The organism is Paenibacillus sp. p3-SID1389 (assembly GCF_025151705.1).
GTDB lineage: Bacteria > Bacillota > Bacilli > Paenibacillales > Paenibacillaceae > Fontibacillus > Fontibacillus phoenicis.
The window spans coordinates 57,672-115,342 of sequence record NZ_JALXVO010000006.1; the positions used below are offsets into that span (position 1 = coordinate 57,672).

General features: G+C 54.7%; 52 protein-coding genes and 1 pseudogene (2 of these 53 cut by a window edge). 32 read left to right on the top strand and 21 right to left on the bottom strand.

Features of this window, described 5'->3' with window-relative positions:
* From M3G15_RS04160 to M3G15_RS04185, 6 genes are all read right to left on the bottom strand, one after another.
* On the bottom strand, positions 1–202 hold the 5' end (the start) of the coding sequence (locus M3G15_RS04160; RefSeq protein ID WP_260070160.1) for a lysophospholipid acyltransferase family protein. Its footprint begins 1,004 nt before the window's first position; the window shows 202 of its 1,206 coding nt (coding positions 1–202); the start codon lies at positions 200–202; the stop codon falls past the left edge of the window.
* 46 nt (positions 203–248) lie between these two features.
* Positions 249–518, bottom strand: a complete 270-nt coding sequence (locus M3G15_RS04165; protein WP_260070161.1) for an S-layer homology domain-containing protein — start codon at positions 516–518, stop codon at positions 249–251.
* A 123-nt stretch (positions 519–641) separates the two neighbouring features.
* Positions 642–2,045 carry an NAD-dependent malic enzyme gene (locus tag M3G15_RS04170; RefSeq protein ID WP_260070162.1) on the bottom strand — a complete coding sequence of 468 codons (1,404 nt, stop codon included), beginning with the start codon at positions 2,043–2,045 and terminating at the stop codon, positions 642–644.
* Positions 2,046–2,048: 3 nt separating this feature from the next.
* Positions 2,049–3,317 carry a Glu/Leu/Phe/Val family dehydrogenase gene (locus M3G15_RS04175; RefSeq protein ID WP_260070163.1) on the bottom strand — a complete coding sequence of 423 codons (1,269 nt, stop codon included), beginning with the start codon at positions 3,315–3,317 and terminating at the stop codon, positions 2,049–2,051.
* A 426-nt stretch (positions 3,318–3,743) separates the two neighbouring features.
* Positions 3,744–5,312 carry an L-glutamate gamma-semialdehyde dehydrogenase gene (gene pruA, locus M3G15_RS04180; protein WP_260070164.1) on the bottom strand — a complete coding sequence of 523 codons (1,569 nt, stop codon included), beginning with the start codon at positions 5,310–5,312 and terminating at the stop codon, positions 3,744–3,746.
* Between the two features lie 35 nt (positions 5,313–5,347).
* The gene (locus M3G15_RS04185; protein ID WP_260070165.1) at positions 5,348–6,262 is read right to left on the bottom strand and encodes a proline dehydrogenase family protein; all 915 of its coding nucleotides are present in this window, start codon (positions 6,260–6,262) and stop codon (positions 5,348–5,350) included.
* Between the two features lie 230 nt (positions 6,263–6,492).
* On the opposite strand from M3G15_RS04185, the gene M3G15_RS04190 reads away from it, so the two are divergent.
* The 3 genes from M3G15_RS04190 to M3G15_RS04200 all read left to right on the top strand — a co-directional run bounded on the left by M3G15_RS04190 (position 6,493) and on the right by M3G15_RS04200 (position 10,676).
* Entirely contained in the window at positions 6,493–8,331 is a 1,839-nt protein-coding gene (locus M3G15_RS04190; RefSeq protein WP_260070166.1) for a sigma-54 interaction domain-containing protein, read from the top strand.
* A 178-nt stretch (positions 8,332–8,509) separates the two neighbouring features.
* Positions 8,510–9,145 carry a copper amine oxidase N-terminal domain-containing protein gene (locus M3G15_RS04195; RefSeq protein WP_260070167.1) on the top strand — a complete coding sequence of 212 codons (636 nt, stop codon included), beginning with the start codon at positions 8,510–8,512 and terminating at the stop codon, positions 9,143–9,145.
* A 112-nt stretch (positions 9,146–9,257) separates the two neighbouring features.
* On the top strand, positions 9,258–10,676 hold the full coding sequence (locus M3G15_RS04200; protein ID WP_260070203.1) for a hypothetical protein: 1,419 nt from the start codon (positions 9,258–9,260) through the stop codon (positions 10,674–10,676).
* 465 nt (positions 10,677–11,141) lie between these two features.
* On the opposite strand, the gene M3G15_RS04205 is transcribed toward M3G15_RS04200, so the two are convergent.
* Positions 11,142–11,816, bottom strand: coding sequence for a hypothetical protein (locus tag M3G15_RS04205; protein WP_260070204.1), 675 nt, complete (start codon positions 11,814–11,816; stop codon positions 11,142–11,144).
* A 490-nt stretch (positions 11,817–12,306) separates the two neighbouring features.
* Here M3G15_RS04205 and M3G15_RS04210 point away from each other — a divergent pair, with 490 nt between their 5' ends.
* The 5 genes from M3G15_RS04210 to M3G15_RS04230 are packed head-to-tail and all read left to right on the top strand — an operon-like array spanning position 12,307 to position 15,536.
* Positions 12,307–12,510, top strand: coding sequence for a hypothetical protein (locus tag M3G15_RS04210; RefSeq protein WP_397376584.1), 204 nt, complete (start codon positions 12,307–12,309; stop codon positions 12,508–12,510).
* 31 nt (positions 12,511–12,541) lie between these two features.
* Positions 12,542–13,306, top strand: coding sequence for a hypothetical protein (locus M3G15_RS04215; protein ID WP_260070169.1), 765 nt, complete (start codon positions 12,542–12,544; stop codon positions 13,304–13,306).
* On the top strand, positions 13,303–14,505 hold the full coding sequence (locus M3G15_RS04220) for a glutathionylspermidine synthase family protein (RefSeq protein WP_260070170.1): 1,203 nt from the start codon (positions 13,303–13,305) through the stop codon (positions 14,503–14,505). Before M3G15_RS04215 ends, M3G15_RS04220 begins: the two co-directional genes overlap by 4 nt.
* Positions 14,506–15,147 (top strand): hypothetical protein, encoded by a 642-nt coding sequence (locus M3G15_RS04225; RefSeq protein ID WP_009223543.1) that lies wholly within the window; start codon positions 14,506–14,508, stop codon positions 15,145–15,147.
* Positions 15,144–15,536 (top strand): DUF350 domain-containing protein, encoded by a 393-nt coding sequence (locus M3G15_RS04230; RefSeq protein WP_036644146.1) that lies wholly within the window; start codon positions 15,144–15,146, stop codon positions 15,534–15,536. The genes M3G15_RS04225 and M3G15_RS04230 overlap by 4 nt, the downstream gene beginning before the upstream one ends.
* Before the next feature lie 15 nt (positions 15,537–15,551).
* Here M3G15_RS04230 and M3G15_RS04235 read toward each other — a convergent pair.
* From M3G15_RS04235 to M3G15_RS04245, 3 genes and pseudogenes are all read right to left on the bottom strand, one after another.
* Positions 15,552–16,564 (bottom strand): annotated as a pseudogene (locus tag M3G15_RS04235) (MFS transporter); the annotation flags it as partial.
* 221 nt (positions 16,565–16,785) lie between these two features.
* Positions 16,786–16,968: a hypothetical protein gene (locus M3G15_RS04240; protein ID WP_036644291.1), complete on the bottom strand. Its 183-nt coding sequence runs from the start codon at positions 16,966–16,968 to the stop codon at positions 16,786–16,788.
* A gap of 61 nt (positions 16,969–17,029) precedes the next feature.
* Positions 17,030–17,491: a MarR family winged helix-turn-helix transcriptional regulator gene (locus tag M3G15_RS04245; protein WP_009223547.1), complete on the bottom strand. Its 462-nt coding sequence runs from the start codon at positions 17,489–17,491 to the stop codon at positions 17,030–17,032.
* A gap of 163 nt (positions 17,492–17,654) precedes the next feature.
* Between M3G15_RS04245 and M3G15_RS04250 the strand changes: the two genes are divergently transcribed.
* Together M3G15_RS04250 and M3G15_RS04255 are read left to right on the top strand one after the other, a co-directional pair.
* Positions 17,655–18,137: a glutathione peroxidase gene (locus M3G15_RS04250; protein ID WP_009223548.1), complete on the top strand. Its 483-nt coding sequence runs from the start codon at positions 17,655–17,657 to the stop codon at positions 18,135–18,137.
* Between the two features lie 176 nt (positions 18,138–18,313).
* Positions 18,314–19,000 (top strand): hypothetical protein, encoded by a 687-nt coding sequence (locus M3G15_RS04255; protein ID WP_260070171.1) that lies wholly within the window; start codon positions 18,314–18,316, stop codon positions 18,998–19,000.
* Positions 19,001–19,378: 378 nt separating this feature from the next.
* Here M3G15_RS04255 and phnE (M3G15_RS04260) read toward each other — a convergent pair whose 3' ends face one another.
* From phnE (M3G15_RS04260) to M3G15_RS04275, 4 genes are all read right to left on the bottom strand, one after another.
* Positions 19,379–20,191 (bottom strand): phosphonate ABC transporter, permease protein PhnE, encoded by an 813-nt coding sequence (gene phnE, locus M3G15_RS04260; protein ID WP_009223550.1) that lies wholly within the window; start codon positions 20,189–20,191, stop codon positions 19,379–19,381.
* Positions 20,188–21,141 (bottom strand): phosphonate ABC transporter, permease protein PhnE, encoded by a 954-nt coding sequence (gene phnE / locus M3G15_RS04265; RefSeq protein ID WP_009223551.1) that lies wholly within the window; start codon positions 21,139–21,141, stop codon positions 20,188–20,190. The genes phnE (M3G15_RS04260) and phnE (M3G15_RS04265) overlap by 4 nt, the downstream gene beginning before the upstream one ends.
* Complete coding sequence (phnC, locus tag M3G15_RS04270; RefSeq protein WP_009223552.1) at positions 21,141–21,941, bottom strand: phosphonate ABC transporter ATP-binding protein; 801 nt, start codon at positions 21,939–21,941, stop codon at positions 21,141–21,143. Before phnC ends, phnE (M3G15_RS04265) begins: the two co-directional genes overlap by 1 nt.
* 111 nt (positions 21,942–22,052) lie before the next feature.
* Positions 22,053–23,069: a phosphate/phosphite/phosphonate ABC transporter substrate-binding protein gene (locus M3G15_RS04275; protein WP_009223553.1), complete on the bottom strand. Its 1,017-nt coding sequence runs from the start codon at positions 23,067–23,069 to the stop codon at positions 22,053–22,055.
* Between the two features lie 183 nt (positions 23,070–23,252).
* Here M3G15_RS04275 and M3G15_RS04280 point away from each other — a divergent pair, with 183 nt between their 5' ends.
* The gene (locus tag M3G15_RS04280; protein ID WP_260070172.1) at positions 23,253–24,932 is read left to right on the top strand and encodes a bifunctional metallophosphatase/5'-nucleotidase; all 1,680 of its coding nucleotides are present in this window, start codon (positions 23,253–23,255) and stop codon (positions 24,930–24,932) included.
* Between the two features lie 20 nt (positions 24,933–24,952).
* Positions 24,953–25,096, top strand: a complete 144-nt coding sequence (locus tag M3G15_RS04285) for a class I SAM-dependent methyltransferase (RefSeq protein WP_157273307.1) — start codon at positions 24,953–24,955, stop codon at positions 25,094–25,096.
* A 61-nt stretch (positions 25,097–25,157) separates the two neighbouring features.
* On the opposite strand, the gene M3G15_RS04290 is transcribed toward M3G15_RS04285, so the two are convergent.
* The 4 genes from M3G15_RS04290 to M3G15_RS04305 form a co-directional block, all read right to left on the bottom strand.
* Positions 25,158–25,757 carry a YkoP family protein gene (locus M3G15_RS04290; RefSeq protein ID WP_260070173.1) on the bottom strand — a complete coding sequence of 200 codons (600 nt, stop codon included), beginning with the start codon at positions 25,755–25,757 and terminating at the stop codon, positions 25,158–25,160.
* 51 nt (positions 25,758–25,808) lie between these two features.
* Positions 25,809–26,345, bottom strand: coding sequence for a phosphatase PAP2 family protein (locus M3G15_RS04295; protein WP_009223557.1), 537 nt, complete (start codon positions 26,343–26,345; stop codon positions 25,809–25,811).
* Positions 26,346–26,428: 83 nt separating this feature from the next.
* Positions 26,429–27,637 (bottom strand): MFS transporter, encoded by a 1,209-nt coding sequence (locus M3G15_RS04300; RefSeq protein WP_009223558.1) that lies wholly within the window; start codon positions 27,635–27,637, stop codon positions 26,429–26,431.
* A 63-nt stretch (positions 27,638–27,700) separates the two neighbouring features.
* Positions 27,701–28,855, bottom strand: a complete 1,155-nt coding sequence (locus tag M3G15_RS04305) for an MGDG synthase family glycosyltransferase (RefSeq protein WP_260070174.1) — start codon at positions 28,853–28,855, stop codon at positions 27,701–27,703.
* Between the two features lie 367 nt (positions 28,856–29,222).
* On the opposite strand from M3G15_RS04305, the gene rlmN reads away from it, so the two are divergent.
* From rlmN to M3G15_RS04320, 3 genes are all read left to right on the top strand, one after another.
* On the top strand, positions 29,223–30,278 hold the full coding sequence (rlmN, locus tag M3G15_RS04310) for a dual-specificity RNA methyltransferase RlmN (RefSeq protein WP_260070175.1): 1,056 nt from the start codon (positions 29,223–29,225) through the stop codon (positions 30,276–30,278).
* Between the two features lie 676 nt (positions 30,279–30,954).
* A complete protein-coding gene (locus tag M3G15_RS04315; protein ID WP_260070176.1) occupies positions 30,955–31,647 on the top strand; it encodes a copper homeostasis protein CutC in 693 nt (230 codons plus the stop codon).
* A 98-nt stretch (positions 31,648–31,745) separates the two neighbouring features.
* Complete coding sequence (locus M3G15_RS04320) at positions 31,746–33,236, top strand: FAD-dependent oxidoreductase (RefSeq protein ID WP_260070177.1); 1,491 nt, start codon at positions 31,746–31,748, stop codon at positions 33,234–33,236.
* Here the strand turns inward: M3G15_RS04320 and pdxR are convergent.
* Entirely contained in the window at positions 33,230–34,744 is a 1,515-nt protein-coding gene (pdxR, locus tag M3G15_RS04325) for a MocR-like pyridoxine biosynthesis transcription factor PdxR (protein WP_260070178.1), read from the bottom strand. The two genes, M3G15_RS04320 and pdxR, sit on opposite strands and share 7 nt — an antisense overlap.
* A 165-nt stretch (positions 34,745–34,909) precedes the next feature.
* Here pdxR and M3G15_RS04330 point away from each other — a divergent pair, with 165 nt between their 5' ends.
* The 16 genes from M3G15_RS04330 (at position 34,910) to M3G15_RS04405 (ending at position 53,132) form a co-directional block, all read left to right on the top strand.
* Entirely contained in the window at positions 34,910–35,464 is a 555-nt protein-coding gene (locus M3G15_RS04330) for a GNAT family N-acetyltransferase (protein WP_260070179.1), read from the top strand.
* Positions 35,465–35,574: 110 nt separating this feature from the next.
* Positions 35,575–37,899: an ATP-dependent DNA helicase gene (locus M3G15_RS04335; protein ID WP_260070180.1), complete on the top strand. Its 2,325-nt coding sequence runs from the start codon at positions 35,575–35,577 to the stop codon at positions 37,897–37,899.
* Positions 37,900–37,979: 80 nt separating this feature from the next.
* Positions 37,980–38,369, top strand: a complete 390-nt coding sequence (locus tag M3G15_RS04340; protein ID WP_009223565.1) for a heme-copper oxidase family protein — start codon at positions 37,980–37,982, stop codon at positions 38,367–38,369.
* A gap of 213 nt (positions 38,370–38,582) precedes the next feature.
* The gene (locus M3G15_RS04345) at positions 38,583–39,026 is read left to right on the top strand and encodes a MarR family winged helix-turn-helix transcriptional regulator (protein ID WP_260070181.1); all 444 of its coding nucleotides are present in this window, start codon (positions 38,583–38,585) and stop codon (positions 39,024–39,026) included.
* 203 nt (positions 39,027–39,229) lie between these two features.
* On the top strand, positions 39,230–39,628 hold the full coding sequence (locus M3G15_RS04350) for a DoxX family protein (RefSeq protein ID WP_260070182.1): 399 nt from the start codon (positions 39,230–39,232) through the stop codon (positions 39,626–39,628).
* Positions 39,629–39,681: 53 nt separating this feature from the next.
* Positions 39,682–40,320, top strand: coding sequence for a nitroreductase family protein (locus M3G15_RS04355; RefSeq protein ID WP_009223568.1), 639 nt, complete (start codon positions 39,682–39,684; stop codon positions 40,318–40,320).
* 35 nt (positions 40,321–40,355) lie between these two features.
* The gene (locus M3G15_RS04360; protein ID WP_260070183.1) at positions 40,356–41,309 is read left to right on the top strand and encodes a ring-cleaving dioxygenase; all 954 of its coding nucleotides are present in this window, start codon (positions 40,356–40,358) and stop codon (positions 41,307–41,309) included.
* Complete coding sequence (locus tag M3G15_RS04365) at positions 41,306–41,941, top strand: alpha/beta hydrolase (protein ID WP_260070184.1); 636 nt, start codon at positions 41,306–41,308, stop codon at positions 41,939–41,941. The genes M3G15_RS04360 and M3G15_RS04365 overlap by 4 nt, the downstream gene beginning before the upstream one ends.
* A gap of 180 nt (positions 41,942–42,121) precedes the next feature.
* Entirely contained in the window at positions 42,122–43,696 is a 1,575-nt protein-coding gene (locus M3G15_RS04370) for a response regulator transcription factor (protein WP_260070185.1), read from the top strand.
* Between the two features lie 18 nt (positions 43,697–43,714).
* Entirely contained in the window at positions 43,715–45,511 is a 1,797-nt protein-coding gene (locus M3G15_RS04375) for a sensor histidine kinase (protein ID WP_260070186.1), read from the top strand.
* A gap of 16 nt (positions 45,512–45,527) precedes the next feature.
* Positions 45,528–47,057, top strand: a complete 1,530-nt coding sequence (locus M3G15_RS04380; RefSeq protein ID WP_260070187.1) for a response regulator transcription factor — start codon at positions 45,528–45,530, stop codon at positions 47,055–47,057.
* Positions 47,058–47,187: 130 nt separating this feature from the next.
* The gene (locus M3G15_RS04385; RefSeq protein WP_260070188.1) at positions 47,188–48,891 is read left to right on the top strand and encodes a type 2 periplasmic-binding domain-containing protein; all 1,704 of its coding nucleotides are present in this window, start codon (positions 47,188–47,190) and stop codon (positions 48,889–48,891) included.
* 80 nt (positions 48,892–48,971) lie between these two features.
* A complete protein-coding gene (locus M3G15_RS04390; RefSeq protein WP_260070189.1) occupies positions 48,972–49,937 on the top strand; it encodes an ABC transporter permease in 966 nt (321 codons plus the stop codon).
* Between the two features lie 2 nt (positions 49,938–49,939).
* Positions 49,940–50,899 (top strand): carbohydrate ABC transporter permease, encoded by a 960-nt coding sequence (locus M3G15_RS04395; RefSeq protein WP_260070190.1) that lies wholly within the window; start codon positions 49,940–49,942, stop codon positions 50,897–50,899.
* A gap of 65 nt (positions 50,900–50,964) precedes the next feature.
* A complete protein-coding gene (locus M3G15_RS04400; protein ID WP_260070191.1) occupies positions 50,965–51,987 on the top strand; it encodes an endo-1,4-beta-xylanase in 1,023 nt (340 codons plus the stop codon).
* Between the two features lie 161 nt (positions 51,988–52,148).
* Entirely contained in the window at positions 52,149–53,132 is a 984-nt protein-coding gene (locus tag M3G15_RS04405; protein WP_016314317.1) for an aldo/keto reductase, read from the top strand.
* Between the two features lie 100 nt (positions 53,133–53,232).
* On the opposite strand, the gene M3G15_RS04410 is transcribed toward M3G15_RS04405, so the two are convergent.
* Positions 53,233–54,312, bottom strand: coding sequence for an anthranilate phosphoribosyltransferase (locus tag M3G15_RS04410; RefSeq protein WP_009223579.1), 1,080 nt, complete (start codon positions 54,310–54,312; stop codon positions 53,233–53,235).
* 30 nt (positions 54,313–54,342) lie between these two features.
* A complete protein-coding gene (locus M3G15_RS04415) occupies positions 54,343–54,948 on the bottom strand; it encodes an ANTAR domain-containing response regulator (RefSeq protein WP_028540340.1) in 606 nt (201 codons plus the stop codon).
* A gap of 489 nt (positions 54,949–55,437) precedes the next feature.
* Between M3G15_RS04415 and nirB the strand changes: the two genes are divergently transcribed.
* Positions 55,438–57,671: the 5' portion of a nitrite reductase large subunit NirB gene (nirB, locus tag M3G15_RS04420; RefSeq protein WP_260070192.1), read on the top strand. It continues 205 nt past the right edge of the window; 2,234 of the gene's 2,439 nt are visible here — the first part of the coding sequence; its start codon is at positions 55,438–55,440; its stop codon lies beyond the right edge, outside the window.

A 57,671-nucleotide genomic window follows, 5' to 3' on the forward strand; every position in this document is an offset into this window, starting at 1 on the left:
AGCTGATCGGCTCGTCCACGTAACAGTTGATATAGAACGGGTCCCAGTTGGTTACATGGTTCGCCAAAATCAGATACGGCGGCTTCAAGCCCACGGTATCGTTGCGCTCCACCTTGATCTGGGAACGGCTTTGGAGGAATGCGCGTAGGGCCGACAACACGAGCCGCTGCGCGATTTTTCCCGGTTTTTTCTCAATGCTCACAGAGTCACATCCTGAAGGATTAATTTCAAAAAACACATTAATATTGTTATATCATATTTTGGATAAATTCGTTGGCGGGAACTTGTTGGTGTAGAAAAAAAGAACGGCCAGGGGGGCCGTTCTTGGGGTGGGGCTTTGAAAGATTAGCCTTCAAGAGGCTCGGAATCAATAAATTCGACGGGGAGACGCCGCTCCTCACCCACTGGAAGGCATAATCGGCAATCTCAAATTTTCCGTCTCCTTTTCCGTTAATGATCTCCTTGTTGACCAGCTCCATAATGGCATCTTTCGCATAGGAACCGTCAATGTCCGACATTTGAGTTGCTGCATGCAATCAAATTTTGAACTATTGATTTGGGAACATAATAAAGCCCTTGCTGCCAAAGACAGAAGGGCCAAAAGGGAAGTATAGCAGGATGAGGTATCCACTTACGCGGCGTCACCGGAAATCCGGCGGAATGCGCCGGGACACACCGGTGGCAATGGCCGCGTTGATGACGGCTTTGCGCACGAGCGGGACGACCTGATCATTAAAAATACTCGGGATGATATACTGCTCGTTCCGCTCCTCGTCAGTAACGGCGGAGGCGATGGCTTGTGCTGCGGCCAGCTTCATCGCTTCGTTGACCACGCGGGCCCGACAATCGAGCGCGCCGCGGAAGACGCCGGGGAACACAAGCACGTTGTTGATCTGGTTCGGATAGTCGCTTCGGCCGGTCGCGAAGACAGCTGCGTGAGCCAGCCCTACCTCCGGATCAACCTCCGGGTGCGGGTTGGCGAGGGCAAACACGATCGGCTGCTCGTTCATCGTCCGCAAATGTTCACCGGTCAGCAGATTCCCCGCAGAGACGCCGATGAACACGTCAGCACCAGGCAGGACATCTTGCAGCGAGCCGGGCTGACTTTCCACCTGCGGCTGCTCCGCGAGCCACTGCCACATCGGGTGGCTGTACGTTCCACCGCGGACAATTGCTCCCTCCTTGTCCACCGGCACAAGCTTAGTTACGCCTGCGGACAGCAGCATTTTGCAAATGGAGACACCCGCTGCCCCAACACCGCTTACCACGACCCGCACCTCGGACATCGATTTGCCGACGACCTTCAGCGCGTTAATTAACCCGGCGATCACGACCACCGCTGTTCCGTGCTGATCGTCATGGAAGACCGGGATGTCCAGTTCCTCCGCCAGCCGCTGCTCAATTTCGAAGCACCGGGGGGAGCTGATGTCCTCCAGATTGATGCCGCCAAAAATCGGACTGATCGCTTTAACGGTACGAATGATTTCTTCCGTATCGCTCGTATCCAGGCAGAGCGGAAAAGCATCAACCCCGGCCAGCTGCTTAAACAGCATCGCCTTGCCTTCCATCACCGGCGCCGCGGCGTACGGACCGATATCGCCAAGCCCCAACACGGCGGTTCCGTCCGTGATGACCGCCACAGTGTTGCGTTTAATCGTCAGCGAAAACGCCTTGTTTCGACTTTCGTGGATCGCCGTGCAGATTTTGGCGACCCCTGGCGTATACACCTGCGACAGATCGTCGCGGTTGCGAATTGGCATCGTTGGCTCGATGGCGATTTTACCGCCGAGATGCATGAGAAACGTGCGATCGGAGACGTTGATCAGCCGGACACCATGCAGCTTGCGAAGCGCCTTGACGAACGCCGTTTCGTCTTGGTCGCCCGTATCGACGGTAATGTCGCGTACCGAAGATCCTTTAGCCGAGGAGATCACGTCGATCGACGTAATGTCGCCTCCGGCACCGCTCACCGCAGCAGCGACATCGCCGAAGCTGGCCTTCTTATGGTCGAGCTCCAATCGGATAATAATTAACGTACGTGCCATAACTTAAATCCACCCCCGCCATTTTACCGCCTCGGTCATTCGCTTCAGCCCCACGATATATGCGGCAAGACGCATGTTCACCCGGCGTGTCACCGAAGTCTGATAAACCTTGTGAAAAGCGTCCACCAACAGCTGCTCCAGCTTCGCGTTCACTTCCTCCAGCGGCCAGTAGTAACCCTGATTGTTTTGCACCCACTCAAAATAGGATACGACCACGCCGCCCGCACTCGCTAGGACATCCGGCACAATCAGAACCCCGCGCTTGGACAAAATTTCCGTTGCTGCATACGTCGTTGGACCGTTGGCCGCTTCGACGATCAGCTTAGCTTGGATGTGCGGCGCATTTTCCTCGGTGAGTTGGTTTTCGATCGCAGCCGGCACGAGGATATCGCATTCCTTCACAAGCAGTTCCTGATTTGTGATCCGGTTGGAGTAGAGGTGGGTCACCGCGCCAAAAGAATCCCGCCGATCCAACAGCTCGAGGATATCGAGCCCGTTTGGATCGTACAGCGCGCCGCGCGCATCCGCAATGCCAACGATGATGGCCCCGGCGTCATGCAGAAACTTCGCCAGGTAGCTGCCGGCATTGCCAAAGCCTTGGATGATGACCCGCGAGCCTTCCACCGCCATGCCGGCCATCTTTGCGGCCTCCTTCAGCACGATCGTGACGCCAAGGGCTGTCGACGATTCCCGTCCGTAGGAGCCGCCGAGCACCAGCGGTTTGCCGGTGATGAAGCTGGGCGAATCGAATTCGCGGATCCGGCTGTACTCGTCCATCATCCAGGCCATCACCTGCGAATTGGTGTACACGTCAGGCGCCGGGATATCCTTGGTCGGCCCAACCAATTGGCTGATCGCCCGGACGTACCCGCGGCTTAAGGCTTCCAGCTCGCGCATCGACATCGTCCGCGGGTCGCAGGCGATTCCGCCTTTACCGCCGCCGTAGGGCAGCGACACGATGCCGCATTTGATGCTCATCCACATCGACAAGGCCTTCACTTCCTCCGCCGTCACGTCGGGGTGGAACCGCACGCCGCCTTTGGTCGGCCCGACCGCGTCATTGTGCTGAGCGCGGTAACCGGTAAAGACCTGGACCGAGCCGTCGTCCATCTTCACCGGAATCCGCACGGTCAGCATCCGCAGCGGCTCCTTGAGCAGGTCAAACATCGCCGTCGGCTCGTTCATCGTCTGGAGCGCCATGCGAATGACCTGTTGGGTGCTGGTCAAAACGTCCATATTTTCCGAAAGTGTTCGTTTCCCGTTCATAATCATGGGTTACCCTTCTTCCGTCCGTATTGGAGAAATATTTGAAGTCTGCTAAGTTCGCCGCCGCAGCTCTAACGCTTGCCACAAACCTTATTGCAGCAAAAATCGCCTATTTGCGAATCTAACGCTGATCACGGAGCTTATTTCACCATTTTTCGGGTGAATTGAGGTGTTTTTGCCCAAATAGCGTGGCTCAGCGTCGTTAGAATTTTTGACATGCCGTTTTTGCAACAATAGCGTTCTGTATCAGCGTTAGAGCAGGGAGCACCGGCCTCGCGATCAACGAGCAAATGACCAAACGAGCTAGAGAGCAAGAGACCAAACAACCAAGCGACCAAGCGAACAAGAGAGAAAATTATCGCGAGCAAAAGAACAAGAGAGTAAGAGATCGCGAACAAGAGAGCAAAAGAGCATCCAGCAATCGTGCATCGCCTACAGCTTCCGGGAAGTCAGCTTGGCTTGGGTGAACAGCAGCAGGTAGTCATAGCCGCCGGCTTTCGAGTCGGTTCCCGACATATTAAAGCCACCAAACGGGTGGGCGCCGACCAACGCCCCGGTGCATTTGCGGTTCACGTACAGATTGCCGCAGTGCATTGTTTCCAGCGCTTCGCTGATGCGATCCTCATCCCGGGAAAAGAACGACCCCGTCAGCCCAAACTCAGTATCGTTGTACAACGCGATCGCTTCGCGCCAATCCTTCGCTTTGCCGATCGCCAGCACCGGCCCGAAAATCTCCTCCTGCATAATCCGCGCCTTCCCATCAACGCCGGCGAACACGGTGGGTTCGATATAATAGCCGTTGCCTTCGGCTTGCTGTCCGCCGGTAAGGAGCTGCCCTTCCTGTTTGCCGACCTCAATATAATCGAGGATTTTGCGGAAAGAAGCCTCGTCGATCACCGGTCCAACCGCTTTATTGTGCTCGGGGAGGCCAATCTCCAGCTGCTTCGTCAAAGACACGACTTTCTCCACCACTTCGTCGTAGACGGACTCTACGATGAAAGCGCGGGATCCGGCGGAGCATTTTTGTCCCTGGAACCCAAAAGCTGAGGTCACGATGGCCTGAGCAGCCGCATCCAGATCTGCAGTTTCATCAACGACGATGCCGTCCTTGCCGCCCATTTCGGCGACCAGCCGCTTGATCCAGATCTGCCCGGGTGCCGTATCGGCTGCCAACTTGCTGATGCGCAGTCCGACCTCCTTCGAGCCGGTGAAGCTGATGAACCGGGTTTTCGGGTGCGTGGTCAGATAATCGCCAACCTCAGAGCCGCTGCCGGGGATGAAGTTCAGCACTCCGGCCGGCAAGTCAACCTCCTCCATCAGCGCAGCGAACTTGTAGGCGATGACCGGGGTGTTGGAGGCGGGCTTGAGCAGCACGGTGTTGCCAGCCACAATCGCCGCCGAGGTCATGCCCACGCAGATCGCCAGCGGGAAATTCCATGGCGGAATGATGACACCAACGCCGAGCGGGATGTAGGTCAGCCGGTTTTGCTCCCCCGGGACTGGCGTCAGCGGCATCGTTTCGTTGATCTCGCTCAGGCGGATCATTTCCCGTGCGTAAAAATTCAGAAAATCGATCGCCTCCGCCGTATCGGCGTCCGCTTCAGCGTAGTTCTTGCCGGCTTCGAGCACCATCAGGGCGGAGAACTCATGCTTCCGTTCGGTCATGAGCTTGGCGGCTTTCAGCAGGTACTGTGCGCGTTCGCGGGGCGGCACCTTTTTCCACGATTCAAACGCCGTAAGTGCAGCCTGCATCGCTTTCTCGGCCAGCTCCTGATCGGCTTTGCTGACCCAACCCATCGTTTCATCGAGATTGCCGGGGTTGATTGAACGGATTTTGGCCTCCGTAAAAATCTTCTCACCGCCGATCTGCAGCGGAATCTCCCGTCCCAGCTCCGATTTCACTTGGGCAATCGCGGCTTCCATGGCCTGGCGGGCCGATTCCTGACTAAAGTCGGTAAACGGTTCGTTGCGGAAAGCTTCCAGTTTTGCGGTTGTGCTCATAGGGGCGCGCTCCTTACGAATAAGATTTTGGATATTTACTTAAATAAGTTCTTTAAGACAAACCATACATTGGCGGGACGCTCCGCGAGGCGGCGCATAAAGTAGCCAAACCAATCGCTGCCAAACGGGACGTACACCCGAACCTTGTAACCTTCGCGAACGAGCGCAAGCTGTAAATCTTCGCGAATGCCATATAACATTTGAAATTCGTAGCGGTCCAGCGGAATGGCTAAATCTTGAATTGTTTTCTTAGCGTAGTCGATAATCTGGGAGTCATGGGTTGCTATGGCGGCATAACCGCCGTTCATCAGGTGGGTAGAGATGAGGGATTTGAAATTTTCGTCGACGTCCGGCTTGGCCGGGTATGCGACTTTCGGCGATTCCTTGTAAGCTCCCTTCACGAGGCGAAGGTTCGGCTTAAGGGGCTTCAGATCCTCGACGTCTTCCAGGGAGCGATAAAGGTAAGCTTGGATGACGATGCCAACGTTGTCGATTTGTTCGCGCAGTTGCTTGTAGATCGAGATGGTTTTTTCACAGTGGGCAAAATCCTCCATGTCGATGCGCACAAACAATCCGTACATTCGGGCCCGGTTCAGGATCGTGGTCAGGTTACGTAAGCAGATTTCGTCGCTAATCCCAAGCCCCAGCGAAGTGAGCTTCAGCGAGAGATTGGCTTCGACTCCGGCTTCGTTGATGGCGTCCAGCGTCTTGAGGCACATCCGCATGGATAGTTCTGCTTCGGCTTCCGTGGACACGAACTCGCCGAGATGATCGAGGGTGGCTACCCGACCAGTCGCATTTAATGCGCGTACAGCTTCAATTGCACCATCAATGGTTTCTCCGGCCACAAACCGACCGGCACCAAAGCGCAGTCCGTATCGGCGGGCCATACGTCCCACGGATTGGCTTTTGGCGAAGGATTGAAACAGGGTGCGGAGTAACGCGTCCATAGGCATCCATCCTTTTCCATTTCTCATTGTACACAAAATATACAATATTTTAGATTTTTGAACAATATAAGTTGAAAAAATAAACAAAAAAATTTTAAATTCAAGAAAAAATGTTCAATATTGAACAGTTCCGGGCTGAGTGAAGGTGCAATCTTTATGACGGGAATATTGAACCTCGCCTGCTTTCGTGTTAGATTTACAAGTAAAATTTCATTACGCGTGAGGTAATTATGTTTAATCATGAACGGATATCCTTCCGGCAGGACTTGACCCGTTTCAAACCGGAAGAAAATACAAGTGCATTACTTGCAGCGTTACAGGGCGGTCAGGCGGCGGCAGTCGAGCTGGACGGAGCGTTGTATCTGTTGACGCCGGATGATGCCGGGCGGCTTGAAGCTTTTGGCGAAGGGAGTATCGGCAAAGGACTGCGGCTTGACGGGATGAAGTTTGTCGTTTCGGTTGTGTTCAAGGAGTCGGAGCTGGCGCTTCCGATCAGCGAACTGGCATCCCGATGGTCCGGCGCAGATACGAGCGGGCGGCCGGCGTTGGTGGTCAATGATGGACAGGAGCCCGTTGGGTATCTTCCGATGATCGACCTGCTTAAAATAGCGGCGGACCGGCAGCAGCGGGCGGAGGCGTATTTTGACGCCCTGCTGGAGACGGTCAGTGATGCGGTAACGGTCGTGGACCGCAACGGTACGGTGATCGGCTGGAACACGGTGGCGGAAGAAGTGTACGGGATCGCCAAAGCGGACATCGTTGGCCGCACGATCGGTGAGCATTTTGATCCCGACGCATTGGTTGTGCTGGGGATTCTGGATGAAGGCCGGCGGCTGCGCGGGGCCTACCATCGTCCGCGGGAAGGCACGCATGTGCTGATCAATGCGTCGCCGATCGTGGAGCCGGGCGGGGGGATTATCGGCGGCGTGGCGACCGAGCAGGATATTACGCATCTCGTGAAGCTGAACGACGAATTGACGGTAGCGACGTCCCGTCTGTTGACCCAGCGGATCGGCGACGAGGATCCGTTTGGCTTAATCAGCGGGCGTGGCGAAAGCATGGGCAAAGTGATCAAACTGGCCAAAAAGCTGGCCGAAACTGACTCCTCCGTGCTCCTGATCGGGGAGACTGGAGCGGGCAAGGAGCAGCTGGCCAGGGTGATCCATCGCGCCGGCGCGCGGCCGGAGGGGCCGTTCCTGTCGCTGAGCTGCGGGGCCGTCCCGGCGGGATTGGCCGAAGCGGAGCTGTTTGGCTATCAAGGCGGCGCCTTCTCGGGACAGCCGTCGGGTCAGGCTGGTCGGCTGGAGGCGGCGGACGGCGGCTCGATTTTTTTGAATGAGATTGAGTGTTTACCTTTAGACGTACAGGAGAAGTTAGCTCATTACATCAAGCACCGGACGATCACGCGGATTGGGGCCGCGGAAGCCGTTCCGGTATCGGTGCGAATCTTCGCCGGCACCAGCCAGGATCTGGGCCAGCTCGTGCGGGAGGGCAAATTCCGTGCGGATTTGTATTACGCGCTGAACGTGGTGTCGCTGAAGGTGCCGCCGCTGCGTGAGCGTCGGGAGGACCTGGGGCCGTTGGTGCAAATGTATTTGCGCGTGTATTCGTTGCAGTATCAGAAGCCGCTGCCGGCCGTTTCGCCGGAGGTGATGCTGGCGTTTGCGAATTACGACTGGCCGGGAAACGTAAGCGAGCTGCGGGCGGTGATCGAGCGCTGTGTGATTTTAAGCGAGAACGAGCAAATCATGCTGGAGCACTTGCCGGAGGTGTTGCAGCAGCGGCAAGCTCAGCTGGAGTTCGCAGCGGCGGACTCTGCGGTGGGCATGCCGGTTGGCAGCGGAGCCGTTGCCGGTTCCGACTTCGGGCGGGGAACGAAGCTGTCCTCTGTGGAACAGGCGGATCGTCTTGACAAGATGCTGCGTCCGCGCATCACCCCCGAAGAGGAAATGGAGCTTATGAAGGAAGCGCTGGAGCGAACGGCGGGGAATAAGAGCAATGCAGCCAAGCTGCTGGGTATTTCCCGTGGGACGCTATATAAAAAGATTCGAGATTATAATTTGGTATAGCCATTTTTTCAGAACAGGCGGGGCCTTTGTGATAGAACACAAAGGCCCCGCTGCTTTGAGTAATCTATAGAGTGTATTCCTCATAAAAGGCAATTTTTGGCCTTAGTAAACATTCCCTCAATATTATATACATGGTACTATTACCTTGGAATATTATACTAAATGGGGGATTCTATCAATGAAAAAGAAAGTGTTACTCAGTTCTTTTTTACTATTATTTGTTTTGTCTAGCACTGTAGCTAGTGCACATCCAGGTCGAACGGATGCTAATGGCGGTCATACGTGTCGGACAAATTGCGCAAAATGGGGATTAACAACGGGCGAATATCATTACCATAATGGGGGAAGCTCTTCTTCTAGTTCTAGTAAGAAATCCTCTTCTTCCTCCTCATCCTCTAAAAGTTCTACCAAACACTCTTCCAAAGGTTCCTCTGCCCCCAAATCGACAGAGCCAACCTATAAGAAATCTAAACTGACTGTATTTATTAATGGGGAGAAAGCAAATTTTAATAGTGATTTAATCATTTATCAAAATACAAACATGGTTCCTCTGCGTGAAATTTCTGATCTACTAGGTGCAACCTTTAATTATGATGCCAAAAGTGGTGTCATTACTGTAAGTAAAAATTCTAATAAGGTCACATTTACAATAGGAAGCAAAAAAGTGTATTACAATGGGGAAGCTGAAACGATTAATGTGGCTCCAATGATTGTCAAAGGAGTCACTTATGTACCGTTGCAAAGCCTTGTTAAAGGTCTTGAAGCGAGCTTAAAGGCGGATAATTCTAATAAACTTAGTATCACAATTAAGTAACATGTAAAGTAGCCATGAATCGGTTGCTCTATACCTCGACATGGGCCGAACCCTTGCTTGGGCTCCTGCATAGCATATAGCACACTTGCAGGAAGAGGGGCGTGACTCCATGATAGGGATAGAGTTGTCGGCGATTCACTATGTGTATCTGGCGTTTATCGTCTTCATCATGGCGTTGTTGATCAAGCGGCGCGATACGACGATGATTTGTGTGGCGGGGATTTTTACGTTGGGTCTGCTTGCGACACAAACGCTCAGCGGCTCGGTTTCGGGCATCTTTAATTCGTTTATTTATGCGACCAAGGAGCTAATGGGGACGATCATGATCATCTCGATCATCGTGGCAATGAGTCGGGTGCTGATCCGCACGGGCATCAATGAAACGATGGTGTCTCCTTTGACGCGGTTTATTCGCACGCCATCGATGGCGTATTGGGGCATCGGGATTATCATGCTGGTGACTTCGCTGTTTTTCTGGCCCTCGCCTGCGGTTGCGTTGATCGGCGCCGTTTTGCTGCCCGTAGCGATTCGCGTTGGGCTGCCGGCGTTGGGGGCGGCGATGGCGATGAATTTGTTTGGGCATGGCATCGCCTTGTCCGGCGACTATATCATCCAGGGAGCGCCGAAGCTGACGGCGGACGCCGCGGGCCTGCCCGTCTCCAGCGTGATGTCGGCCAGCGTGCCGCTGGTTCTCGTCATGGGCCTGGTGAGCACGGTGACCGCTTTTTGGATGATGCGCCGTGATCAGCGGAACGGCACGTGGCGCGACGGCCTGGTGGCCGGAAAAGGCACAGGTGGTGTGCTTAGCGAGGATCGTCCGACGAGCAAAGAGGATCGCGCAGCCATTTCCCCTCAAGCGAAAAAATGGCTGGCCCTCCTGATCCCGCTGCTGTTCGCCGCCGACGTCGTTGCCATGTTCCTGCTGAAATTGCAAGGCGGCGATGCGACGGCGCTGGTTGGCGGCACGGCGGTGCTGATCCTGATCGGCGTGACGCTGCTGGCACACCGGAACCGGGGCCTGGAGAAGGTCACTTCGTATTTGATCGAAGGGTTGACCTTCGGCTTTAAGGTGTTTGGCCCCGTGATCCCGATCGCCGCGTTCTTTTATCTTGGCGACGCGGCGTTTCAGGAGCTGTTCGGGCAGGTGCTGCCCGAAACGTCGCATGGGATCGTGAACGACCTCGGCGTGGCATTGGCCGACGTCGTTCCGCTGAACGGCATCATCGGCGCCGTGACCCTCGCCGTTACCGGAGCGATCACCGGCCTGGACGGCTCCGGCTTCTCGGGCATATCGCTGGCCGGCTCGATCGCCCAGCTGTTTGGCACCGCCATCGGCTCCGGCACGGCCGTGTTGACGGCGCTGGGGCAGGTCGCCGCCATTTGGGTCGGCGGCGGCACGCTGATCCCGTGGGCGCTCATCCCGGCCGCCGCTATCTGCGGCGTGAGTCCGTTCGAGCTGGCCCGCCGCAACCTCAAGCCGGTGCTCATCGGCCTCGCCGTGACCACCGTGGTGGCGATGTTCCTGGTGTAACACCAGGGAGAGTATTTGGTTTGTGCTCGGTGAAGGAGGCGGGGGCCGCCTCCTTTGCTTTTTTGGCGGGGATAGTCCTTCTCTAACCTGTGCCGACACCCGCCCAAATCTGTGCCGACATCCCGTAAACTAATTTAGCTCCAAAACCTACCGTTAATTTCGTAAGTTTGAGCTCTCCGCACAAATTACATGTAAAACCTACCGTTATTTTCGGCATATTTGCCCCATATCGCGGTTTTTGGCTAAATTAACAGTAGGATTTACCGCTAATTGTGACAAAACCCCGCGATCCGCCTAAATTAACAGTAGCTTTTACCGTTAATTCATTTAGCCCCATCCCCCCGTCCACTTTATCCCGCCACATTACCTCCTAATCACTCACTAATCACTCACTAATAACTTTCTAGCCACCCCCTCACTGCCCCTCATTCCGGTCATCCCACCGTTCCACTACAGCACCCTCCATCACAAATAGTTCACCACCCCACGCACCAGTTCATATTTGACGATGCGTTCCCCCTTTCCACGATAAACGGGCCTCATCCACCCTTTAGCTGTCACCTTCTGCAGCATTTGGACCGCCGTTTTATGGTTTAGCTCGAAATGACGTTCAACATCCACCGGGCGAATCGGGCGCGCGAGTTGCACGGCAAGTCGGATGAGCTCCTTTTCCGCCAGCAGACCGCGCGTTATAGGCACCTGTTCCGGATGGTATCGACTGAGCACCATACGCAGCAGGTTGATGCAGAGCTCTGGACGTTGCTCCACGTCGTCGTAAGCGAAGGAGATCACCTGGTAACCCATGGCGTGCAAAAACGTTTCGCGATTAAGCTCATGGCAGTACTTTTGTCGGTCCATGTCGCGGACGTGTGTAGCGTAGCCCTTAATCTCAAATAGCAGCTTTAACTCTCCGTTCCCCGGCAACCAGGCGAAGTCGGCAAAGTACGATCGCCCCCGCCAATCGCTGACCTCGTATTCCGGATGAAGGTCTTCAAAGTTGCTGCGCAGCGGCCACCATACATTCCGCAGGAACAATGCTTCCGCATGGGCATGTCCACGTTCGAGCCTGCCTCGGCGTTCCCCGGATCTCCGGGCCAAATGATCCTCCAGAAATGCCGTGTACTTTTCCTCAAAACTCATAGAACTCATCAGCCAATCGCCTCCTCCAATAAAAAACGCCCCGCATTAGCCCTTGCAGTTTGATCCTTAATCGCCAGGCGCGCCATCAACCTAAAGGTCATGGTGCCAGCCCTTGAATTTGGTTCAAACTTGAGCTATACGGGACGTGCTTCGTCTTAGCTTCAGTATAGTGCCGGCAGATGGTTCCGTCCAGCGTGGGAGTACGTTAGGGATATGACCCACAGATTAATGGTGCTCGCGCCCACCCATTTTAACATTGCATTTCTCCAGTAACGGACGTAAGCTAACGGAAGGGTTTTCCAACTGAGAATTTCAACTGTTGCTTAGCGGGTTGTTTACGGTCACCTGGCGCCGAACCTTAGAGCTGAACAAGTCCACTCCCTGGTTCATTCCCACCTTCTCCCTGCATAAAGGATGAAACGAAGCGGGAATGTGCGCGTAACAATATTTAGTGTGTATAACGAAAGGGTGAACTGCATTGGAGAACGGCATGAGTGTGAAGTTGTACGAAAAATTGCCGGACGGCGGGCTGCGGGAGCTGGAAGAGCGCGTCTGGAACGCGAATATGGTCGCTGCGTTGGAGCATGTCAACTATTTGGTCGTCGGCAACCGGGAGTTTGAAACGGTGGAAGGTCGGCTGAATGTCGACGAGGGCAAGCTGGAGCTGCTGCTCGTTCCGGTTGTGCACGAATAAGCTGAGTTTTTTTCGTAGGAGGGAATGGGTCTTGGCAAAAGAAGAGGAAGCCACACGAACGGAAATCACTGCCGCACAAGAGACAACGGCGAAGGAGCCGTTCGCATCCAAATTTCTGACCCCGGAAGGGAAGCCGATCCGCGTCTTGTCCACCTCGCTTGGCATCGCGCTGTTGGCGAACGCGTTTCTGATTCCGGGGGCCGGGGCTACGGCTGCGGGGAGCGATACGTCGGCCGACGAACCGAAGCTCGTTGCCTGGTCGACGGAGGAAGTAAAGCAATATTTCGACAAAAATGTAGACTGGAACATCCCGCTTCCGGCGGAGGAAGATGAAGAGGCATCTGGGGAGACCTTGGGGGGCGGCAGCGCGGACGGCGCAAACGCCTCAAACGGCTCCGGAGGCACCACCGTCATCAATCATTACGGCGGGGGATTCGGTTGGGACGATATGCTGCTGTATCACCTGCTGTTCAACAGCGGGTCCAGCTATTCATCCAGCCGCTGGTATGACAATCACCGCGGGTATTATGCCGGAACGTCGACGCCGTACAAGCCGAAAACGTACTCCAGCGAAACGTTCCAAAACAAACAGATGGCCGGCTCCGTCGTTCGTCCGAAGACTTCGACCTCGTCAACCGGCTCCATCGTTCGGCGTTCGACCTCCTCGAAGGCGGGCGGCATCGGCGGGAAATCCAGCTCTCTGGGCTCGTCGTCGAGCTCCTCGTCCGGCTCATCCAAGAGCTCGATTTCCGGTTCGAGATCCAGCGGTACCAGCAAGGGGTTCTTCGGCGGATGACGGACGAGAACAACATTTTCGAAGTCGTGGGCCGGCCGCATCCTGACCGGAGCGAGCGGGTGGCGAAGCTGGCCGAGCTGGGGTTTACCTGGGCGGATCTCGAGGAAGAGGAGTATTGGATCGATCAGCTGGTGTTGATGCCAAAGGAGACCTATGCGGAGCTCGAGCAGGCCGCCGCTGCGCTGTGGCGCATTCTCGACAAAGCCGCACGCTACGTCCATCGCCGGCCGGATCTGTATGAGCTGATCGGGATTCCGCCGATTCTGTGGACGATGCTTGATGAGCTGCCGATCCCGGAGCCGGGATTGATTAGCCGTTACGCGCGGTTTGATTTTGCCGTGGCCAACGACGGCACGATCAAGCTGCTGGAACTGAACGCGGATACGCCGACCGGTTACGTCGAAGCCTCGATCGCCACCCCGTGGCTGATGGAGCAGGCAGGATACGACTCGCCAAATGCGCGGATGAAAGACCTGGTCGCGGAAGCCTGGGCCATCGAGCGGCCGGATACCGTGGCTTGCGTCGATTACGGCTGGCATCTGGAGGATTCCGGAACGATTGAAGCGTTGGGACGGCACAGCGGACTGGATTTGCACTATGAGGATTGCCTGGAGCTGTGGATTGACGAAGGCACCCTGAAAAATAAGGACGGTCGTACCATTGAGCGCATGTTCGCGTTGTACCCGAAAGAATGGATGGCGGTGGACGATGCCGGCGAGGCGCTCAGCTACGCGATTGAAACCGGTCGCCTGACCATCTTCAACGGGCCGCACAGCATTTTGCTGCAATCCAAAGGCTTGCTTGCCGCCGTCTGGGGGCTTTACGAGCTGGGCTTGCTGTTTGATGCGGAGGAACGCCAGGCGATAGCGAAGTACATGCTGCCGACCTACAACAAGCCAGTCTTCGCCGGCGGCTTCGTATCCAAGTCGATGTTTGGGCGTGAAGGCGGTTCTGTCCGCTTGTTTGATGAGGAGGGCCGGCTGGAGCTGGAGGATCAGGAGGGCTTTGACAGCAGCGTCTTGTTCCCTACGGTGTATCAAAAAAGAGCCGAGCTGGCGCGAATCGATACCGTCTTCGGCGAGCGCCATTTGCTGACCGGTCTGTTCGTCCTGAACGGGACGCCTTGCGGTTTGTTGGGTCGGGCCGGCGGACCGATTACGGGCAATACCAGTCATTTTATCGCGTTAGGAGTGAAATAGATGCATAGTTCGAAGCAGCCTTGGGCGCGGCGTTTCCTCGTTACGTTGATGCTGGTGTTGTCGGTGGGCTTACTTGGAGCCTGCGGGGATACGACCAGCGTCTTCTCTACCGAGAGCGGCTCGGGGTCGGAGTTAACGACCGCTCGCGTACCTTGGGATTATAAAATCGTGGAAGCGACGGTCGGCGATCTGGTGGGCAGTGATATGACGATTTTGCCCGATAACGATCTGCTGCCGAATGACAACAATTACGCCACTGGGGATAAAATTTGGATCCTCCAGTTTATGGACGCCGAGTTGACCACGGACGAAAACCAGAAAAACGAAGTGCGCTTATCCTCCTGGACGACGCTGAAGTCTTATCCGGATCAGGCGTCTGCCGAGAAAGACCTGACCGAGCTGAAGGTATCGGTTACGACCGACGTCGACCTAGTTGGCGTGTACAAAACGGAATACCAAGGCAAAACACGGTGCTTCGCCGTGTTGGAGCTGCCAACCGGGAACCGGATCAAGCAGCCGATCGACGAAGAGCGGTATGCGGCATTAGAGAACGCGAAGACGGTGTCGGTTGTGCTGGAGGAAGTGCATGATTTTGCCGATTATGATTTGGCGTTTGCGAAATTTCGGGGGTGGGCGAATTGACGATCGTTATCAATATTGTGGTTAGTGTCGTCGTGATGATTTTGCTGCAATTGCTGGGGATGGTGGTCTTCAATTGGATGACCCCGTACCGTGACATGGAGGAGTTGAAAAAAGGCAATGTCGCCGTAGCCCTGGCGCTGGGCGGCAAATTCCTGGGCACGGCGATCATTTTGGGGGTGTCCGCCTTTACGAACACTTCCATACTACATATGGTCCTGTGGTTTGCCGTAGGTTATGTGTGCCTTGTGGCGTCGTACTGGATTTTTGAACTGGTAACCCCAGGATTTAAGATTTCCGATCAGCTGAAGCAGGGGAACGTTGCGGTAGGCACCTTGCTGTGCTTGGTGTTTATCGGCATGGCGTTTGCCGTGAGCAGCCTAATTATCTGAAGCAGGGAACAAAGTCCCGTCCGTGATCCAGCCGATCAGATAGTTGCCGATGACATTGCCCACCACCATCAGTGTAACGATGAAGGTAATGGCGGAATCGCTGGAAGAGCGATACTTCTTGGCGATCAACGCTATGACGGTCGGATAGATCGGGGTGATACCGATGCCGGCCGCTGCGAACAGGAAAGCTCCGGGTTCGCCAGCCCAGATGGCAACAAAATCAAGGAGAGCGTAAACCCGATCTTATCGGTAACCGGTCCCACCGCCAGCCGCGCGAACGTAAAGCAAAGGAAAAAAGCGGACAGCATCCCGGATGCGATTGTGGTGTTCCAGTGATATGCTCTTTCCAAAAAATTAACCAGCCAGCCGCCTACCGCCAGCTCCGACACTACGCCAAACGAAAGCACCAGCACGATCAACCAGATCGCCGGATCGTGCATCAGCTGTGTGAACGGAACCCGCTCGCCGCCCTGTTCTTCTTCGCCGGGGAACCGGCTTAGCAGCGTTGGGATCATCGGGATCACCGAGAGGGACAGCATGATTAAGTACATGCCGCTCCAATCAAGTGTATGCCCGCCAATCGAGACGGTCATCAGCCCCGAGGCGATCAACGGTGCTACCGTTGAACTCAGCCCGTAGAAGAAGTGGGCGAGGTTCATCATCGTACCGGTGTTGCCGACAAAAATGCGGGCGGCCAAGATAGCGAGCGCGATCTCGAGCATCCCGTTGCCGATGTACATCAGGAAATAGGAGCCCGATAACGCCGGGAAGCTGCATGATGCAAAGATGAGGATCCCAGCCGCGGCCATGGAACCAAAGGCGAGCATCGTCACCGTTTTGGCGCCCCATTTGCGTGTTAAATAAGCCGTGAAGGAGCAAGCCAGCAGATACCCCAGCGAGTTGAGCGACAAGAGCGTGCCAATCTGCATCTCGTCGAGGCCGAAGTCGGTTTGGATGCGCGGGATCGCGGGTCCTTTAATATTTTCCGAGAAGCCAAAGATCAAGAAACCGATAAAGACCGTTAACAGTTGGAATACATAATTTCGTTTGGAAGAAGCGGCGCGGGGGTTGGCGTCGGCGGAAGCGGCCGGTGTTTTCTCCGCATCGAGCTGTGTTTGCGCTTTCAAGGGGAAGCCCTTCTGATGTCAGGCAAATCGTAACACACTTTTGGGCTTCGATCTATCCCCGGCCCCCAAAACACCCGCCTACCACACGCTTGTTCAGCGGCGTAAACGGGTGCTTTACCATCTTAATGGTTAATATCGCATTTGTTCATGATAAACTTGATTTGGTTTTCGAGCCGGTTGATTTTCTCCTGCGTCTCCTGATCGGCGTGGCCCAAGCCTCGCATCTCGGCAAGTTCTTGCTTCAACCGGTGCAGGTCCTCGCCTGCGTTGGCGCAGTTATAGTCACTCTCGAGATTTTCCAGCATGCTGATCTCCTCCATTGGTTACTCCGTGATTCTTTCCTATTATGGAGGGTTTAGGTTGGGCTTATTCAGATTGTTCGGGTTGAACGGAGCCGCCGCCAATTTTGCGGAGAAACTCGTTGATGTGTCGGTGCATGGAAATGACGTCCTCCACCTCGGCATGGGTGCCTTCAAACAGCCGCATCGGTACGGTGCAGGCTTTGTCCTTCAAGGCTTTGCCCTCATCGGTTAACGCGATGATGACGTTGCGTTCGTCGGATTTGTCGCGCGTCCGGGTGACCAGGTTCATGTGCTCCAGCTTTTTGAGCAGCGGAGTTAAGGTGCCCGAGTCAAGGTATAGCATCGAACCCAGCTCCTTCACCGTGATCCCGTCCCGCTCCCACAACGCGAGCAACGTAATGTATTGCGTATAGGTCAAGCCGAGTTCCGACAGCAAAGGCCGGTACAGCTTCATAATCTCCCGGGAGCAAGTGTAAAAAGCAAAGCAAAGCTGATTCTCCAGCTTCAACATTTCGTCTGTATTCATCCATATCCACCTGCCATTTAATTGCATACAATGTAATTGCTGTTGAGCCATTATAGCATTGCTTCTTCTTTTACGTAAAGAGAAGAGGTCGAAATTGACACGCACATAAAGATTGTATACAATTAAATTACACTTAATTAAATTGGTGTTGGAGGTGCCATGGATGTCATTATTCGATATTGAAGTCAAAACAATTCAAGGCCAAGTGCAAACGCTGGAGCCTTATCGCGGCCAAGTGATGCTGATTGTGAATACGGCGACCAAATGCGGGTTTGCTCCGCAATTTAAAGGGCTGCAGAAGCTGCACGATACGTACAAGGACCAAGGCTTCACGGTGTTAGGTTTTCCTTCAAGCCAGTTCGCCAACCAGGAGCTCGGGACAGATGAAGAGGTGGCACAGGCTTGCGAGCTGAATTTCGGCGTGTCGTTCCCGTTATTTTCGAAAATCGATGTGAATGGAAAGAACGCTCATCCGCTGTTCAAGCATTTGACCAAGGAAGCCCCGGGCTTGCTGGGCTCCAAGTCGATCAAATGGAACTTTACGAAGTTCCTTGTGGATCGGGACGGCAAGGTCGTTAAGCGTTTCGCACCAACAGATGAACCTGAGAGCATCGAGGGGCAGATTCGCGAGCTGCTTGGGGTTTAAGTCAACGTGGCGCAGCGCGGAAACGACCGAGATCCTATTGCGTAACTTTTTCTCCTGTGTCACACTAGTATCAATAGAGCAACTTACGTGAGGCAAAGCCTGCCCCGTTTCCTTTCTAAGATGGAGAGGAGCGGGGCTTTTTATTTTTTACTATGGATATGTAGGGAGGGTTTCAAATGGGATTCGAAGCGGAACATGATACCTGGCTGCAAGAGCATATGAAACGAAGAACGGGGGAGAGCCTGGATGCACTTCGGCGAGGGCATGGTTATGGGAATCGGTTGTTCGTCGAGCGGATTTGGTGGCCGCTGGTGGGACACTTTGACGGATTGCATCCCGAATACGAGGTGAAGGATTGGCGGGGGAGATCCTACTTTGCAGATTTTATGTGGGAGGTTGGAACTGCACGGGTCGTGTTTGAAATTATGGATTACGGCTCTCATGGCACGGATCGAACGAAATATCGGATGGATTTGAACAGGGGGCTGTTTTTGCAGTCCCAAGGCTTTCAGATCTACTACATTGCATTGGATGAGATGAAGGAGAACCCTGCGTTTATCCTCTCCTCCTTGCGGAGTATTCTGGCACCGTATTTATCTGTCGTTCAGGGGGGATCCCTGGATGTGACGCCGCGGGCCTACACTAAGATTGAAAGGGAGCTCATGCGTGCCGCCATTCGCCATCATCGGGTCATTCGCCCAACCGAGGTGGCGCGAGAACTGGAGCTGCACACGTTGACAGTCATTAAGTACTGCCGAATCCTCGTGGAAAAAGGGAAGTTCCGCGCCATAGCCAAAGGGAGCTCCGGACGCGTCACTTCATATGAGTATGTGGGTTCGTTGCTGAGCCCGGATTTGGTGTGAGTGGCGGGGTGGCGCTGATTTGGGGAAATGTATTCGAAAAATCATATACATTTGGGCCTCAGTGGATGGAAATGGCCCAATATATATGAAAAATCATATATATTAGGCCGAATTGAGAGCGAAGTGGTGAAATGTATTCGAAATTTCATATAGAATGAGCGATTTGGCGGGGATTCGAGGAAATGTATTCGAAAAATCATATAGAATGAGGGCCAGATCCAGCATCAGTTCAGAGACGGCGTCAGCACCAGAGCGGAACAAGAGCTGCACCAGAGCGACACCAGAACCCACGCCAAGGCCAGGTCCATACCAAGACCTAGTTCAAGCTTAGGGCAAGACAAAGTATACTGGCCGGGGATGGCTGCTGATGATTTAGGGCTAGACCAGCTTCTTCCGCAGGTAACCGGACATCCAGTCCACGAGAGTGATCATCGCGATGATTCCGAGCAGGATGATGCCAACGCGCTCCCAATCCCGCGAGCTCAGGGCGAAGATCAGCGGGGTGCCGATGCCGCCGGCACCGATGACGCCAAGGATCGTCGCGGAGCGCAGGTTGATCTCGAACCGGTACAGCGTGTAGGACAGGAATCCCGGCAGCACTTGGGGGAGCACAGCAAACCACAGGATTTGCAGGCGGTTCGCCCCGGCTGCGATCAACGCTTCGGCGGGACCGTGATCCATGTTCTCGATTTCGTCGGCGAACAGCTTGCCGAGCATGCCGACCGAGTGCAGCCCAAGCGCCAGCACACCAGCAAAAGCGTTAGGTCCCACCGCTTTGATGAACAGCAGCGCCATCACGATTTCCGGGAAGGTGCGGACAAAGCTGAGCAGCATTTTGCCTGAGCCGGATACGAAACGCGACTTGCCCCGATTGGCCGCCGCCCAGAAGGCGAACGGCAGGCAGACCAGTGTGGAAACGAACGTGCCCAGGATCGAGATGGTTAGGGTCTCCAGCAGGCCGCGCAGCAGATCCTCCCCGTCCGGCAAATAGACGTAATCCCAATCTGGCGAGAACAAGCCCGAGAGGATCGACTTTGTAATTTGGCCGGCCGTTTGTTTGATTCCGTCAAATGGGATTCCAGCAAAAGCCCATACATAGAGAAGAAGGAGCAGGATATAGATCAGCCAGCGGTAACGGTTCTTTTTGGGCTTCGGCACTTTGTGCTGCCAAGTCGTTGTGTTTGTTGTCATAATAATTTCTCCCGCAGTTTAGTGCTTGCATAATCGATCAACAGGACGACCGCGAGCGTAAACAAGATGATCATGCACGTCTTGTCATACTCCAGGAAACCTAAAGTGACTTCGTAATAATGGCCGATCCCGCCGGCCCCAACCAGACCCAGCACCGCCGCGGCGCGAATGTTAATTTCGAACGTGTACAACACGTAAGAAATAAAATGGGCCTGAATCTGCGGCACAACGCCAAAGGCGATCCGCTGGACGGGCGTGGCCCCGACGGCCGTCATCGCTTCCAGCGGCCCGCGGTCAATCGTCTCCAGCGCTTCGTATGTCAGTTTGGCGATCAGGCCAAACGAGAAGACGGTCAGCGCCATGATGCCGGGAAGCGGGCCGAGCCCAAAGATGGCGACGAAAATGGCCGCCAGCAGCAGGTCTGGAATCGTCCGCACGAGGTTCAGTAAGAAGCGGACGGGCTGGTAGATCCAAGCGCTGCGGCTGAGGTTAGAGGCGCAGAGCAGCGCCACCGGTACGGCGAGGATCGCGCCAGACGTCGTGCCGATCAGCGCCATGCGGATCGTCTCTAGCATCGCCGGAACGATATTGTCGAAGTAGCTCCACTTCGGCGGGAACATCTCCCGCAGCAGATCCAGCATGTTCGGCGAGCCCTGGATCAGCTTGCCCCACGAGGCGTCGGTGTCCACAGCGCTGCCCCACAGCAGGAGCAGAATGATCACAGCGGTCAAATAATGCCTCAGCTTGCTGGGGGCCTGGGGCCAATTCCGATTAAAGCCGGCTTGGCCGGACGGGTTAGTGCTTAGACTGGCGTTAATGTTAGCGTTGGTGTAGGCGTTAGTATTGGTCTTAGTGTCGGTGCTCGTACTGACATGGGCATCAGCGCTAGGAGCAATATTTGCTCCAGCTTTGGTCTTCGTATCGGTGCTTGGACGTGGATTCGTGTGCATCAAGCCTGCGCCTCCAGCACTTGCGGCCCCGGGAGTCGGCTGGCCAACAGCTCTTCCCGGTCGATCGCGCGGCCGTAAATTTCCGCGAACCGCTCGTCCGTCGCCTCCGACACAGGTCCGTCGAAGACAACCTGGCCCGCGCGGAGCCCGATAATGCGCGTGGCATAGCTGCGCGCCAAGTCGATAAAATGCAGGTTAACGATCGTCGTTATGCCGAGCTCGACGTTAATGCGCTTCAAATCATCCATGACCTGCTTGGTCGTCAAGGGATCCAGGGACGCCACGGGCTCGTCGGCGAGGATGATTTTGGCCTCCTGCGCCAATACGCGGGCGATCGCCACCCGCTGCTGCTGTCCGCCGGAGAGCTGGTCGGCCCGGACGTAGGCTTTTTCCACGATGTTCACGCGCTCCAGCGCCTGAAAAGCTAACTCCACATCCGCCTCCGGAAAACGGCCAAACAGGGTGCGCAGCGTGGAATGGTAGCCGACCCGGCCAGCCAGCACGTTGCGCAACACGGAGGAGCGCTTTACGAGATTGAAGCTTTGGAAGATCATGCCGATGTCGCGGCGAATCATCCGCAGCGGCTTGCCGGTGGCTTGCGTGATCGACTTGCCGTCGATGAGGATATCGCCTTCCGAAATGTCGTGCAGCCGGTTGATGGACCGCAGCAGCGTCGATTTGCCGGCACCGGACAAGCCCACGATGGCTACGAATTCGCCGGGCTCGATTTTTAGGTTGATTTGATCCAGACCTTTGGTGCCGTTCGGATACGTTTTTGTTACATTGCGCAGTTCTATCACGTTTGGGCTCCTTTTTCACAAAAAATAATCTGGAAAAACGCACAGCCAGCCGGGAGCATACAGTGCTCCGACTGGCTTGCAGGGGCTATTCGTCAAATTTCGTACAATTGCCTATTCCGTTTTCACTTTCTCGTTATACTCGCGGACGATGTCGAACACGCTGTCGTTGGAATCGACATAGCCTTCATGCGTGTAGATATCCGCGATGATTTGGTGCCCTTCCGGATCTTTGCCGATCTCGATAAAGGCATCCTTCAGCTTTTGCGCCCATTCGGCGCTCATGTCGGAACGGACGGAGATCGTATCGTTTGGAATCGGCTCCGTGTACGTCAGCACGCGAGTGTCTTCGAACACGGTTGGATAATCCTTCACGACCGTGTTCCGGGCATCCTGGAAGATCGCCGCAGCATCGACATCGCCGTTCAGGACCGCGATAACGCCTTGGTCATGGCCTTTCACCGTGATCGGCTCCACGTCGGACAGCGGATCCAAGCCAGCTTCTTGTAGCTTGGCGGCCGGCCAGACATAACCGGCGGAAGACGTTACGTTTTGGTAGGCGATTTTTTTGCCTTTCAGGTCGGCCACGGACTGGATGTCGGAATCTTTCTTGACGATAATCATCGCTTTGTAGAAATCTACCAGTTCATCCGTTGGTGCACCGGTCTCATCTTGTACCCCGAAACGCTGTGCTTGCAAAATGACCTCGGCGGCACCTTTTTCTTTGGCCAGCACGTAAGCCGTGGGAGGCAGGAAGCCGACATCCACTTGCTTGGAAGCCATCGCTTCAATGATCGTATTGTAGTCAGTCGACACGCTGACTTTAACCGGAACGCCCAGACGATCGGACAGCAGCTTCTCGAGCGGCTTCGCTTTAGCTTCCAGCGTATCAGCGTTTTGCGAAGGCACAAATTGGACGGTCAGCGTTTCAGGAACGTAGCCAGTATCTGCGGACGTGTCAGCCGCATTCGTGGATGCGTTGGATCCGGCATTGGAAGACGCAGCATTCGATTGACCGGATTCGGCCGATGCATTTCCGCTAGTGTTCGCCGGAGCGTTGTTTGCACAAGCGCTCAGGATCACGGAGATTGTCAAAAATAAAGGCAAAACAAACTTACCCATCTTCTTCAAGCGTATGACCTCCACTATTCTTATTTTTTTAGGTTCGAGACTACTATAAAAGAGATTTATTAACACGCCGTCAGAGGAAAAGCGGAAGTATGTAAAATTCCTTTTCATTCAGGAGTTTACAAACTTTGCGATCTTCGTTGCTAGAATGAGGAGGGGAATGAATAGGAATCCGAGGTGAAGGTGATGGAGCAACATGTGGAACGTGGAACCGGGGCGATCTCATCGGGACAGGAGGAAGTTCTCTGCAAAATCCTGGTCACCAGCGACATCCACGGCTTTATTTATCCAACAGATTATCGTACGACGGCGGAACGTTCGCTGGGGCTGGCCAAGTTGGCTACGCTTATTCGACGAGAACGCACGCATACACCCGACTTGATTCTGATTGATAACGGAGATGCGATTCAGGGGACACCACTGTGCACCTATCACGTCAAAAATCACCCCCACGGGGTTCATCCGTCCATCGCGGTGATGAATCTATTGGAATATGACGCCGCAGTACCGGGGAACCACGAGTTTAATTACGGGCAAGCACTACTGGGTAAGGCGATAAAGGATGCCCGATTTCCGTGGTTGTCGGCGGGGATATTGGATGAGGGGTCGGGAGAATCGGCGTTTGGTAAGCCCTACGTGATAAAGACCACCCAGGAGGGCGTGCGAATCGCCATCTTGGGTGTCACAACCCACTATATCCCGCATTGGGAGCACCCCCGGCACATCCCGGGTTGGACGTTTCAGGATGCACTCGAGACGGTGAAAGCCTGGGTTCCCCGCATCCGAGAAATAGAGCAGCCGGATTTGCTGGTGGTCAGCTATCACGGCGGGTTCGAGCGGGATTTGGCGACCGGCGTACCGACGGAACGGTTAACGGGTGAAAACCAAGGCTATGCCATGTGCCTGGGGGTGCCGGGCATCGACGTCTTGATCACGGGCCATCAGCATCGCATGCTCACGGGCGAGGTCGGCGGAGTCACGGTGATCCAGCCAGGAACGGGCGGACAAGCGTTGGGCCAAATCACCGTTCGCTTCAAGCGCGGAACTGACGGTCATTGGAGCATCCGCGAGAAAACGGCCGAGCTGCTCGTTCCCGATGCCGCCGTGGAGGCGGATGCCAAGGTGTTGGAGCTCATACGGCCGCTGGAATCGGCTACACAGGCTTGGCTTGACCAGCCGATCGGCCGGGTGGAGGGCGATATGACGATCGAAAACCCGCTCGCCTGTCGCTTGGCGGATCATCCGTTTATGGAGTTCGTGAATCGGGTGCAGATGGAGGCTGCTGGAGTTGACGTGTCCAATGCCGCGTTGCTGAGCGAGGCATCCAAAGGGTTTGCCGGAAGCATCACGCTGCGAGATGTGTTGACGAACTTCATGTACCCGAACACACTGACCGTCCTCCGCTTAACAGGGAAGGATATCCGGAAGGCGCTGGAGCAGACAGCGAATTATTTCGTTTTGGACACGGATGGTGAAATTACGGTAAATCCGGTGTATATCCAGCCGAAGGCTCAGCACTACAACTACGACATGTGGGAGGGCATTGAATACGAGCTTGACATCACCCGGCCTGTAGGGCAACGGGTCGTGAAGCTGACCCGGAACGGAGCGCCGCTGCAAGACGACACCGTGGTTGACGTCGTGATGAACAATTACCGCGCCAGTGGGGGCGGCGATTACGAGATGTACCGAGGCAAGCCGGTGATTCGCGAGATCCAGACCGACATGGCGGAGCTGGTGGCGGAGTACATTCAGCGGCACGGTACGATTCATGCGTCATGTGATGGGAACTGGAGAGTGATTAAGGGATCGTCTACCGGAGCTGGCGAAACGGCATTTCGCCCACGCCCACTTCCGCTCCCGTGAGGCAGGCGGTCATTACGGAAATGAAGCAGCTGGAACGGGCCGCTGCCCTTGCGGGAGTGGCTCCGCAGGCCCTCATCAACCCCATCGTTGAGGTGGGAGCGGGTTGGGGAACATTGGCCTTGGCCCTAGCGAAGGCGAATCCGAATTGGAGATGGATTATTTAACGGAGCACGGACTTGCCGGATCCATCGATTAGCCTGAATAACCGTACCTCTCTGCCGTGCCTTACATCACCTTCTCCATCCCCAATTGCCCAAATTTCCGGAACAGTGACGCGCGGCTCATCACCAGCTTCACCGGAATCAGCTTGTCCGCATGGCCGGTGATCCGTTTGCGATGGCTCGGATGAAAGACGGTGAGCAGCAACCGCAGATAGGTGGTCGTCAATGTCCGGAAGGCCCCCTGTTCAACGTGGTGCGTTTCGAAGCCCAACCCATGCGTGATGCCCCGATCCAGCAACGTAATCCCTTGCAGCGCCTTCACCTGACTAAGCTGCGGGTTGCTTTGCATTTCGGCGCAGATTTGCGACATCGCGTTTTTTGCAAGCCGGGCGACCTTCAAGGCGACCCGGTTCGCCTCATTGGATTGCAGCATGGCGAGGATTTGGCGGTTATCCAAATGCAGCTCCCCAATCCAATCCCCGTCCTGAATCCACGTCCCGTCCTCGCATTGCATGCTTTTGCCGCGGTATTGGGTGACAAACATTTTGCAGATGCCGAACTCTCCGGCGTACTTGGAGCGCAGTCGGCTAAACAGCTCAAATACCCGCTCCCAGCCCATCCAAACCGTTTGGACGGATTGCTTCATGATCGTTTTCACTTGCATGGAATGTCCTCACTTTCTTTTTTAAATCGTGTAGTGCTTAGATGTCTGCATCTAGACCAGCCCGGCGCTTAAAACAACGAGGAGGGCAGTCATGGCTCCAAGTAAGCCGCCCGCCAGCACATCGGAGGGGTAATGGACGCCAAGGTAAATTCGCGACAGGCCAACGATAAAAGCAAGCGGCAGAAGCAGTTGCGCCAGACCCGGAGCCGCGTATAGGAGCGGGATAAACGTCGAAAAAGCGGCCGTTGTGTGCCCGGATGGGAACGAGTAGTCCTTGAGCGGGTGGATGGAGATCCTTGCGTTTTGCAACGCTTCGTATGGGCGCGTACGCTGGAATCGCTTCTTAATCACTACCGCAAGCAGATGGCTAACGGTTAGAGCGATCAGGCTGTGCCATCCTGCCCGTTGCCATGAACCCGTGGTGAAGAGGACCACAGAAAGGGTTAAAGCGATCGTAAACGCAGCACTCCCCAGATGAGTAAGTCCTTTCAGAATCCGATCCAGCCACGGGTGACTCAGCGAATGATTGCACCACCGAAACAGCCGGTTATCGTACTCGCGCAGCCGAAGATAATAGCGATGTTTCATACCAACCCCTCCAATCCCTGAAAAAGAACACGTTCTACACGCCCCAAACCACTTACTCCAACCATTTAAACCAAACCTCCAACTCAACTACGCTGCCGGTATTGTCCCCGTTGATGCTGCCGCACGGGACGAATCCAGTAAAACAGCATGATGCCGAACAACAACAGTGAGCTGATCCCAACCGTCACCGTGACGTCGAAGCTTTCTGCCATCCAGCCGCCCAGAATGGGGCCGAGGATGACACCAATCCCTTCGATGCCGGAGAGGACGCCCCAGCCGGTCGCTTTTTGTTCGGCAGGAACGTAGTGGGACAGGATGGCGTTCCATGCCGGGAGTACAGCGGCATACGCCGCACCAAGACAGACGGCGAGCAGCATCGTGCTGAAGATCTGCCGGGAGTAGATCAGCAATCCAAGGCAGGCGGCCAAGGCGCCAAAACCGGCGATCAACAGCCATTTGTAACCCCATTTGTCGGCAAGCCGGCCCATCGGAACGAGCAGCAGGACGGTCATGCAGCCCCCAGCCATCAACACGATGGAATAATCCGAATAATCCAGCGCCAAATACTCGGAGGCAAAGCTCGGCAGGACGGGCACCAGCAGACCGGCGGCAAGCGTTTGCACAATCATGCCGGGCACAAGCGGCTTCATTTGCGCAAGCTTGCTCCCGATTTCACGTATTTGCTGTTTAAATGGGACCGTAGACTCCAGCAAGCGTCGGGATGAGAAATCCATCCGTTTCAGGGCGGCCAGCAGCCACCCCGCGGCCCAGCATCCGGCCAATAGCCAGAACGATAACACATAGCTGCGGTCGATCAGAAAATTGACGCCAACTGGGCCTAGGCCCAGCGAGACGAGCCAAATCGTATAAATCGATCCCATCTGTGAGCCGCGGCGGTCCTCCCGGATCTCGGAGAGGCAGAGCAGCCAGACGGGCGAGACCCCAATCCCGATCAGGCCCGCCCCAAGTACAATCGCCCAAGGAGCATGAACTCCGTAAGAGACGAACAGGCCGAGCAGTCCGAGCAGCAGGAAGATATTCAAGATCACCCGGGCGGGGAACCGATCCAGCACGTATCCTGCGAGAACCTTAATCAGCGTGTCGGCCAAATAATGGACCGAGATCGCTAAACCAACCGCCGCCAGCGTAATCTGGCGTTCTTTGGCATAGGCGGGCAGGAATGAGATAAGAAAGGCGCTGCGGGCGATTTCTGTGAAAAACAAAATGGCCGCGCAGTGCAGAAATGCTGGAGTAAGATGATGACTGGATATCCATCGGCGAGTACTTTTCATATGTGTAAGACCCCTTGCTTCTTATTCGTGCCTTCATCGTCAAAGGTGCGGCTCGCTGAATCATTAGCCGTCCGCCAACGCCGGCAGTCGGCCCGCCAGGCGCAGTACGTCCCGGACGATCGTCTCGGTGGCGCAACCCGCGGCCAGTTCGTCGTATTGCTGGAGCATCCGGGCCCGGCGGACCTCGGAATCAAGCAGCTTTTGCACCTGCTCCGCCAAGGTTCGCGGCGAGGAGGCCACTACGGCTGCGCCTTTGCGCTCCAGGTACCTCGCGTTTTCCCGCTCCTGGCCGGAGAACGGCTTGTAGACCACGATCGGCGTGCGGATCTGGATCGCTTCCGACAATGTGATACCGCCGGCCTTCGTCACGATGCAAGCGGCTTCCCGCATACGGTCATGGATTGCTTCGACGTAACCGAATAGGCGGAGCCGTTCGTGACCGGCAAAACGCCGTTCCAGGCGACGCCGCAGCTTCTCGTTGCCTCCGCAGACGAGGTCCACTCGCACGTCCGGCAGTGCCAACAGCTTGGCGGTGATCCGCTGGGCGTCGGGCAAAGGAATATTCGCCCCCATCATGACCAGAATGGAGCGGGATCTCTCCAAGGATCGCCTTGCCTGGGTCTGCGTCAGCGGATTTGAGGATCGCCCCGGCTCATAAAAATGCTCCCGCACGGGGATGCCGCTGACCACAATCGCCTCTGCCGGCACGCCGCGCTCCATCATCTCCCGCTTCAAATCGGCGGTCGCCACATAATAACGGTCCGGCTGCGTGAACAACCAGCGGTTGTGCAGGCTGAAGTCGGTCACAACTGTAAAGACCGGCCCCCGAATGCCGTGTTTTCGCAAGTGTTCCGTAATGCCGCCGAAGGGGAAGGTGTTGATGATCGCGTCTGGCCGCTGCTTTTGGAGCAGGGCGATGAGTTTTTTCATGCCCAGCTGGTTTCCCCATTTCGCTATAGCGCTCGTCTGCTGGAGATCCTTCGTTGCGTAATAGCTCCAACCGTAATAATCTAAGCCGTAGGTTGAGAACCACGGGCTGTATAAGTAGAGATGCCGGGAAATAGAATTGAGTCCCGGATGGGCTTCACGGTACAGGTCGATCACGCTGACCGAACGGACGCCCGAACGGGTCAGGGATTGCTCCAGCGTCCGCGCTACCTGGATATGGCCGTTGCCGTATCCGGCGGTCAGGATGACGATATGCATGTTTTGCTTCATGATAGCTGCCGCCTTTCCACCGAAATCGAAAATGCACGGTTCATTCCGTTGATTTATTCCGAGTTCCAGTATATAGGAAGGTTGGAAGAATCAAACCGGACGTTCGGCGTGATTTCATTCCGACCTTAGTCCAGTATGCGGGCCGGACCGCTTGGGATTATAACCCCCCTAGGACATCCGAGTAACCCAAGTGAATATACCTTCACTTTAGAGTGTTAATGTTAACGTTCGTTTAAGGGGGATAGGTATCTGTGTAAATGGGCGTTGAGGTGAGGCGATGGGATTCGTTTTTTTACCTGTGGCATTCGGGATGGCGGATTAGGTATAATTAAAAAATGACTTGAGTTCGTTTAGAAAGAGGATATGGATGAATAAACAATCGATTTATGGTATGACGAAGGATCAGCTGGCCGCTTGGCTGCTGGACCGTGGACATAAACGAGGCCGGGCCGTGATGGTATGGGAGGGTCTATACCGCAAACGGGTTACTGCGTTCGATGCAATGGAAGGCGTTCATCCCGAATGCCTCGCCCTGCTGAAGGAACAGTTTGTTATCGAAACCTTGGAGGAGCATGTCCGCCAAGAGTCGATCGATGGGACGATCAAGTTCCTATTCCGCTTGCAGGACGGCAACCTGATCGAGACGGTGCTCATGCGCCATAAATTTGGTCTGTCGGTTTGCGTGACAACCCAGGTTGGATGTAATATCGGCTGCAGCTTCTGCGCCAGCGGGCTGTTGAAGAAGAGCCGGGATCTGACGAGCGGAGAAATCGTAGAGCAGGTCATGAAGGTGCAGATGCATTTGGACCGGCAGGGCAAAGGTGAACGCGTCTCCCACATCGTGGTGATGGGGATCGGGGAACCTTTTGATAATTACGACAATATGGCTGATTTCCTGCGGGTCATCCAAGACCCCAAAGGACTTGCGATTGGTCCGCGCCACATTACCGTGTCGACCAGCGGGCTGGCGGACAAAATCATCGAGTTTGCCGATTCCGATCTGCAAGTGAATTTGGCTGTGTCGTTGCATGCCCCAAACAATGAGCTGCGCACGCGGATCATGAAGATCAATAAGGCGATTCCGATTGAGAAGCTGATGGCGGCGATCGACTATTACCTGGAGCGGACGAACCGGCGGCTTACGATTGAGTATATTTTGCTCAAGGGCGTGAATGACGGGACGGAACATGCGCAGGAATTGGCGGATCTGCTGGGAGACCGGTTTGTGAACGTCAACCTGATTCCGTATAATCCGGTGGATGAGCACAGCCAGTATCAGCGGAGTGAACAGAAATCCGTGTTGGCCTTCTACGATGCGCTCAAAAAACGCGGCCTCAGCGTCAGCGTCCGGCTCGAGCACGGGGCCGACATCGATGCGGCCTGCGGACAGCTGCGCAGCAAGCAGCTGAAGCAGCCGAGCTGAGCTGAACTGAGTTGAGCAGAATTAGGCTGAGTGGGACTGTGAAGAGCAGAGCTGAACAGAGCTGGGCTGAGCTAAACTAAGCTGAACTAAGCTGAGCGAGCGGGATAATGGCAAAGGGAAAGGACTTGGAGAATAGCTCCAAGTCCTTTTTGGGTTGCTGGAGGCGGCTTGCTGTACCTATCGGAGAACCAGTTAACTGTAAAAGTACATCTAAAATCAAGCAGGTTGCGAATTTTTGGGTGATTAACTGCAAAAGTACAGTTGAAAAGGAATGATTAGAGTAGAATCCAGCCGATTGCCGGCTCATGAACTGCATTTTTACATTTGAAGCCTCAAATATGATCGGTTTTGGTGCAAATGAACTGTACTTTTGCATTTCGTGAATGTGTTTCGTGTCAAGGCGGTGCAACACGCTTGCGACAAGCGGGTGGCCGCCTCGCACATCCTCCACTAGAGATGTCTTCGGATCACGCCCTCCAGCAAGCTCGCTACCGCATGCGGCCCGCTCTGGAGCACCTCTCTCGACAGAGGGAGTCGTACGAAACGTTCATCCAGGTCCAGCGCCTCGGCGAACAAGCCGCTTAATCCGCGGGCTCGGCGAATGGTTTGTTATTTTGACCGAGACCCGCTAACATAGGGGTACAATTGTTATCCTCGAGGTGAAGGAGGTTATCTGATGCTGCTAGAGGTTATCGCAACCTGTGTAGAGGACGCCGTCGTGGCGGAGGCAAATGGAGCGGACTGGCTGGAGCTGATTACAGCGATGACGGAAGGGGGACTCACCCCTGGGATTGGCATGGTTCAACAAGTGGTGAAGGCGGTGTCTATTCCCGTTCATGTGATGGTGCGCCCGCATAGCCGATCTTTTGTATATGGGGAAGCCGATTTATTGACGATGGAAGCCGAAGTGCGAGCGATCGCCGAAACGGGGGCGGCGGGGATCGTCTTTGGCGCGCTGACCGCCGATCGGCAAATTGATGAGGGGGCGCTGGAGCGGATCTTAAAGTTGTCGGGGGGGCTGAACGTTACGTTTCACCGGGCGTTTGACGAGTTGGCCGATCTGCCGTCCGGGTTGCGCACACTCATGCAGTACCCGCAGGTGAACCGGGTGCTGACCTCGGGCGGACCGCGCCCGGCGCCGCAGGCGGTTTCCGAGATTCGGGAGCTGGTGGAGATGGCACGCGGCAGCTCGTTGCGCATTTTAGCTGGACACGGCTTAACCCTGGAGACGGTCTCCCAAGTCATTGCCGACACAGGCGTGAGCGAAGTACACTGCGGCTCTGCGGTTCGAATCAACGGGAACGGACTGGCTCCCCTTGATCCCTCCAAGCTGCAGAGCTTATCTCGTTTGTTACATGGCATAAAATAACAGATAACACCATAATATAACAAAAATTTACTGGATACGACACCTCTTCGGGAGATAACATGTCATTACATCCCATATAGAGGAGCGATCCTGAATTTATGCATATTTATCCCAATAACCAACAAACTTTAACAAAACGTTGTGCATTGGCACTCCTGTGCATACTGCTGCTGCTCGAAACGGTGGGCGCTTCAACTCCGGTGATCGCAGCGTCCGCTTCAACCGCATCCCCCGTATCCTGCGGTCCGGGTTGTCAACGTTATGACATTGTTATGATTGGCAGTGAAATTGAAGGTGTGCTCTTGGCAAAGCGGGCGCATGATGCCGGGCTAAGCGTACTGATCCTCGATCCTCGCGAGAAGCCGGGCGGGGAGCTGATCCAAGGACAGATGCTGGTGCTGGACGAACCCAACGACAATCGTAAGCGCAGCTTGGTGCAAGGCGAAATGAAATCCTTGTACGACGGCTACAATGCCGGGACAATTCGTAAATTGTCTGCTTTTGAAAACTATTACCGTAAGATGATCCGAGGGATTCCGATGCGAAGCGGTATCGTCATTGACAGCGTGGAGATTAATGGAACCGGCAAATCAAAGCAAGGGAAGACGCTGAAATCAATCACCTACCTGGCCAAAGACGGCAAATTGTATCAAGTACAGGCGGGATACTTTGTGGAAAATACCGACTTTAACGCACTCACCGTCCATCTTGGGAACAAACGAATCCCGGGGATGGAAAGCTTGTACAACGGCAAGAAGCCGGATTATATGGCCGCTACCTATATGCTTCGGTTCAAGGGAGTTAACTGGAGCAAGCTGCATCAAGCGGTGCTAGAGGATTATCCGCTGACGAATGTCGTCAAGAAATACGGCCCCAATACATATGTTGATTGGGATTTCGCCACTGGCTTCAGCAACATAACCTACCAGTACAAGCCGCGGGACTCCCAGCTACTACTGAGAGGATTAAATGCCACCTATCAGAAAGACGGTGAAGTGATCGTTAATGGCTTGCTGATTTACGATGTCGATCCGGCCGATCCGAAATCGGTCCGCTCTGCCGTGGCTAAGGGCAAGGCCGAAGCCCCGTATATCGCCAAATTTTTACGTGAACATATTCCCGGGTTCAGCAAAGCGCAGCTCAATGGATATCCCGATTATTTGTACATTCGCGACTATAACCGTTATGAAACGGAATACGTGCTGACCTATAAAGACGTGATGTCGAGCCGGATGTTCTGGGATAACGTGACGCTTGGAGGATATCCCGTCGATTTACAGGCAACTCGCGCGTTGAAGAAGGGGATTGGTTTCGGCAAGCCGGACCGCTACGGGATTCCTCTGCGTTCCTTTGAGCTGAAGAACTACGACAACGTCCTGGTAGCTGGTAAAAATATTGGTGCGGAAATCAAAGCCTACGGCAGCGCCCGTATCATCCCCACCACTGCTTTGGCCGCGGAAACCATGGGCATCCTGCTCGCGCGGGAATGGAAGAAGGGGCACAAGCGGTTAAGCGAGCTGACCGCGGCGGATTTCCGCCGAATCCACCAATATTTGAAGAAGGATTACAACATCCGGGTCGATCAATGATCTGTATGCGGAAGTTCCTGAAGCCAGGTCGACCAGGCCTCCTGGAGTCGAGCCACGCCTTCATCGATCCGATCGAACGGGATGCCGCCGAATCCGAGCATAAACGATTTGAGCTCCGTTTCCGGCGGTGCCTCCCAATAGAAGGCGGCAGAGGCGATCCGTACGCCGGCTTGTCCAGCCAGCTGCAGCAGCTGTGCTTCCGGCAGGCGGGATTTGACGTTTAGAATCACATGCATCCCGGCGCTATCACCGGTAACGGCAGCTTGTTTCCCGAAATGTGATGTGAGGGAGGCGACGAGCTGCCGATTTTTTTTGCGGTATAGGTTCCTCATTCGCCGGATATGCCGTTCGAAGTGTCCTTCCTGAATAAACCGCTCCAGCGTTCGCTGATGTATCCCCGACGCAGACGCTTCAAACAGAATATGCCGCCGCAAGGCGCGGAACCGGGGCACCAGATGCTCGGGCAACACGAGATAATGGATGCAGATATCCGGGGCTAACACCTGGGAGAAGCCGCCGAGATAGATGACGCGGTCGTTGGGGACCAGTCCTTGCAACGCCGGCACCGGTTTGCCTTGATAGCGGAACTCGCCTCCGTAATCGTCTTCGATCAGGTAGCCGTCCACCGCCTTAGCCCATTCCAGCAGCTCCAGTCGGCGGGATAATGGCATGACGAGACCAGTCGGAAACTGGTGGGACGGAGACACGCTGGCGATCCGGGCTCCACTGGCCCGCAACAAATCGGGGCGCAGCCCGTGCTCGTCAAGGCGGATCGGATGGACCGTGAAGTCCAGGGCGGCCAGCGTAGCGGGAACGATCCGGTATCCGGGCTCCTCGACGGCAATGGAATCGATCTCCCCCTTCAGCATTTGCCCTAGCAGCAGAAGCAGCAGATGTTGTTCCGCCCCAATAACGATCTGGTCCGGTGAGGCTTTCACCCCGCGGAACCAGCCTAAATATCCGGCGATGGCACGTCGTAATCCCGGGTCCCCCTGAGCGTCTCCGTAGAACAGCAGGTCTGCATATTCCGGGCGTAAGAGCTGGTTATGTAGTCTTTTCCATAGGGCAAAAGGAAACAAGCTGAAATCGTTCTTAGACAGGTGAAAATCGTATCGTGGGAATCCCGCCTTCTTCTCGTTTGGTGCAGGCTTCGTTTGAGGCATAGCAGCAGCTGCAGCGGACTTCGACGACACCCGGTCCCGGCCTTCCGGCTTCTCGTGTCCCAGCTCAAGTGCCTTATAGGGCTCCGGCAGTTTGACAACGAAGTATCCCCGTTTCGGCCGACTCTCGATAAACCCTTCGGCGATCAACTGCTGGTAGGCCAGCTCGACGGGCGTAGTGCTGATGCCGAGGAACTCCGCCAGCTTGCGGATCGAAGGCAAACGTTGCTCTTCTTGAAGCGAACCGGCGATGATATCCCGTTTGAACGACTCATAAATTTCGACGTACCGGTAGGAACGCCCGGCCTTCCCAGTTTGTCCGTCATTTTGGTGCGGTATGATATACACTCGTGGATCCCCTTCCTTCGATGGCAAACTGTCCTTTGATTTTTTCTCGATTTGTATATTTTTCAGTATACAGTACCGTGTTAAGATGCGAAAAGAACAACGCAGCAAGATGAACATGTGCAGTAAGAGAGAATAAGCCAAGAGATGAAAAAGGGGAACATAACGATGAGTAACGCGGGTTTTCTAATGGGTGAAAAAGTATATCTCCGCCCGATGAACGTGGAGGATGCGGAGTGGTATTATTTGAATTTGCATGAGCCGGAAGTGAGAAAATGGACGGGGACGAAACGTCACTTCACGAAGGATTTTATCGCCTCCTATCTGGAGCGGAAAAGTCAGGACGATTCCACCGTACTGCTGGCGATTGTACGACGGGACGATGACCGGCCTATCGGGGACATTGCGCTGCAGGATATCGATCCGAGCAACCGCTGCTGCAACATTCGCATTGCGATTAACCAGACGTCGGATACCGGGAAGGGTTACGGCAGCGAAGCCATGAAGCTGATGCTGGATTACGGCTTTGGCGTACTGAATCTTCACCGGATTGAGCTGAATGTGTTCGACTACAATGCCCGGGCGATGCACGTCTATGAGAAGCTGGGGTTCAAGCGAGAGGGTGTGCAGCGAGAAGCGTTGTTCTACGATCACAAGTACCATGATTCGATTCTGATGAGCATTCTAGAGGACGAGTTCCGGGCGTTGCACGTACGTCAATAGCTCTTGTCAGAGTCTTGGGCAAACCGCTTTGCATAGCGATCCTCGTCAGTTCGTGATATACTAGTGGAACAAATGTTCCCTAGGGATATCGGCGGGTGACACAAAGAATTATGGCAAAAGAGTCCACGGTTACGATCGCGGTGCGCCCTCTGGTGGAGTATGTGTTCCGCAGCGGTAGCTTGGAAGGCGGCTTTCGTGCCGCGGTTTCGCTGACGGAAGGCACGAAGGCGCATCAGCAGGTGCAGAAGCAATACGGCGAAGGAGACCAGAAAGAAGTGTATTTGAAGGCGGAGATTCCCTGCGGGGATCTCCTCTTCGTCGTGGACGGGCGTTGCGACGGGCTGCTGGCCGGTGAGGACGGAAGCTTGACCGTGGACGAGATCAAATCGACAGCCGGCGATTTGTCGGCCATCGACGAGGACACCTATCCCGTGCATTGGGCCCAGGCGAAGTGCTATGCCTACATGTACGCCAAAGCCAACGGGCTGAGCGAGATGGGCATCCAGCTGACTTATGTGCAGCTGGATACGGGGGAGCGGAAGCAGTTTCGGACGCGCGCCGGGATCGACGAGCTGGAGACGTTTATGTATGACGTTGTTCAGCGATATGCCCCGTATGCCCGGCTGCTTCGCAACCATCGTCGCGAGCGGAACCGGAGCATCGTGGAGCTGGCGTTTCCGTTTCCCGGATACCGGGCCGGGCAACGGAAGCTGGCGGGCGCGGTGTACAAGACGATCGAGGAAGCCGTTGGTTTGTTTGCCCAAGCGCCAACAGGCATTGGCAAGACGATCTCCACCACATTTCCGGCGCTTAAGGCGATGGGGGAAGGCAAGCTAAATCAGCTGTATTACCTTACCGCCAAGACGATTACCCGGACTGCGGCGGAGAACGCCTTCGCGCTGATGGAAGCGCAGGGTCTGCAAGCTTGGGTCGTCACGCTGACCGCCAAGGAGAAAATTTGCTTTCGCGAAGAAGTCCGCTGCACCAAGGAAGACTGCATGTATGCCGACGGATATTACGATCGGATTAATGGGGCGATCCAGGATATTCTGGCGAATGAGACCCAGCTTGCCCGCCCGGTGATTGAGGCATACGCCCGGAAGCACCGGGTGTGCCCGTTTGAATTTTCGCTGGACCTCTCCTATGCCGCCGATGTAACGATCTGTGATTACAATTATGTGTTTGATCCCAAAGTGTCCTTGCAGCGCATGTTCGCCGAGCAGAAGAAGGAAACCGTGCTGCTGATCGACGAGGCGCATAATCTGGTCGACCGGGCCCGGGAGATGTATTCCGCCGAGCTGCTGAAATCCAGCTTCTTAACGCTGCAACGGGCCTATAAAGCGAAGAGTCCCTCCGTCGCGAAGGCGGCTAAGGCGGTAAACGCCGGGTTCATCGAGCTGCGGAAGCAGGCGGAAGGGCCGTTTTGGGTTGATCGGGCCGCGCCAGAGCTGCTGCTGCAGCGGGTGGAAGCTTTTGCCAAGGCTGCCGAACGGGAGCTGGCGATTGATCCCTCCGCCGCCGGGCAGGCGAATGCTCCAGGCAGTTCGGAAGCCGAGGCGCGGGAGCTGCTGCTTCAGGCTTATTTTGACGCCCTGCATTTCAGCCGAATGGGCAAGCTGTACGATGAGCGGTTCGTCACCTACGCTGAGATCGCCAGGGAGGACGTGCGGATCAAGCTGTTTTGCTTGGATCCTTCTCATTTGCTGCAGGAGATGAGCAAGGGGTTTCGCTCGCGGATTTATTTCTCGGCGACGTTGTCGCCGATGGGGTATTATCGCGACATGTTGGGCGCCGGGCCGGACGATTATTCGATATCGCTGCCTTCTCCCTTCTCCCGGGATCAGCTGGAAGTGGTGGTCGTGCCGCTGTCCACCAGGTATCAAGACCGGGAACAGACACGTGGTCCGCTCGTTCGTGCTTTACAGGAAGTGACCCGCGGCCGGCCGGGAAATTATTTGTTTTTCTTCCCTTCCTACGCCTATATGAACATGATTTACGAAGAATTTGCCGCCTCCAAGGACAAAGGGACAGAGCTGTTGCTTCAGCAGGCGGGGATGACCGAGGAGGATCGGGAGCAGTTTTTAGCCGCTTTTGTGCCAAACCCTGAACCGGGCAGGACCTTTATCGCCTTTGCCGTCATGGGAGGCTTGTTCTCGGAGGGCATCGATCTTGTTGGCGACAGGTTGACAGGCGTGGCGATCGTCGGTGTCGGCTTGCCGCAAATCGGTCCGGAACGCAACTTGATTCGCGACTACTTTCAGGCGACCGGAAGAGATGGCTTTGATTATGCTTACGTGTACCCCGGCATGAATAAGGTGTTGCAGGCCGGCGGGCGCCTGATTCGCTCAGAGACCGACTATGGCCGCTTGGCCCTGATCGACGACCGTTACCTTCAATCGCATTACGCACGGCTGCTGCCGGAGGAATGGCGCTAGAGCACTCCGAATATTCCCTTCAATTGTGACATATTTTGAACATGTAAGGATAACTTGTTCCGGTTGGGGGAGGCGACGGTTTGGGGATCACGTATATTAAGGTTTCGGTTGTTTATTTTGTCATCGGTGTATTGCTAGGCATGTACATGTCCATGCAACATGACTATACTTTATCGGGCGTTCATGCCCATGTGAATTTGCTGGGGTGGGCGTCCTTTGCGTTGGCTGGCGTCATTTATGTGTTGTTTCCGGGAGCAGGGGAAAGTCTGCTGAGCAAAATCCAGTTCTGGACGTACTCCATCGGGCTTCCGGTCATGATGATCAGTTTATCTCTGGTGCTGAACGGTTCCGAACAACTGGAGCCTTTGGTAGCGATTGGCGGAACCCTTGTCGTGATCAGTGTCATCATATTTGCAGTCAACGTGCTGACGAACGTGCGGACCAGCGCGTCGGCTCGCGGCAGAAAGTAACTATAGCACGAGTGAAAGAGGTGCATTCTTCATCAGCTGCCCGGGAGATCGATCTGGTCGGCTGTTTTTTTTTGCAAAGCTGGGTTGACACTTATCTCGATATCATGTATCTTAATATCAAGATATCTCATATTAAGAATTATTCAAGACGCTTGAGGTTACCCTATGCTATAGTTATCATAGTCCGAACACGACATGGAGGTGAGTTCACAGATGGATCCAACGAAGAATGAGGCGCTGCATTTGTTCATCGTCTTGTCCCGGGCCAGCGAGTGGGTACATGCGCATGCGGATAAGGAGATTCGGAAATACGGATTAACCCGGACCGAGTTTGGCGTACTAGACTTGCTGTATCATAAAGGCAGACAGCCGATTCAGCAAATTGGCTCTAAGGTGTTGATGAGCAGCGGCAATATTACGTATGTCGTGGATAAGCTGGAGAAGAAGGGGTACGTCACCCGGAAGGATTGCGTGGAAGACCGACGGTTAGTTTACGCAGAACTCACCGAGCAGGGACGCGAGTTCATCGAAGAGGTGTTCCCGCAGATTACCGGCATCATCGAGGAGGCAGTCAGCGGTCTTTCGCCGGAAGAGAAGCAGATCGCGGGGATGCTGCTGAAGAAGCTTGGGAAATCGGCGCAGGCCGGCTTTAAATAGCGGCAAGGGATTAAGGGGACCCAAATCATTGCTCGCGAAAGAAATTGACTTAACGAAGCTCCGACAGGCGGCGGAAAGGGCGTCAGAGGACGTCTTTTCAGGTCTAATATCTTAATATAAAGATTCTATACATTAAGAGATATCTGATAGGAAAGTATGTCAGGTACGTACACAAATAAAAACAAAAAACAAAGGAGTTAAACATGAATTTGGAATTGGCGTTATTAATTGTTCGTTTGGTGTTGGGATTGACGATGATGGCGCATGGTGCGCAAAAGCTGTTTGGTTGGTTTGGCGGTCTCGGCCCTAAAGGAACCGGCGGTTGGTTTGAAACGATAGGGATGAAGCCCGGGGTGCTGATGGCCGTGTTAGCGGGTCTCGCTGAATTTGGCGGCGGATTGCTGGTGGCGGCAGGTTTATTTACGCCTATAGGTACGGCGCTGTTGATTCTTACGATGATCGTGGCGATCGTATCCGTTCATGGTAAGAATGGGTTCTGGTCGACGTCAGGCGGCTTTGAATACAATTTGCTGCTGATCGCTGTTTTGGTTGGCTTGATGTTGTCCGGGGCCGGGGAATACTCTCTCGATGCTCTGCTATAACAAATCAGATTACTATGAACGCAATAAAGGTTTAATTGAGGAGGAAGTTATCGATGAATTCGCATGAGCATGATTTTACCACGGTTATCAAATCCCGCCGGTCGGCGAATAAATTTATCCCGGGTGTAGAAATCCAAGACAAGGAACTGGAAGAAATCTTTCATCTTACGAAATTCGCGCCGTCGGCGTTTAACTTGCAGCATACCCATTATGTGGTGGTGAAGGATCCCGAATTGAAGGAGCAAGTGTATGAGGCTGCGGCCAAGCAATATAAAGTCCGAACTGCCTCCGCGGTGATCCTGGTGCTGGGAAAATTGGATGCCCATAAGGATGTCGGGATGATGAATGAAGGCCTGCTGAATTTGGGCGTTCTCAGCAAGCAGGAGTACGACATGCTCGTGTCGGATACGATCGGGTTCTATGAAAGCCGGGGCGAAGCGTTTATGCGGGATGAGGCGATTCGCAGCGCCAGCCTATCGGCCATGCAGATGATGCTCATCGCGAAGGACCGCGGCTGGGATACATGCCCGATGATCGGGTTTGATCCCGACGCCATGCGCCGCCTGCTGAACGTTCCGGACAATTACGTGCCGGTGATGCTGATAGCGATCGGCAAAGAAGACAGCTCGAGCTTCCGTCCGCGCGGCTACCGTAAGCCGGTTGGCGAGTTCGTCAGCTTTAACCGTTTTTGAGCATGCTTATCACCCAAAACAAGGAGGAGCTACACATGGTACATCCAACTTCAGGGATTCATCATATTACCGCATTTGCTACCGATCCGCAGGCGAATGTCGATTTTTACGCAGGAGTGCTGGGGCTTAGATTGGTCAAAAAAACGATCAACTTCGATGCCCCGGAGGTGTACCATTTGTACTTCGGCGATGAGGATGGGAATCCGGGAACGATTATGACCTTCTTCCCGACGCCCGGGGCTCGGCGTGGCCGGGTTGGCGGCGGCCAGGTCGGCGTCACTACCTTCGCCATACCGGTTGGCACAATGGGATTCTGGCAGGAGCGTCTGCACAAATTCGGCATCTCCACGACCGAAACCCGCCGATTCGGTGAATCCTATCTGCATTTCCGTGACAAAGACGGACTCCAGCTCGAGCTGGTGGAACGCGCTACCGGCCCGCTAAGCACTTGGTCGTTTGGCGGCATTCCAACCGACAAGGCGATCAAAGGCTTTGGCGGCGCGGTGCTCTACAGCATGGCCCCGGAGAAAACTGCCGCGTTGCTCGAAACCGTCATGGGCTTACAGAAGCTTGGCACAGAGGGCGATTATACCCGTTTTAAAGCCGAGGGTGACCTTGGCGACGTGATCGATGTAAACGTCAAATCGATGGAATACGGCGCGGGCGGAGCCGGAACGGTGCATCACATCGCCTGGAGAGCCCGGGACTTCGCGGAACATGAAGAATGGAGAGTTCGGGTTGCCGAGCACGGCTACCATCCGACGCCAATCGTTGACCGGCAATATTTTCACGCGCTTTATTTCCGGGAGGAAGGCGGCATCTTGTTCGAAATTGCCACGAATCCGCCAGGGTTCGCCAATGACGAGTCGCCGGAGCATTTGGGTGAAAAGCTGATGCTTCCCGCTTGGTATGAACCGCACCGTGCACTGATCGAACAAAATCTGACCCCGTTTGAAGTCCGGGTGCTGAAGGAGGATCTGCAGGGATGAAGCTGAAGCATATCTTCAAGACGGGGACCCTAACGGCCAGCGGTGAAGCGGCGGCACCTACACTGCTTCTTCTCCACGGCACCGGCGGCACGGAGCGGGATCTGCTGCCATTGGCAGAAATCATCTCCCCGGCTTCGGCAGTGCTTAGCGTCCGGGGGAACGTATTGGAGAACGGGATGCCGCGTTTCTTCCGGCGGTTGGCGATGGGCGTGTTCGACGAGGAGGATCTGGTGCTGCGCACGAAGGAGCTGCACGATTTCCTGGACGAGGCGGCGGCGCACTACGGCTTCGATCGGAGCCGCATCGTTGCGGTGGGGTATTCGAACGGAGCAAACATCGCAGCGAGCCTCCTGTTCCACCATGCGGCCGCACTAAGCGGGGCTATTCTGCACCATCCGATGGTCCCACGGCGGGGCGTGCCGCTGCCGGAGATGGCAGGAATCCCTGTCTTCATCGGGGCGGGGCGGAATGACGCGATGTGTAAGCCGGAAGAAACCGAGGAACTGGAAGGGGTGCTCAGAGGTGCGGGTGCCCAAGTGCATGTGCATTGGGAGCCCTATGGACATCAGTTGACCGAAACCGAGGTTCAGGCTGCGGCAGAGTGGTTTCAGGACCATCTGCTGAACCAATAAGACAGGTTTCATCAAAGGCAGTTCGGAGCACATCGCTCTGGACTGCCTTTGTTTGTTGGATAAATTAAGTGCCCACAAATGAGAGATTTTGTGCTAGCATAAAATGTGTGCGCTTACATGGAGGATATTGGTTGAACTATAGATGCATGGAATTTACGTAAAAGGGGAGGGATGGCAGTCATGCTGCAAGTGCTTCTGGTCGATGATGAGCCTTGGGTGCTGGAAGGTCTTCGAACTATGGTGAATTGGGAAAAGCACGGCTTTCAAGTCTGCGGCGAAGCGCTGGACGGTCCGGAGGCCTTAACCAAGATGCAGGAGCTGCGGCCTGAGCTGGTCGTCACGGATATCCATATGCCCGTCATCAGCGGCTTGGAGCTGATTGAACGGAGTAAACAGCTGCTCGCAAGGCCCCCTAAGTTCGTTATTTTAAGCGGATACGACGATTTTAACTACGCACTTACGGCGATGCGGCAACGGGTGGCGGAGTATCTGCTAAAACCGATTGACGAAGACGAGTTCGGGGCGATTCTGGACCGTCTCGGTCAGATGATCGTCGAGGAGCGGGAAATGGAGCAGTCCAAGCTAAGGAAGCAGACGTTGTTTAAAAATAACCTCCTGAACCGATTGATTCAGGGGGAAGAAGGCGCCCGGCTGGAGCAGGAGGCGGCAGCCGCGCTTCAGCTCGGGGGCGAGCCGGAGCTGCGGTGTATGCTGTTCGACGCCGGGATTGATCCGCAAGCTCTAAAGCAGCGGGTGCTTGGTTATTTCTCGAAACCTGCGGATGCGGATCGTTCCTTCCTGGACGGCTCAGGCCGGGTCGGGATGATTATTCGGACAGATGAAATACCGCAGCCGCGTATCGAAGAGATGGGACTGGCGATCAGCAGTGAGCTTTCGGAGATAGGTTCGCCGGCAGTGATCGCCGTCAGCCGCGCCGGGAAGGGGATCCGCTCGATCCGGGAGCTGTATCTGCAAACGATGGAGACCGTCAAAGCGAAGCGTGAGAAGGGGAGAACTGGCTTCTTCTTGCCTTGCCATCACCCGCAGCTCCAGAGTACGGAGGATGTGTTGAAGGGAAAGGTCGAGCTGCTGCTGGACGCCGTGCTTCAAGGGGATCCCGGAACAGCGGGGGCGGCGGTGGAAGAGGTGTTTGGCGCACTTGCCTGCAGCCAGATCGGCGTGGAAACCATGCGGGCCTTCGCAGCCAATATGGAGCTGACGTTATGCCGCAGGATCAAGAAAGCCGGCGGTGATGCCGACGCCTTTATGGTCCGCATGCAGGGGGACGAAGGGGATTCGAACGGCATCAGCGACTACCTGGCGCTCAGGCAGTATCTTCATAGGCTGTGCCAGGAGGCTTCGTTGCTGCTGGCCGGATTGCGCCGGAAGAACGAGAATAACACGGTATTTCAGGTCATTCAGTACGTAGATGAGGAGTTCCGCAGCAAGCTGAAGCTGCAAACCCTCGCCAAGAAGTTTCACATGAATCCGACCTATTTGGGGCAGGTGTTCAAAAAAGAAACGGGCAAAGGCTTCAACGAATATCTCAACGAGAAACGGCTTGAAGAGGCCAAACGCCTGCTGAAGCGCACCTCGATGAAAATTTCCGATATTGCGCTGCAGGTGGGGTATCCGAATACGGACTATTTTATCAGCAAATTCAAACAGTCGATCGGTATGCTGCCCTCTGCCTACAAATCCGAGTTTCAAAATGACGGCTCCAAGAAAGTGGAAGGGTCCAGATCGGCCGAATAAGCCCAAGGTGGTGCGAGCATGGGAAGATGGAGATTCCGGGGAAAAGTGAACGATATTCCGCTGAAGACGAAATTTTTGCTGATCTACTTGATTGGCGTACTGCTGCCGATCCTGGTCATTAACCTGATGTTTATGGGGCGGATGACCGGTTTTATTAAAGAACGCGAGAAGCAGAACCTGGAGATTTCCATGGAGCGTGCCCGAAAGGACATTCATGATTTTATCGACGGCGGGGTGGCTGTCAGTCATGCCCTGAACACGGATAAGACGCTGTATGAAAAGATGGATCGGACCTACTCGGACCCGGTCGATTTTTACGAAACGTTTGATGAGCAGCTGCGCAATCGGGTTACCAGCTACATTCCGGTCAATAATCAGATTCTGCGGATCGGGATATACACCACCAATCCGACGATCGTCCCCGGGGGCAATTATCATTTGATCGATGATGAGGTGAAGAACAGCGAATGGTACCGGATCTGGAGCAGCTCGTCCGACCCGGTGGTCGTCGCTGCGTACCGTGCCTCTCAAGCCTTTAACCGGGCGAATACCGAGTCTTATTTCAGCGTGATCGAGGAGATGGACTACTACGATTCCTATAACACCTTCGACAAGCTGCTAAGGATCGACATTGACCTCAGCAAAATTTACGACGTGATCGTCCGGGAGCGGGACTACCTGGATTTGTATCTGGTCAACGGGAACGATGAAATCATCGTGTCGGCGGACAGCGGCTATCGGCAGGACGCAAGCGTCGGTTATCCCAAGCTTGAATTGTCTGCCGAGGATCGGGAGAAGGGCGTAGTGTCCGTTGCCATCGGCAATGCCAAATATGTGAAAGGCTGGCGGCTGATCGGGATTCCGCAGGGAACCCGGGTATCGAAGGCGATGCTCGATATGCGCCTGTTCGTCGGGATGTTGGCGGCAGCGATCACTTTATTCACGTCGCTCTTTATCTACGTGATGCTCCGATCTTACCATTACCGGGTAAAGCGGCTGTCTCGCCATATGCAGAAGGTCACCAACGAGAAGTTCGATTTGATCAACATCGATGAAGGACGCGATGAGATCGGCGGCTTGATCCGCAACTTTAACATGATGACCGCCCGTATCAACGCGTTGATCAATAACGTTTACAAGCTGGAAATCCAGCAGAAGAGCCTCGAAGCCGAGCGGATGCGGGCAGAGCTGAACTTCTTGCAGAGTCAGATGAACCCTCATTTTCTGTTTAATACGCTGAACGCGATTTTGGTTGTCTGTACGAAAAATAACTACTCCGATGTTACGGACATCATTAAAAACCTGTCCAGGCTGCTGCGCCGGCTGCTCCGCTGGAAGGAGGACCTTGTCACGCTGGAGGAGGAAATTCGGTTTATCGACATGTATTTGAAAATCGAGAAGTTCCGCTTCCGGGACAAATTCGAGTACGTCTTCGACATCGAGGAGGAGGCGCTGCATTATACCATTCCAAAAATGAGCATCCAGCCGCTGGTCGAGAACGCCTGCAAGCACGGAATCCAGGCGGTGCAGGGCACCGGGCTCGTCGCCGTCAAAGCCCGCGTGGAAGACGGCCGGCTTCGCATCGTCATTTCGGATAACGGCAAAGGCATCGAACCGGAGCAGCTGCGGGAAATCCTGCTTTCCGTACGGAGTGAGAACACGCCTGGGAACAGCATCGGCATCCGCAATGTGTATCGCCGGTTTGAGTTGTACTACAACGATCAGGTTCGCTTCAACATCAACAGCAAGCCGGGACAAGGGACGGAAGTATGCATCGAAATCCCGGTCAAACTGCTTCAACACCAGGAAGATTAATCGGGAGGGAATAGCCATGAGATTCAAGGTGTTATTGGTGGATGACGAGCCGGCAGCTTTAGAGGGGATGCAGCTGTGGATCAACTGGCCGGAGTTGGGCTTTGAAATTTGCGGGACCAGCAGCAACGGCGCGGAGGCGCTGGAGAAGATCGGCAAGCTGCAGCCGGATCTGGTCGTCACCGACGTGCGGATGCCGGGGATGGACGGACTGGAAATGATCGAGGCGTGGCAGAAGCAGAATTCCCGGCAGGTCAGCTTTGCGATCGTCAGCGGGTACAGTGAATTTCAATATGCGCAAAAAGCACTCCGCTTCGGCGTCACCCGGTATTTGCTGAAGCCGATTGACGAGGAGATCGCTGCCGAAGAGCTCGGGGCGATTTATGAGGAGCTGGCGGAGGAACAGGAGCGTCAGCGCATTAACCGAATCGCCTCCTACGAGGAAACGGTCAGCCTGCTGAAGGGATTGATCCACCCCTCGCCGGGGCTTCCCATGGATGCGGGGCGGATCGCTGCGCTCTCGAGCCTTCGGGAGGTGTGGAATGTTTGCCTCATTCAGCCTAGAGGCTGCAGCGTCGCCGAGGCCCGGGAGCAAGTTGCAGCTTATGCCGGGGAGCGGGAAGCGATGTATTTCATCGATCTGGACTATGGCGGCCTGGTCTTGGTGTACGGATTTCATCCCGGGGAGGATGGACCGGACGGCGCTATACGGATACGCGAATTGGAGAGCCTGTGCTGCGGTCTCGGAGCAGTAGCATCCGCGGGTCAGGGCGTGGCAAGCCTGCAAGAGATTGCAGCAGCGTTCAGCCAGGCTCAGATAGCGATGCAGCATCAGTTTTATGCGGAGGGCCCTGCCGGGATCAGGGTATACCGTAACGTGGCCGCGCTGAAGTTCCACCGCCAGTACGATCAAACGGAGCTGGCGGATCGCATCGTGGGGGCGCTCCAGCTGCTGGACAAAGCGGGTTTGGAGGAAGGCTTGTCCGAGGCGGAGCATAAGTTCCGTGAACATTACCTTACGCCGGACATCGTACGTAAATTTGTGATTCATTTATCTTACCTGATGGTGGAACACCTGGAGGAACTCCCGGACAAGGCGGCGGAGCTGCAGAGCAAATACGATATTCCCGGCATGGCCTCGGCGGCACCAACCCTGCGGGAATTAATGGACCGTATCCATGCGTTTGGGATGGAATGCATCGATTGGCTCCTGAAGGACAAAACCGAACGGTCCCAAGGGGTGATCCAAGACATTAACGCCTATATCCGGGAGCATTACCGCGAGCCATTGACGATCAAGAAGCTGGCAGAGGTGTTTTACCTTCATCCGGTCTATTTAGGCCAATTGCTGCAGAAGAAGAACGGCGTTCATTTTAACGAAATGATCCATAACTATCGCATTGAAGAAGCCGTCAGGCTGCTCCGGGACGGAAGCTTGAATAACGGCGAGGTGGCCGAGCGAGTGGGTTACGCGAACTATGGCCAATTTCTCAAGCAATTTGAAAAAAGATTGCAAATGTCGCCTAACGAATACCGAAACAGGAACTGAAATTTTGAAGGTTGAACCTTTAATTGTGAACTAGTTGCGGCTGGGTAGCGCTTTTAGAATTAAAGATAAGTTGGTGAAAGGGCTTTCAAAAAAGCTTGAACATCAACAAATCATTACGGAGGTGCTTTACATGGGGGGCAAGACCAAATCAATGCTCCGGCTCAGCGTCATCCTGCTGTTATCGCTCAGCGTCATCCTAGCGGGATGCGGCAGCGGTAATAACAACGCTACCACAGCCGAAACCAACACCGGCAATCCAGCCACTACAGGAAACAATGCCGGAGATAAAGTCGAACCGTTTGAAATCACTGCGTTTATTGGTGAAGCCGGCCAACAGCCGACGCCGGACAACAAGATTTACAAGAAGATTAAAGATGAGCTGGGCGCCACGTTTAAATTTGAATTTCTTGCCGGGGATATTAACCAGAAGCTTGGCGTTATGATCGCGGGCTCCGATTATCCCGATATTATGACCGGCAATACGAAGTTGACGGCGGCAGGCGCTTATATTCCTTTGGAAGACCTGATTGAAGAACATGCTCCGAATTTGAAGAAACACTATGAGAAGTACTGGAACATGATGAAGGACCCGAACGACGGCCATATCTACATCCTGCCAAACTACGGGGCTTATAACGGGGAAGTCAGCACGACCTGGTATTCGGGCCCGGCGTTCTGGATCCAAAAGGCCGTTCTGGAGGAAGCGGGATATCCGCAGGTCAAAACGCTTGACGAATATTTTGATCTGCTTGTGAAGTACAAGGAGAAGCACCCGACGATCGATGGAAGCCCCACGATTGGTTTCGAAATTCTGAATTACGACTGGAGAAACTGGGGGCTGTTTAATGCGCCGCAGCATCTGATCGGACACCCGAATGACGGCGGCGTTGTCGTGAATAACGGCAAAGCGGAGATTTTCGCCGACAAGGATTATGCGATGCGGTACTACAAGAAGCTGAATGAAATGAACGCCTTAGGTTTGATCGATAAAGAGACGTTTACGCAGAACTATGACCAATATCAAGCGAAAATTTCCAGCGGCACGGTGCTCGGATTTTTCGATCAACACTGGAACTTCCAAAGTGCGGAGAACGTGTTGATTACGGCGGACAAACATGAAAGAACCTATGTGGGATTGCCGCTGGTTTATGATACAAGCATTAAAGATTACTATCTTGACCGCCCGGCGCTGAATTTGAACAACGGCTTTGGGATCAGCGTAAATGCCGGTAAGGAAAAAGCGATCAAGATCCTGAAGCTGTGGGATCGCCTGATTCAAGAAGATTGGCAAAAAATCCTCTCCTGGGGGATCGAAGGCGAAGACTACATCGTGAACGAAGAGGGCCGCTTTATGAAAACCCAGGAACAACGCGACCGGTTTACGGATGCCACTTGGAAGCTGGCCAATAAGGCGGATACGCTTTATAGCTTCAGCCCGAAAATGCAAGGTTATTTCAGTGACGGCAATGCGACGGATGCCGCCGCTCAACCGGAAGAATACAAAGCTTCGCTGGAGGAATATGATAAGAAGTTCCTTGAAGCGTACGGATACAACAGTTATGTCGATTTCTTCAGCCCGGCTCCAGAGAACCCGATCTATTATCCGGCATGGTCGGTTGACTTAGTGGAGGGTTCGGAAGCCAAGGTAGTGAACACCAAACAAAATGATCTGTCTACGAAATATCTGCCTAAAGCAATTTTGGCTGACCCAGCCGACTTCAACAAGGTATGGGATGAATACGTGGGAGAAATCCACAAGCTCAACATTAAAGCTTATGAAGACCGCATCAACGAAGTGTTGCAATGGAGAATTGACAACTGGACCGTAAAATAATCCAGGGATTCAAGCGGAGAATGGAAGGCATCCAAGCCTTCCATTCTTCGAAATCTTAGGCTTTGTGGGGAGAACAAATTATGGATGAGACCTTAATGGAAAAACACGCCGTCCCGAAAGCGAAAAAACGAAAACAACAGCAAATAACCTGGTCCCTGATCAAGAGTCAACGGCAGTTGATCTTCATGTCGGTCCCGTTATTGGCTTATATTATATTGTTTGCTTATGTCCCGGTGTGGGGCTGGACGATGGCGTTTCAAAATTATAAGCCGGCAAGAAGCTTTGGCCAGCAGGAATGGGTCGGGTTCAAGCAATTCAAGTTCCTGTTTACGGACGACAGCTTCCTTCGGGTGCTGCGCAATACGCTGGGAATGAGTATCATCAACCTGGTGCTAGGCTTTGTCACCGCAATCGCTCTGGCCTTGCTGCTGAATGAAATCAAGAAGATTTTCTGGAAAAGAACCGTCCAAACCATCTCGTATCTTCCGCACTTCCTGTCCTGGATCATCGTCACCGGGATCGTCGCGACCTCCCTTGCTTCCGATGGCATCGTCAACGACGTCCTGATGCGGCTGCATCTGATCAAGGAGCCGATCCTGTGGCTCAGCGAAGGCAAGTATTTCTGGGGTGTCGTTGGTGCATCCCATGTCTGGAAAGAGGTTGGCTGGAACACGATCATTTATTTGGCTGCGATGGCGGCGATTGACCCGGCATTATACGAAGCTGCGGATATCGACGGAGCCAGCCGATACCGGAAGATGCTTCATGTCACACTTCCCGGCATTAAGCCAACGATTGTCATTCTGCTGATCATGTCCATCGGTCATATTCTGGAAGCCGGCTTCGAGGTCCAATACCTGCTCGGGAACGGTCTGGTGGTTGACTGGGCGGAAACGATTGATATCTTCGTGCTGAAATACGGGATTGCCCAAGGCAACTACTCCCTGGCAACCGCCGGCGGGATATTCAAAACGGTCGTTAGCGTAACCATGCTGCTCTTCGCGAACTGGATCGCCAAACGGCTAGGGGAAGAGAGGCTGTTATAGAGATGGCAAACCAAACGATCACCCCAGAGCGAGTATCTGCTGCTGCTTTGCAAAGACGGGTCGGACGAGGCAAGGTGGAGCCGGTGATTTTTCATACACTGAATACCATCTTCATGATCTTTCTCGTCGTCGTGACGTTGTATCCGTTTCTGAACACCATCGTGGTTTCGTTTAACGCGGGGAACGATACGATCCGCGGCGGGATCTACCTGTGGCCGAGACAATTTACGCTTCAGAACTATAAGGCGATCTTCGTCTCCGGCACGATCTACGATGCCTTCCTGATTTCGGTGGCGAGAACGGTGTTGTCCACGATTCTGAACATCTTCCTGACAACGATGCTCGCCTATACGCTGAGTCGGCGGGAATATGTGTTCCGCAAGCCGATCACGTTGATTTTCGTGCTTACGATGTATTTTAATGCGGGGTTGATTCCAGGGTATTTCCTGATGAAGGATTTGCATTTGATCAACACGTTTTGGGTTTACGTTGTTCCCTCGATGATCAGCGCATTTAACTTGATCGTCATCCGGACGTATATCGGCACGATTCCCGAGAGCTTGGTGGAGTCGGCGAGAATTGACGGGGCAGGTGATTTCAAAATCTTCTGGTCCATCATCTTCCCGCTGTGCAAACCGGTATTAGCGACGATCGCGTTATTTGTGGCCGTAGGGGCCTGGAACTCCTGGTTTGATGCGTTCCTGTATACGTCCTCGAGACAGGAGCTCAGCACCCTGCAATATGAGCTGATGAAACTGCTGTCTTCCAGCATGAATGCCAACAGCAATCCGGCCGTTGCCAACGGGGCGGGCATGACCCAGGATACGGCGGCTTCCATGGTCACTCCGTTATCGATCCGGGCGGCGGTTACCGTGGTGGCATCTGTTCCGATCCTGCTCGTATATCCCTTCATGCAAAAATATTTCGTGGTAGGCCTTAATGTAGGGAGTGTCAAAGAATAATCGTTTTTATTTCGTGAACCGCTCGTTTGAGTATTTTCCCAGCGTGGCAGAGGAGGGGATCCATCATGAATCCAACGTTCAGTTCCGTACCGGCATTAAAGGAGCTGTTTGCGGCGGACTTCAACATCGGGGCGGCGGTGAATCCGACGACGATCCGGACGCAGGAGGCGTTGCTGGCTTATCATTTTAACAGCCTGACTGCGGAGAACGAGATGAAGTTCGTCAGCGTGCATCCGGAGGAGCAAACCTATACCTTCGAGGCGGCGGACCGGCTGGTCGAATTCGCCCGAGAGCACGGCATGGCCATGCGGGGACACACGCTCGTATGGCATAACCAGACGTCCGATTGGCTGTTCCAGGATCGCCAAGGCGGGAGGGTAAGCAAGGAGGTGCTGCTCGGAAGGCTCCGGGAGCATATTCATACCGTTGTGGGCCGGTACAAGAACGAGATCTACGCCTGGGACGTCGTCAACGAGGTCATCGCGGACGAAGGGGAAGCGCTGCTGCGCACTTCCAAATGGACGAAAATCGCGGGACATGAATTTATCGCCAAAGCGTTCGAATATGCGCATGAAGCCGATCCGCAGGCGCTGTTGTTTTATAACGACTACAACGAATCGAATCCTCTGAAACGCGATAAAATTTACACACTCGTTCGTTCGCTGCTGGAGCAAGGGGTGCCGATCCATGGCATCGGATTACAAGCGCACTGGAACCTGTACGATCCATCGTTGGATGAGATTAAGGCAGCGATTGAGAAGTATGCTTCGCTGGGTTTGCAGCTGCAGCTGACGGAGCTGGATATCTCGATGTTCCGCTTCGATGACCGGCGAACCGATTTGACCGCGCCAGAGCCGGCGATGCTGGAGCAACAGGCCGAGCGTTATGAAGCCGTGTTCCGGCTGTTGCTGGAGTATCGTGACGTCATTAGCGGCGTTACCTTCTGGGGAGCAGCGGATGATTATACCTGGCTGGACAATTTTCCGGTGCGCGGCCGGAAGAACTGGCCGTTTCTGTTCGACGCCCAGCACCAGCCGAAGGCAGCTTATCACCGTGTGGCGGCATTGGCTGCGGAGCAACGAGCATAACGGTACGCATACAGGGAAAGCAACGATATAAGGAAAACGCTTTATTCTGCTAGCGTTTTCGGTGTAAAATGAGAGAGGCCCTTCTGGTTGGAAGGGCCTCTTTTGAAGTATACAGAACCTGTTCAGAATCTGGACCTATCGAACCTTAGGAGGGAAATTCGATGAAATATCGGGAGCTTGGAAACACGGGTCTTCAAGTCAGCGAAGTGAGCTTCGGCACTTGGGCCATCGGCGGAAGCTGGGGCAACACGAATGATGATGAAGCCCTAAAGGGATTGGATAAAGCGATTGGAGAAGGCGTTAACTTCTTTGATACGGCGGATGTCTATGGTGACGGACATGCGGAACAATTGCTCGCCAAAGCGACCAAGGGGAAGGAAGACGAAATCTATATCGCGACCAAATTTTGCCGGGCCGGCGATATTCATGACCTGGAGACGTATTCCGAAGCGCGGGTACGGGCTTATTGCGAAGCGAGCCTCAAACGGTTAGAGCGCGAGCGTATCGACCTGTATCAGATCCACTGCCCGCCGTTGGCTGTGTTGAAGGACGGCCGGGTCTTTGAGGTGTTGGACAAGCTGCAACAAGAGGGGAAAATCCGCCACTACGGCGTAAGCGTAGAGACGGTGGAGGAAGGGCTGTTCTGCCTAGGAGTGCCGGGAGTTAAGGCGCTGCAGGTCATCCTGAACCTGTTCCGTCAGAAGCCGCTCGCAGAGCTGCTGCCGAAGGCACACGAAGCCGGTGTAGGCATCCTTGTGCGGCTTCCGTTGGCCAGCGGCCTGTTGACCGGTAAATTCACGCCGGACACGACATTTGCGGCCGACGATCACCGCAACTTTAACGCGAACGGCGAGCAGTTCAACGTCGGTGAGACGTTTGCTGGCTTGCCGTTCGTTAAAGGTGTTGAGCTGGCGGCCCAGCTCCGCTGGATCGCCGAAGGACGCGGGGACATGGCCCGCGCGGCGATGCGCTGGATTCTAGACCAGCCGGAAGTTTCCTGCGTGATCCCGGGCTTCCGCAACGTGCGTCAGGTCGAGGACAACCTCGGCGCAATCGACGTGCCTTCCTTCAGCAAGGAAGAGTTAGAGCGGCTGGCCAACTTCTACCAAAACGAAGTTGCGCAGCATATCCGCGGGGCGTACTAAAGCGAAATCACCTTATTCACCGAGCGTGGCCATCAAATTGGCGTGATTCCCGGGAATAAGGTGAATGATTCGAGAAAGCCTCCCATCATTCGCCTTGAAATCAGGCTTGATGGGGGGCTTTTGCGCGTTCTGCGGCGGCCGATTGCTCCAAGCGCAGCGTGTCGCGCCAACTGCAGTAAGTCGCCCATGGACTGCCGTCGTCCAGAAGGGCCTTGCAGGTGTAAATGCCCTCTTCGATCGAATCGACGCGCCCGGCGAGCTCCAGGCGAACCGCTCCGTTCAGCAGCACCTGGTTTACGTAAGCCGGGTGCGCTTGCCCTTGCAGCACCTGTTCGGTAACGTGCAGCTGTTTGGCTGCGTTCCAGGCGGTATCGTCTTCTTCGGGCAGCGGGGTGTCCAGCCCGTACGTTTCCGGATCGATAATGTTCAGCTTCGCTTCACCGTTGCCCACCACATAGGTGCGGGTCGGCCGATCGATAAACAGGTCCTCTGAGCCTTGTGCCCCTTGGACGATCAACGCTTTCCGGTAATCCAGCTGCTCGATGAGCTGGGCCATCCGGTCGAACACAGTATTATGGTATACACCATACACCAAATAAGGCGAATCGCTGAAGTCCAGCAGCTTCTCGATCGTATTCAAGATCGTCCGCAGACCCAGCTCTTCGCGGATCGGACGAAGCTTCTCCAGCGGCGGGCACCAGACCTCAGACGGCACGAACCGGACGCCGGAGAAGTCTGCCGGGCGGGCTGCCGGCGCCCACTCCATCAAGCGGCTGTCCACGCCCAACTCGTCAAGCAGATCGGTCAGGGTCACGCCCCACTTGGGCGGGAGCGACGGGGTGCCGTGCAGCGTGACGGGTAAACCTCCTGAAGCCAGCAGAAAGGAGGTGGCAAACGTCGCCATAAAGGAGGTGGTGCGGCCGTCATAAGGTCCGGCACAGTCGAGTCCCTGAGGAATCGGCGAGCGACGGGCATGTTTGCGAAAGACGGTCACAAATGCTTTCAGTTCCGCCACGCTCTCCAGCTTGATCCGCTGTGCCATAAAGAAGGCGCCAATCTGCGCCGGAGTCGCTTGGCCGCTGATCATCAATTCGGCGGCTTCGGTTGCTTCCTCATAGGTCAAGTCGCGGGCGCCTCTTTTGCCTCGTCCTACTTCCTTCAGGATTTCTGTCATCGTCATCGGGAGCCCCCCTTTGTTTGTAAGATCGGTTCAAAATTTTAATTGCTGATGGGCTTTGACGACCGAAGTCGCCACATCCACCATCCGTTTCCGTTCATTCATCGCCCGCTTGCGCAGCATGTCGTAAGCCTCGGCTTCGGACACTTTGTTCACGTCGCACAAGATACTCTTGGCCATGTCGATCCACTTCCGTTCCTCCAGCCGGGAGACCAATTGCGCCCGTTCATTCTGCCAGGTTTGCCTCTCAAAAAAATGCCTAGCGCTGAAATGCAGCGCCCAATGCAGCTCCGATGCCGTCATGGACGGGGAGAGCAGGCCGTCAACGGGGACCTCTGTCTCACATGCCTCCAATGAGGAGCTTGCCGTCTCGGGGCTACACCACCAGAGGAGCGGGAGTGGCTTCCACTTGAGCAGCGTGTTGCCCCAGCGCTGCATCCCCTCAAGCGGCATATCCAGCACCGCAGCGTCAACCTCCTTGATCCGCTTGCGAATTTGCGGCTCCTGACAGGAGGCGAAGACTTGATACCCGCTCGTTTTGAGGAAGGTTTCGGGATCAGCCAAGGGCAAAGACTTCAGGGGATCTGTCGAGGCAGTCCCGGGTAAACCGGCTTCGCGAATGACCAATAAGAAGCGCATCGAGAGGGATCCCTCCTATCCATAACGATCTGTTTCATAATCCAAGCGGTGTTTAGCTTTAAAGTCATAAAGGATCGAGATACACGAATAACTTCAACAACTGCAACTGCGAAATTGCAGCGAGGAAAGAAAACCTTACATCACATTTCAAATTTTAAAGGATAAATGTATTTTCTCGCCTTTTTTCTGAAAAATCAATACAAATGTAATGAAAACTGACATAAAAATTTTAATCACACAATTTTATGTAATGTATATTGACATAACCTCCAACCTCCTTTATAGTTAATGTCAACTCAACACTTGATTCAAATTTGTTTATTCAAAAATTCGATCGTAATCATGCCGGGTACAATGGGGTGCCCGCTAGAAGCGGCAATGGAGCCTGTCTTCGCAATCCGTAGAAATCACGTGGTGTAGCTGCGTGTCTCTAGGGGCGAAGCAGGCTTTTTGTGTTTTCTTGGTAATTTGGGAAAAGGGGAGATGGAGATGAACCAAAAGAAAAAGATGGTGCTGGTCGGTAACGGGATGGCGGGAATCCGCACGGTGGAGCATGTGCTGAAGCTGGCTCCGGAGGCGTACGAGATTACGGTCTTCGGTGCAGAGCCGTATCCGAACTACAATCGGATTATGCTGTCTTCGGTGTTGGCTGGCGGGGCAGACATGAAGGAGATTGTAATTAACGATTTGGCCTGGTACGAGGAAAATCACATCAACCTCCATCTGGGCGATGAGGTTGTTCGGCTCGATACCGATAAGCGCAAGGTCGTATCGGCCTCCGGGGTAGAAGCAGAATACGACGCATTGATTTTGGCCACGGGCTCCAATCCATTTATCTTACCGATTCCCGGGGCACGCAAAGATGGTGTCATCGGGTTCCGCAATATCAAGGACTGCGAGCTGATGATGGAGGCCTCCCGCAAACATAAAAAAGCTGCGGTGATCGGCGGCGGTCTCTTAGGCCTGGAAGCGGCCCGCGGGTTGCTTAATCTCGGCATGGACGTAACCGTCGTGCATATCCATCCTTACTTGATGGAGCGTCAGCTCGACGAGCCGGCATCGCGGATGCTGCAACATGAGCTGGAAGCGCAAGGCATGAAGTTCCTCATGCAAAAGCAAACAGCCAGCATTTACGGCGGACGGCGGGCCGAGGGGCTGGAATTTGCAGACGGAAGCCGGTTGGAAGCGGACCTCGTTGTGATGGCCGTCGGCATCAAACCAAACATTGAATTGGCAAAAGAGGCAGGCCTTAATGTGGCGCGAGGCATTATCGTCAACGATTATCTTGAAACCAGCGCACCGGGGGTTTATGCCGTTGGGGAATGCGCTGAGCATCGCGGCATCGCCTACGGGCTGGTGGCCCCGCTCTATGAGCAAGGCAGTGTATTGGCCAAGCGGCTGGCTGGTGTCGAAACCGCCGCGTACGAAGGATCCGTCACTTCGACGAAGCTGAAGGTATCGGGAGTAGATGTTTTTTCTGCGGGATATTTCAATGATGCGCCAGGCACGCGCTCGCTGCGCCTTCAAGACGAACTGGAGGGCACGTACCGTAAAATCGTCCTGCAAGACGATCGGCTCATCGGCGCGGTACTGTTCGGCGACACAACGGACGGCCCATCGTTATTTGCCAAGATCAAAAGCGGAGAATCCGTAGCCGGGAAAGAGAAGGAGCTGCTGCTTGGGTTTACTCCGGGTCAAGCCGGGGCAGGGGCCTCGTCCCCGAATGCCCGGTTGGCCGCAATGGCGGACGACGAAATCATCTGCGGCTGTAACGGCGTCACCAAAGGCACCATCGTCGAAGCGGTGAAGGGCGGCTGCTCCAGCGTCGGCGAGATCAAAGCGTGCACGAAGGCGTCCGGCTCCTGCGGCGGCTGCAAACCGCTGGTCGAGGGACTGCTGCATCTATATGCAGAAGGCGATGTCAAAGCGGTGAAGGAAGGCATCTGCGGCTGTACGCCGCTGGGCCGTGACGAAATTGTCGCCAGCATCAAGGAGATGGGGCTCAAGAGTGTGCGCGAGGTGATGAACGTGCTGGAATGGCGCGAGCCGGAGGGCTGCTCGAAGTGCCGCCCGGCGTTGAACTACTACCTGGGGATGCTGTGGCCGGCTGAGTATGTGGATGAGAAAGAATCCCGCTTCGCCAACGAACGTTACCATGCCAACATTCAAAAGGACGGGACGTTCTCTGTGGTGCCTCGGATTTACGGCGGTGTAACCTCACCGGCTGAACTCAAGCGAATTGCGGCGGTTGCCGAGAAATACCAAGTGCCGATGGTGAAGTTCACCGGCGGACAGCGGCTTGACCTGCTGGGCGTAAAGAAGGAAGATTTGCCGAAAATGTGGGAGGAGCTCGATATGCCGTCCGGTCATGCGTACGGCAAGGCGCTGCGGACGGTGAAGACCTGCGTCGGCTCCACGTTCTGCCGGTTCGGGACCCAAGATTCCATTAGCATGGGCATTCAGCTGGAAAAAACGTTTGAACGCCTGAACACCCCCGGCAAGGTTAAACTGGCGGTATCGGGTTGCCCGCGGAACTGCGCCGAAGCCACGATTAAGGACCTTGGCGTTGTGGCTATCGACGGCGGTTGGGAGATCTATGTGGGCGGTAACGGCGGTGTGAAGGTTCGGGCGGCAGATTTGCTCTGCGTAGTGAAGACCGAAGATGAAGTGGTCGAATGGACCGCAGCGTTCTTGCAGCATTACCGTGAGCAAGCCAGCTGGAA

Bases quoted from the DNA above. Each gene is read 5' to 3' on its own strand.
- M3G15_RS04165 (WP_260070161.1), bottom strand. From the start codon at position 518: ATGTCGGACATTGACGGTTCCTATGCGAAAGATGCCATTATGGAGCTG.
- M3G15_RS04170 (WP_260070162.1), bottom strand. From the start codon at position 2,045: ATGGCACGTACGTTAATTATTATCCGATTGGAGCTCGACCATAAGAAG.
- M3G15_RS04175 (WP_260070163.1), bottom strand. From the start codon at position 3,317: ATGATTATGAACGGGAAACGAACACTTTCGGAAAATATGGACGTTTTG.
- pruA (WP_260070164.1), bottom strand. From the start codon at position 5,312: ATGAGCACAACCGCAAAACTGGAAGCTTTCCGCAACGAACCGTTTACC.
- M3G15_RS04185 (WP_260070165.1), bottom strand. From the start codon at position 6,262: ATGGACGCGTTACTCCGCACCCTGTTTCAATCCTTCGCCAAAAGCCAA.
- M3G15_RS04190 (WP_260070166.1), top strand. From the start codon at position 6,493: ATGTTTAATCATGAACGGATATCCTTCCGGCAGGACTTGACCCGTTTC.
- M3G15_RS04195 (WP_260070167.1), top strand. From the start codon at position 8,510: ATGAAAAAGAAAGTGTTACTCAGTTCTTTTTTACTATTATTTGTTTTG.
- M3G15_RS04205 (WP_260070204.1), bottom strand. From the start codon at position 11,816: ATGAGTTTTGAGGAAAAGTACACGGCATTTCTGGAGGATCATTTGGCC.
- M3G15_RS04210 (WP_397376584.1), top strand. From the start codon at position 12,307: ATGAGTGTGAAGTTGTACGAAAAATTGCCGGACGGCGGGCTGCGGGAG.
- M3G15_RS04220 (WP_260070170.1), top strand. From the start codon at position 13,303: ATGACGGACGAGAACAACATTTTCGAAGTCGTGGGCCGGCCGCATCCT.
- M3G15_RS04225 (WP_009223543.1), top strand. From the start codon at position 14,506: ATGCATAGTTCGAAGCAGCCTTGGGCGCGGCGTTTCCTCGTTACGTTG.
- M3G15_RS04240 (WP_036644291.1), bottom strand. From the start codon at position 16,968: ATGCTGGAAAATCTCGAGAGTGACTATAACTGCGCCAACGCAGGCGAG.
- M3G15_RS04245 (WP_009223547.1), bottom strand. From the start codon at position 17,491: ATGAATACAGACGAAATGTTGAAGCTGGAGAATCAGCTTTGCTTTGCT.
- M3G15_RS04250 (WP_009223548.1), top strand. From the start codon at position 17,655: ATGTCATTATTCGATATTGAAGTCAAAACAATTCAAGGCCAAGTGCAA.
- M3G15_RS04255 (WP_260070171.1), top strand. From the start codon at position 18,314: ATGGGATTCGAAGCGGAACATGATACCTGGCTGCAAGAGCATATGAAA.
- phnE (WP_009223550.1), bottom strand. From the start codon at position 20,191: ATGACAACAAACACAACGACTTGGCAGCACAAAGTGCCGAAGCCCAAA.
- phnE (WP_009223551.1), bottom strand. From the start codon at position 21,141: ATGCACACGAATCCACGTCCAAGCACCGATACGAAGACCAAAGCTGGA.
- M3G15_RS04280 (WP_260070172.1), top strand. From the start codon at position 23,253: ATGGAGCAACATGTGGAACGTGGAACCGGGGCGATCTCATCGGGACAG.
- M3G15_RS04285 (WP_157273307.1), top strand. From the start codon at position 24,953: ATGAAGCAGCTGGAACGGGCCGCTGCCCTTGCGGGAGTGGCTCCGCAG.
- M3G15_RS04290 (WP_260070173.1), bottom strand. From the start codon at position 25,757: ATGCAAGTGAAAACGATCATGAAGCAATCCGTCCAAACGGTTTGGATG.
- M3G15_RS04295 (WP_009223557.1), bottom strand. From the start codon at position 26,345: ATGAAACATCGCTATTATCTTCGGCTGCGCGAGTACGATAACCGGCTG.
- M3G15_RS04300 (WP_009223558.1), bottom strand. From the start codon at position 27,637: ATGAAAAGTACTCGCCGATGGATATCCAGTCATCATCTTACTCCAGCA.
- M3G15_RS04305 (WP_260070174.1), bottom strand. From the start codon at position 28,855: ATGAAGCAAAACATGCATATCGTCATCCTGACCGCCGGATACGGCAAC.
- rlmN (WP_260070175.1), top strand. From the start codon at position 29,223: ATGAATAAACAATCGATTTATGGTATGACGAAGGATCAGCTGGCCGCT.
- M3G15_RS04315 (WP_260070176.1), top strand. From the start codon at position 30,955: ATGCTGCTAGAGGTTATCGCAACCTGTGTAGAGGACGCCGTCGTGGCG.
- M3G15_RS04320 (WP_260070177.1), top strand. From the start codon at position 31,746: ATGCATATTTATCCCAATAACCAACAAACTTTAACAAAACGTTGTGCA.
- M3G15_RS04330 (WP_260070179.1), top strand. From the start codon at position 34,910: ATGAGTAACGCGGGTTTTCTAATGGGTGAAAAAGTATATCTCCGCCCG.
- M3G15_RS04335 (WP_260070180.1), top strand. From the start codon at position 35,575: ATGGCAAAAGAGTCCACGGTTACGATCGCGGTGCGCCCTCTGGTGGAG.
- M3G15_RS04345 (WP_260070181.1), top strand. From the start codon at position 38,583: ATGGATCCAACGAAGAATGAGGCGCTGCATTTGTTCATCGTCTTGTCC.
- M3G15_RS04350 (WP_260070182.1), top strand. From the start codon at position 39,230: ATGAATTTGGAATTGGCGTTATTAATTGTTCGTTTGGTGTTGGGATTG.
- M3G15_RS04355 (WP_009223568.1), top strand. From the start codon at position 39,682: ATGAATTCGCATGAGCATGATTTTACCACGGTTATCAAATCCCGCCGG.
- M3G15_RS04360 (WP_260070183.1), top strand. From the start codon at position 40,356: ATGGTACATCCAACTTCAGGGATTCATCATATTACCGCATTTGCTACC.
- M3G15_RS04365 (WP_260070184.1), top strand. From the start codon at position 41,306: ATGAAGCTGAAGCATATCTTCAAGACGGGGACCCTAACGGCCAGCGGT.
- M3G15_RS04370 (WP_260070185.1), top strand. From the start codon at position 42,122: ATGCTGCAAGTGCTTCTGGTCGATGATGAGCCTTGGGTGCTGGAAGGT.
- M3G15_RS04375 (WP_260070186.1), top strand. From the start codon at position 43,715: ATGGGAAGATGGAGATTCCGGGGAAAAGTGAACGATATTCCGCTGAAG.
- M3G15_RS04380 (WP_260070187.1), top strand. From the start codon at position 45,528: ATGAGATTCAAGGTGTTATTGGTGGATGACGAGCCGGCAGCTTTAGAG.
- M3G15_RS04385 (WP_260070188.1), top strand. From the start codon at position 47,188: ATGGGGGGCAAGACCAAATCAATGCTCCGGCTCAGCGTCATCCTGCTG.
- M3G15_RS04390 (WP_260070189.1), top strand. From the start codon at position 48,972: ATGGATGAGACCTTAATGGAAAAACACGCCGTCCCGAAAGCGAAAAAA.
- M3G15_RS04395 (WP_260070190.1), top strand. From the start codon at position 49,940: ATGGCAAACCAAACGATCACCCCAGAGCGAGTATCTGCTGCTGCTTTG.
- M3G15_RS04400 (WP_260070191.1), top strand. From the start codon at position 50,965: ATGAATCCAACGTTCAGTTCCGTACCGGCATTAAAGGAGCTGTTTGCG.
- M3G15_RS04405 (WP_016314317.1), top strand. From the start codon at position 52,149: ATGAAATATCGGGAGCTTGGAAACACGGGTCTTCAAGTCAGCGAAGTG.
- M3G15_RS04410 (WP_009223579.1), bottom strand. From the start codon at position 54,312: ATGACGATGACAGAAATCCTGAAGGAAGTAGGACGAGGCAAAAGAGGC.
- M3G15_RS04415 (WP_028540340.1), bottom strand. From the start codon at position 54,948: ATGCGCTTCTTATTGGTCATTCGCGAAGCCGGTTTACCCGGGACTGCC.